54 protein-coding genes (2 of these 54 cut by a window edge) are annotated in these 57,671 nt (G+C 41.2%); 26 read left to right on the forward strand and 28 right to left on the reverse strand.

Going from position 1 to position 57,671, the window contains the following annotated elements; all coding sequences use genetic code 11:
- The 5 genes from E0409_RS03020 to E0409_RS03040 all read right to left on the reverse strand — a co-directional run.
- Positions 1–1,088, reverse strand: partial view of a glycosyltransferase family 4 protein gene (locus tag E0409_RS03020; RefSeq protein ID WP_131287448.1) — the 5' portion only. The gene continues 196 nt to the left of window position 1, outside the view; only the first 1,088 of its 1,284 coding nucleotides appear in the window; it begins with the start codon at positions 1,086–1,088; its stop codon lies off the left edge, out of view.
- A 187-nt stretch (positions 1,089–1,275) separates the two neighbouring features.
- Positions 1,276–2,091, reverse strand: a complete 816-nt coding sequence (locus tag E0409_RS03025; protein WP_131287451.1) for an XAC2610-related protein — start codon at positions 2,089–2,091, stop codon at positions 1,276–1,278.
- A 270-nt stretch (positions 2,092–2,361) separates the two neighbouring features.
- Positions 2,362–3,378 (reverse strand): ketol-acid reductoisomerase, encoded by a 1,017-nt coding sequence (gene ilvC / locus E0409_RS03030; RefSeq protein ID WP_086173953.1) that lies wholly within the window; start codon positions 3,376–3,378, stop codon positions 2,362–2,364.
- 120 nt (positions 3,379–3,498) lie between these two features.
- Positions 3,499–3,990: an acetolactate synthase small subunit gene (gene ilvN / locus E0409_RS03035; RefSeq protein ID WP_131287452.1), complete on the reverse strand. Its 492-nt coding sequence runs from the start codon at positions 3,988–3,990 to the stop codon at positions 3,499–3,501.
- Complete coding sequence (locus E0409_RS03040; RefSeq protein WP_131287454.1) at positions 3,987–5,714, reverse strand: acetolactate synthase 3 large subunit; 1,728 nt, start codon at positions 5,712–5,714, stop codon at positions 3,987–3,989. Before E0409_RS03040 ends, ilvN begins: the two co-directional genes overlap by 4 nt.
- 794 nt (positions 5,715–6,508) lie before the next feature.
- Here E0409_RS03040 and E0409_RS03045 point away from each other — a divergent pair.
- The 4 genes from E0409_RS03045 (at position 6,509) to holA (ending at position 11,461) form a co-directional block, all read left to right on the forward strand.
- Positions 6,509–6,862, forward strand: coding sequence for a DUF4124 domain-containing protein (locus E0409_RS03045; RefSeq protein ID WP_131287456.1), 354 nt, complete (start codon positions 6,509–6,511; stop codon positions 6,860–6,862).
- A 151-nt stretch (positions 6,863–7,013) separates the two neighbouring features.
- Positions 7,014–9,638 carry a leucine--tRNA ligase gene (gene leuS, locus E0409_RS03050; RefSeq protein ID WP_131287458.1) on the forward strand — a complete coding sequence of 875 codons (2,625 nt, stop codon included), beginning with the start codon at positions 7,014–7,016 and terminating at the stop codon, positions 9,636–9,638.
- A gap of 271 nt (positions 9,639–9,909) precedes the next feature.
- Positions 9,910–10,452, forward strand: coding sequence for an LPS-assembly lipoprotein LptE (locus tag E0409_RS03055; RefSeq protein WP_131287460.1), 543 nt, complete (start codon positions 9,910–9,912; stop codon positions 10,450–10,452).
- A gap of 10 nt (positions 10,453–10,462) precedes the next feature.
- Positions 10,463–11,461, forward strand: coding sequence for a DNA polymerase III subunit delta (gene holA / locus E0409_RS03060; RefSeq protein WP_131287462.1), 999 nt, complete (start codon positions 10,463–10,465; stop codon positions 11,459–11,461).
- On the opposite strand, the gene E0409_RS03065 is transcribed toward holA, so the two are convergent.
- The gene (locus tag E0409_RS03065; protein WP_131287464.1) at positions 11,458–11,907 is read right to left on the reverse strand and encodes a bacteriohemerythrin; all 450 of its coding nucleotides are present in this window, start codon (positions 11,905–11,907) and stop codon (positions 11,458–11,460) included. The two genes, holA and E0409_RS03065, sit on opposite strands and share 4 nt — an antisense overlap.
- Positions 11,908–12,486: 579 nt before the next feature.
- Between E0409_RS03065 and E0409_RS03070 the strand changes: the two genes are divergently transcribed.
- From E0409_RS03070 to E0409_RS03080, 3 genes are read left to right on the forward strand one after another with little or no spacing between them, the layout of a single operon-like run.
- On the forward strand, positions 12,487–13,830 hold the full coding sequence (locus E0409_RS03070; RefSeq protein WP_131287466.1) for a MacA family efflux pump subunit: 1,344 nt from the start codon (positions 12,487–12,489) through the stop codon (positions 13,828–13,830).
- Positions 13,831–13,832: 2 nt separating this feature from the next.
- On the forward strand, positions 13,833–15,812 hold the full coding sequence (locus E0409_RS03075) for a MacB family efflux pump subunit (RefSeq protein WP_131287612.1): 1,980 nt from the start codon (positions 13,833–13,835) through the stop codon (positions 15,810–15,812).
- Between the two features lie 11 nt (positions 15,813–15,823).
- Positions 15,824–17,227 (forward strand): efflux transporter outer membrane subunit, encoded by a 1,404-nt coding sequence (locus tag E0409_RS03080; protein WP_131287468.1) that lies wholly within the window; start codon positions 15,824–15,826, stop codon positions 17,225–17,227.
- Positions 17,228–17,288: 61 nt separating this feature from the next.
- Here the strand turns inward: E0409_RS03080 and E0409_RS03085 are convergent, their stop codons facing one another.
- A complete protein-coding gene (locus E0409_RS03085) occupies positions 17,289–17,810 on the reverse strand; it encodes a CHAP domain-containing protein (RefSeq protein ID WP_131287470.1) in 522 nt (173 codons plus the stop codon).
- Positions 17,811–18,443: 633 nt separating this feature from the next.
- Here E0409_RS03085 and thyA point away from each other — a divergent pair.
- From thyA to msrA, 5 genes are all read left to right on the forward strand, one after another.
- On the forward strand, positions 18,444–19,286 hold the full coding sequence (gene thyA, locus E0409_RS03090; protein ID WP_131287472.1) for a thymidylate synthase: 843 nt from the start codon (positions 18,444–18,446) through the stop codon (positions 19,284–19,286).
- An 82-nt stretch (positions 19,287–19,368) separates the two neighbouring features.
- Complete coding sequence (locus E0409_RS03095; protein ID WP_131287474.1) at positions 19,369–19,881, forward strand: dihydrofolate reductase; 513 nt, start codon at positions 19,369–19,371, stop codon at positions 19,879–19,881.
- Between the two features lie 28 nt (positions 19,882–19,909).
- Complete coding sequence (locus E0409_RS03100; RefSeq protein ID WP_131287476.1) at positions 19,910–20,971, forward strand: Lnb N-terminal periplasmic domain-containing protein; 1,062 nt, start codon at positions 19,910–19,912, stop codon at positions 20,969–20,971.
- 103 nt (positions 20,972–21,074) lie between these two features.
- Positions 21,075–21,536, forward strand: a complete 462-nt coding sequence (locus E0409_RS03105; protein WP_131287478.1) for an META domain-containing protein — start codon at positions 21,075–21,077, stop codon at positions 21,534–21,536.
- Positions 21,537–21,656: 120 nt separating this feature from the next.
- On the forward strand, positions 21,657–22,181 hold the full coding sequence (msrA, locus tag E0409_RS03110; protein ID WP_131287480.1) for a peptide-methionine (S)-S-oxide reductase MsrA: 525 nt from the start codon (positions 21,657–21,659) through the stop codon (positions 22,179–22,181).
- Positions 22,182–22,249: 68 nt separating this feature from the next.
- Here the strand turns inward: msrA and E0409_RS03115 are convergent, their stop codons facing one another.
- The 5 genes from E0409_RS03115 to E0409_RS03135 all read right to left on the reverse strand — a co-directional run bounded on the left by E0409_RS03115 (position 22,250) and on the right by E0409_RS03135 (position 25,949).
- Complete coding sequence (locus tag E0409_RS03115) at positions 22,250–22,654, reverse strand: ExbD/TolR family protein (RefSeq protein WP_131287482.1); 405 nt, start codon at positions 22,652–22,654, stop codon at positions 22,250–22,252.
- Complete coding sequence (locus tag E0409_RS03120) at positions 22,654–23,274, reverse strand: MotA/TolQ/ExbB proton channel family protein (protein WP_131287484.1); 621 nt, start codon at positions 23,272–23,274, stop codon at positions 22,654–22,656. Before E0409_RS03120 ends, E0409_RS03115 begins: the two co-directional genes overlap by 1 nt.
- A gap of 20 nt (positions 23,275–23,294) precedes the next feature.
- Entirely contained in the window at positions 23,295–24,089 is a 795-nt protein-coding gene (locus tag E0409_RS03125; protein WP_131287486.1) for an energy transducer TonB, read from the reverse strand.
- 213 nt (positions 24,090–24,302) lie between these two features.
- Positions 24,303–25,169, reverse strand: coding sequence for a formyltetrahydrofolate deformylase (gene purU, locus E0409_RS03130; protein ID WP_131287488.1), 867 nt, complete (start codon positions 25,167–25,169; stop codon positions 24,303–24,305).
- A 78-nt stretch (positions 25,170–25,247) separates the two neighbouring features.
- Entirely contained in the window at positions 25,248–25,949 is a 702-nt protein-coding gene (locus E0409_RS03135) for a TetR/AcrR family transcriptional regulator (protein WP_131287490.1), read from the reverse strand.
- Between the two features lie 115 nt (positions 25,950–26,064).
- On the opposite strand from E0409_RS03135, the gene E0409_RS03140 reads away from it, so the two are divergent.
- The 4 genes from E0409_RS03140 (at position 26,065) to E0409_RS03155 (ending at position 29,938) form a co-directional block, all read left to right on the forward strand.
- Positions 26,065–27,513, forward strand: a complete 1,449-nt coding sequence (locus tag E0409_RS03140; protein ID WP_131287492.1) for a coniferyl aldehyde dehydrogenase — start codon at positions 26,065–26,067, stop codon at positions 27,511–27,513.
- 162 nt (positions 27,514–27,675) lie between these two features.
- Entirely contained in the window at positions 27,676–27,912 is a 237-nt protein-coding gene (gene rpmB / locus E0409_RS03145; RefSeq protein WP_010325866.1) for a 50S ribosomal protein L28, read from the forward strand.
- 12 nt (positions 27,913–27,924) lie between these two features.
- Positions 27,925–28,080, forward strand: coding sequence for a 50S ribosomal protein L33 (gene rpmG / locus E0409_RS03150; protein WP_001205031.1), 156 nt, complete (start codon positions 27,925–27,927; stop codon positions 28,078–28,080).
- A 139-nt stretch (positions 28,081–28,219) separates the two neighbouring features.
- Positions 28,220–29,938 carry a cation:proton antiporter gene (locus E0409_RS03155; RefSeq protein WP_131287494.1) on the forward strand — a complete coding sequence of 573 codons (1,719 nt, stop codon included), beginning with the start codon at positions 28,220–28,222 and terminating at the stop codon, positions 29,936–29,938.
- A 429-nt stretch (positions 29,939–30,367) separates the two neighbouring features.
- Here the strand turns inward: E0409_RS03155 and E0409_RS03165 are convergent, their stop codons facing one another.
- The 12 genes from E0409_RS03165 to E0409_RS03220 form a co-directional block, all read right to left on the reverse strand.
- Positions 30,368–30,646, reverse strand: a complete 279-nt coding sequence (locus E0409_RS03165) for a hypothetical protein (RefSeq protein ID WP_067722074.1) — start codon at positions 30,644–30,646, stop codon at positions 30,368–30,370.
- 103 nt (positions 30,647–30,749) lie between these two features.
- Positions 30,750–31,253 (reverse strand): DUF6586 family protein, encoded by a 504-nt coding sequence (locus E0409_RS03170; RefSeq protein ID WP_131287498.1) that lies wholly within the window; start codon positions 31,251–31,253, stop codon positions 30,750–30,752.
- 259 nt (positions 31,254–31,512) lie between these two features.
- Entirely contained in the window at positions 31,513–31,785 is a 273-nt protein-coding gene (locus tag E0409_RS03175; protein WP_131287500.1) for an RNA recognition motif domain-containing protein, read from the reverse strand.
- A gap of 97 nt (positions 31,786–31,882) precedes the next feature.
- Positions 31,883–33,874 (reverse strand): ATP-dependent helicase, encoded by a 1,992-nt coding sequence (locus tag E0409_RS03180; RefSeq protein ID WP_131287502.1) that lies wholly within the window; start codon positions 33,872–33,874, stop codon positions 31,883–31,885.
- 260 nt (positions 33,875–34,134) lie between these two features.
- Positions 34,135–35,271 carry a glycerate kinase family protein gene (locus tag E0409_RS03185; protein WP_131287504.1) on the reverse strand — a complete coding sequence of 379 codons (1,137 nt, stop codon included), beginning with the start codon at positions 35,269–35,271 and terminating at the stop codon, positions 34,135–34,137.
- Positions 35,272–35,349: 78 nt separating this feature from the next.
- Positions 35,350–35,922, reverse strand: a complete 573-nt coding sequence (locus tag E0409_RS03190; RefSeq protein ID WP_131287506.1) for an HdeD family acid-resistance protein — start codon at positions 35,920–35,922, stop codon at positions 35,350–35,352.
- Between the two features lie 135 nt (positions 35,923–36,057).
- A complete protein-coding gene (locus E0409_RS03195; RefSeq protein WP_131287508.1) occupies positions 36,058–36,816 on the reverse strand; it encodes a hypothetical protein in 759 nt (252 codons plus the stop codon).
- 334 nt (positions 36,817–37,150) lie between these two features.
- Entirely contained in the window at positions 37,151–39,790 is a 2,640-nt protein-coding gene (gene topA / locus E0409_RS03200; protein ID WP_131287510.1) for a type I DNA topoisomerase, read from the reverse strand.
- Positions 39,791–39,825: 35 nt separating this feature from the next.
- Positions 39,826–40,275 carry an ammonium transporter gene (locus E0409_RS03205; protein ID WP_131287512.1) on the reverse strand — a complete coding sequence of 150 codons (450 nt, stop codon included), beginning with the start codon at positions 40,273–40,275 and terminating at the stop codon, positions 39,826–39,828.
- 123 nt (positions 40,276–40,398) lie between these two features.
- Positions 40,399–41,403, reverse strand: a complete 1,005-nt coding sequence (locus tag E0409_RS03210; RefSeq protein ID WP_131287514.1) for a PIN domain-containing protein — start codon at positions 41,401–41,403, stop codon at positions 40,399–40,401.
- A 21-nt stretch (positions 41,404–41,424) separates the two neighbouring features.
- A complete protein-coding gene (locus E0409_RS03215; RefSeq protein ID WP_131287517.1) occupies positions 41,425–42,423 on the reverse strand; it encodes a hypothetical protein in 999 nt (332 codons plus the stop codon).
- Positions 42,424–42,521: 98 nt separating this feature from the next.
- Positions 42,522–42,767, reverse strand: a complete 246-nt coding sequence (locus E0409_RS03220) for a SlyX family protein (RefSeq protein WP_067722094.1) — start codon at positions 42,765–42,767, stop codon at positions 42,522–42,524.
- A gap of 33 nt (positions 42,768–42,800) precedes the next feature.
- Here E0409_RS03220 and E0409_RS03225 point away from each other — a divergent pair, with 33 nt between their 5' ends.
- The 3 genes from E0409_RS03225 to E0409_RS03235 all read left to right on the forward strand — a co-directional run bounded on the left by E0409_RS03225 (position 42,801) and on the right by E0409_RS03235 (position 46,881).
- Positions 42,801–44,696 (forward strand): ATP-binding cassette domain-containing protein, encoded by a 1,896-nt coding sequence (locus E0409_RS03225; RefSeq protein ID WP_131287520.1) that lies wholly within the window; start codon positions 42,801–42,803, stop codon positions 44,694–44,696.
- A 106-nt stretch (positions 44,697–44,802) separates the two neighbouring features.
- The gene (gene lpxL / locus E0409_RS03230) at positions 44,803–45,738 is read left to right on the forward strand and encodes an LpxL/LpxP family Kdo(2)-lipid IV(A) lauroyl/palmitoleoyl acyltransferase (RefSeq protein WP_131287523.1); all 936 of its coding nucleotides are present in this window, start codon (positions 44,803–44,805) and stop codon (positions 45,736–45,738) included.
- 36 nt (positions 45,739–45,774) lie between these two features.
- Complete coding sequence (locus tag E0409_RS03235; protein WP_131287526.1) at positions 45,775–46,881, forward strand: glycosyltransferase family 4 protein; 1,107 nt, start codon at positions 45,775–45,777, stop codon at positions 46,879–46,881.
- Between the two features lie 488 nt (positions 46,882–47,369).
- Here the strand turns inward: E0409_RS03235 and E0409_RS03240 are convergent, their stop codons facing one another.
- Positions 47,370–48,506 (reverse strand): endonuclease/exonuclease/phosphatase family protein, encoded by a 1,137-nt coding sequence (locus E0409_RS03240; RefSeq protein WP_131287615.1) that lies wholly within the window; start codon positions 48,504–48,506, stop codon positions 47,370–47,372.
- A 187-nt stretch (positions 48,507–48,693) separates the two neighbouring features.
- On the opposite strand from E0409_RS03240, the gene asd reads away from it, so the two are divergent.
- The 5 genes from asd to truA all read left to right on the forward strand — a co-directional run bounded on the left by asd (position 48,694) and on the right by truA (position 54,669).
- Complete coding sequence (gene asd / locus E0409_RS03245) at positions 48,694–49,812, forward strand: aspartate-semialdehyde dehydrogenase (RefSeq protein WP_131287529.1); 1,119 nt, start codon at positions 48,694–48,696, stop codon at positions 49,810–49,812.
- Positions 49,813–49,955: 143 nt separating this feature from the next.
- Entirely contained in the window at positions 49,956–51,413 is a 1,458-nt protein-coding gene (locus E0409_RS03250) for a type IV pilus assembly protein FimV (protein ID WP_131287532.1), read from the forward strand.
- Positions 51,414–51,483: 70 nt separating this feature from the next.
- Positions 51,484–52,842 carry a T4P machinery localization factor FimV gene (gene fimV, locus E0409_RS03255; RefSeq protein WP_131287535.1) on the forward strand — a complete coding sequence of 453 codons (1,359 nt, stop codon included), beginning with the start codon at positions 51,484–51,486 and terminating at the stop codon, positions 52,840–52,842.
- Positions 52,843–52,890: 48 nt separating this feature from the next.
- On the forward strand, positions 52,891–53,859 hold the full coding sequence (locus E0409_RS03260; RefSeq protein WP_131287538.1) for an asparaginase: 969 nt from the start codon (positions 52,891–52,893) through the stop codon (positions 53,857–53,859).
- Positions 53,860–53,871: 12 nt separating this feature from the next.
- Positions 53,872–54,669: a tRNA pseudouridine(38-40) synthase TruA gene (gene truA, locus E0409_RS03265; protein ID WP_131287541.1), complete on the forward strand. Its 798-nt coding sequence runs from the start codon at positions 53,872–53,874 to the stop codon at positions 54,667–54,669.
- A 1-nt stretch (position 54,670) separates the two neighbouring features.
- Here truA and E0409_RS03270 read toward each other — a convergent pair whose 3' ends face one another.
- Both E0409_RS03270 and E0409_RS03275 read right to left on the reverse strand, forming a co-directional pair.
- Positions 54,671–55,033 (reverse strand): hypothetical protein, encoded by a 363-nt coding sequence (locus E0409_RS03270; RefSeq protein WP_131287544.1) that lies wholly within the window; start codon positions 55,031–55,033, stop codon positions 54,671–54,673.
- A gap of 59 nt (positions 55,034–55,092) precedes the next feature.
- Entirely contained in the window at positions 55,093–56,103 is a 1,011-nt protein-coding gene (locus tag E0409_RS03275) for an AraC family transcriptional regulator (protein ID WP_067722114.1), read from the reverse strand.
- Between the two features lie 231 nt (positions 56,104–56,334).
- On the opposite strand from E0409_RS03275, the gene infA reads away from it, so the two are divergent.
- Positions 56,335–56,556, forward strand: a complete 222-nt coding sequence (gene infA, locus E0409_RS03280) for a translation initiation factor IF-1 (RefSeq protein WP_001284370.1) — start codon at positions 56,335–56,337, stop codon at positions 56,554–56,556.
- 138 nt (positions 56,557–56,694) lie between these two features.
- Positions 56,695–57,096: a hypothetical protein gene (locus E0409_RS03285; protein WP_131287547.1), complete on the forward strand. Its 402-nt coding sequence runs from the start codon at positions 56,695–56,697 to the stop codon at positions 57,094–57,096.
- Between the two features lie 62 nt (positions 57,097–57,158).
- On the opposite strand, the gene leuB is transcribed toward E0409_RS03285, so the two are convergent.
- Positions 57,159–57,671, reverse strand: partial view of a 3-isopropylmalate dehydrogenase gene (gene leuB, locus E0409_RS03290; protein WP_131287551.1) — the final stretch only. It continues 567 nt past the right edge of the window; 513 of the gene's 1,080 nt are visible here — the last part of the coding sequence; its start codon lies off the right edge, out of view; it ends in the stop codon at positions 57,159–57,161.

Below are 57,671 nucleotides of genomic sequence, written 5' to 3' on the forward strand. Positions count from 1 at the left end.
TCATTATTTTTCACATGTAAATGTGCACTAGCATAATCATAAGCAATCACGGGCAAACCACTTGCCATGGCCTCAAGCACCACATTTCCAAAGGTTTCAACTTGACTGGCAAATACAAAAACATTGGCACTTGCATAAGCTTGAGCTAATTTCAAACCGGTTAAATTTCCCGTAAAAATAACATCATGACCTTGGCATAACATTTCCAAACGAGTCCGATCTGGTCCATCACCGACAATGACGAGTTTTACATCATGCTGAGTCATTCGCCTCATAGCGATATAGGCATTCACCACGACATCTATTTCCTTCTCGGGAGATAGTCGTCCTACATACAACATCACCCTGGTTTCTGAAGTAGCTTTCCAGTGTTGACGTAAAGCCTCCGAACTATGTTCTGGAGAAAAACATGCAAGATCTACACCACGTCCAACAATAGCCAACGGGCAACGAACACCAAACTGTCTTAAAATATATTCTGTATCTTTACTTGGAATACAGGTAAGTTGTGTATTGTTATGAAACCAACGTAAATAGTGCTGGATGGGCTTAACTAAAAAAGCCAAATCAAAAAAGCGACTAAACTCTTGAAAAGGCGAATGAAAACCACTTGAAACCGGAATTCCTTTGCTTTTTGCAGCCTGCAAAACACTCAAACCTAAGGGTCCTTCGGTAACAATATGTACAACGTCCGGTACAAATCTATCCAGTGCTTGTGATACTTTTAAAAATTGTGGCCAACCAAATTGAAGGCTTGGGTATTTAGGAATAGATTGTGCTTTGACCAGACACTCTTTACTGGGGATAAAGTCGTGACAGCTCTCCTGTTGCTCTGGTCGAATCAGTAAAATTTTATGACCTTGTTTTTGCAAACCTTTACAGAGTTGTAGTAAAGATAGTGCCACCCCATTAATTTCTGGAGGCCAAGTTTCAGTAACGATGGCTATTTTTAGGCGTGGACGAACCAAGTCTTTTAAAACCTGGATATCATCACACACAATATTTTGCTTTCTTTGTTTAAAATAAAATTGAAAACTTTCTGGAAAATCTTGTTGTTTTAGCAGACTGGTCGCATACAAATTTGCCATACAACACCTATGTCGTTATTTTAGACTTAGCTTAGATGTTGTTTCTTTCAGTTTGATGATAATTAGATGTAGATTTATTGAAATACGGTATAATCCTAAAATAAATAAAGAGAAAACATATCCTTCTAAACCATCATGTTTTAAACAGCTCTTTTTAGTTATATCTTTAATTACAAGCAGTGAGTGGTTATTCCATCCGATTTAACAACCCTTTTTCCACTTGGTATAACTGCCCCTCCCCAAAATCAATTTGTTGCTTTTCCCCATGTACATTTGGAAACCCCACAATCTTTTCAAGTTGTGGTGAGCGCTGAAACTGTTGGGTTTTGGGGTTAAACATCCAATAAATATAACGTTTATCTTGAATGGTTCGTTCTCCTGAAATATCTGACAATACAATGTCATAATACCCATCAAAATTAATATCCATATAACCGATACTTTTCGGAAACGCAGTAAATCCTGTTAGGCTTTGTGCCACATTGTTATTATTTTTATTCACAATATCTAATCGTTTGAGTACCGAACCATATGGCTGGTTAATATCTTCCTGACCATAAAATTTAAAAATAAAATTAGGTTTAGCTGAGACCTTTATTGCAGGCTCAAATTGAATAAATTTTCCCAAAGTATCATCACCATCAGCCAACATCGCCTTAAGATCACCGCTATTAGGATTGAGTATCCCTGATAATTGATAAGTCTTATTTGTTATATTTTCAGAATCGGCATCAACAGATTTTAAATTCAGCTGATCACCTTTTTGCAATCCTTTTAAATTGATTGTCTGAGGTTCAACCAGGTCATATAACGTGGCATGCGGATTCCAAATACCGGCATACAAGCTAAGGAAATATCTTCCCTCACTCGAACGCAACATACGTTGCATGGAAACACGAACGTTATTGAGTGGTTTATATTCTGGAGCATTTAAAACAGTTTCAGCAGTACTTAAATTGGAAAAAGCCAACGCAGCAATACAAAGCAATAATTTAGTTTTCATTTTAGTTTTCATTGTTCAGCACACTCAATAATGCGGACGATTATGAGTACTGTATCACAAAAAAATCGCTCAATTGAGCGGCCTTTTTGTATCTTTGAAACAAAAAGAAAACTTAGTTTTTCTCTTTGTCTACGATTGTATTTGCTTGAATCCAAGGTATGAACGAGTACAAAACACTGTTTTGTACGAAGGGCAAGGAGGAAAAATACTGCTTTGCATAAAAAAGCCCCTGTTATAAAACAAGGGCTTTTTTGACTTAGAAATTAGAACTTAGTTCTTTTCTTTGTCTACAATCTTGTTCGCTTGGATCCAAGGCATCATCGCACGAAGTTTGTTACCTGTTACTTCGATACCGTGAGCTGCATTTTGACGACGACGTGCAGTCATAGATGGGTAGTTCAATGCACCTTCTTGGATGAACATCTTCGCGTATTCACCAGACTGGATACGTTTAAGCGCATTACGCATTGCTTCACGAGACTGTTCGTTAATTACTTCAGTACCCGTTACGTATTCGCCATATTCAGCATTGTTAGATACTGAATAGTTCATGTCCGCGATACCGCCTTCAAACATCAAGTCAACGATCAATTTAAGTTCGTGCAAGCATTCAAAGTAAGCCATTTCAGGCGCATAACCAGCTTCAACCAAAGTTTCGAAGCCCATTTTAACCAATTCAACAGCACCACCACAAAGAACTGCTTGCTCACCGAAAAGGTCAGTTTCAGTTTCTTCACGGAATGAGGTTTCGATGATACCTGTACGACCACCACCTACGCCTGAAGCGTAAGAAAGCGCTACGTTACGTGCATTACCAGAAGCATCTTGGTGAATGGCGATTAAGTCAGGCACACCTGAACCACGTTGGTATTCAGAACGTACTGTGTGACCTGGTGCTTTAGGCGCAACCATGATTACGTCTAAGTCAGCACGTGGTACAACTTGGTTATAAAGAATAGAGAAACCATGAGCAAATGCTAAAGTCGCACCTTGCTTGATGTTTGGCTCAATCACGTCACGGTAAAGTTGTGATTGGAATTCATCTGGAGTCAAGATCATTACTACGTCAGCTTGCGCTACAGCAGCAGGAACTTCAGCAACTTTAAGACCTGAATTCTCAGCTTTTTTCCAAGAAGTAGAGTTCGCACGTAGACCAACAGTTACGTCAACGCCAGAGTCTTTAAGGTTAAGCGCATGTGCGTGACCTTGTGAACCGTAACCGATGATCGCTACTTTTTTACCTTGGATGATAGATAAGTCACAGTCTTTATCGTAAAAAATTTGCATTGCTGTCTCCGCTTAAATGCTTTTGTTTCCTTTTATCCAAGCCAATGATGTTATTGGTATTCATTGGCTTGGAACCTCACCTATAAGATGAGTAGAATGTGTGAATAAAATTAAAATCTGTTAGATCGTTAAAACTTTTTCGCCGCGCGCGATACCCGATACACCTGAACGCACCACTTCAAGAATGGTATTTTCTGCCAGCGCATCAATAAAGCCATCTAGCTTTTCAGTGGTACCTGCAATTTGAATCGTATACGTCGTCGGTGTTACATCGACAATTTGGGCACGAAAAATGTCTGCAGTACGTTTGATTTCGGCACGTGCTGATCCAAGTGATTTCACTTTAATCAACATCAGTTCACGCTCAATGTGTGCACCTTCAGACAAATCAACCACTTTTACCACTTCAACCAATTTGTTGAGCTGTTTGGTGATTTGTTCAATTTTATGATCATCACCATAAGTGGTGAGGGTCAAACGCGACATGGTTGGATCTTCAGTCGGTGCTACATTCAAAGTCTCAATGTTATAACCACGTTGAGAGAACAACCCTACCAAGCGAGAAAGCGCACCTGCTTCGTTTTCAACGAGTACAGAAATTATGTGTCTCATTTTGTGCGCTCTCCTTTTCCTAACCACATATCTTTCATAGATTGACCAGCCACCAACATTGGATAAACGTGCTCTGAACGATCAACCATTACGTTGATGAATACACATTTATCATTGATTGCCATTGCTTCTGCAAGCTTAGAATCAAGCTCATCTGCATGGTCAATTTGAATACCGACGTGACCGTAGGCTTCCATTAATTTGGCAAAATCTGGCAATGAATCTACATAAGAGCTTGAATGACGACCTTCGTAATTCATATCCTGCCATTGTTTAACCATCCCAAGAGCACGGTTATTCAAGCAGAGAATTTTCACATTTAAGCCATATTGCTTACATGTCGATAATTCCTGAATACACATCTGAATGGATGCTTCACCAGTAATACATACCACTTGCTGATCCGGGAATGCGAGTTTCGCTGCCATTGCATATGGCAAGCCCACACCCATTGTTCCTAAACCGCCAGAGTTGATCCATTGACGTGGACGTTTGTATTTATAGTAGTTTGCACCAAACATTTGATGCTGACCTACGTCCGAAGTAATAATGGCTTCACTGTTGGTGATACGATCAAGTGCTTCAACCACCTGTTGTGGTTTCATTACACCATTTTTACCCGCTTCATAACGCAAGCCATGTACTTTGCGCCATTCATTGATTTGAGACCACCACGCAGCAATCGCTTCAGGATTTGGCTTAGAAACATTCATTTGTTTCAATTGAACCAGCATCTCTTGAAGTACAGGTTCTACTGCACCCACAATTGGAATATGCGCCATGATGGTTTTTGAAATCGTCGCCGGGTCGATATCAATATGAATTACTTTGGCATTCGGACAGAATTTTGCTGGATTATTGGTTACACGGTCATCGAAACGCGCGCCTACACACAAAATCACGTCTGCATTGTGCATGGTCATGTTGGCTTCATACCTACCATGCATACCCAACATACCAATGAACTGCTTATCATTACCCGGGAAACCACCTAAGCCCATCAGGGTATTGGTTACCGGGAAATTTAGAAGATGGGCAAGCTCAGTCAGCAATTCCGATGCATTGCCTTGAACAACACCACCACCACTATAGATGACTGGACGTTCAGCACTGATCAATTCTTCAATGGCTTTACGGATTTGACCTGAGTGACCACGATGCGGTGGTTGGTACGAACGCATCTTCACTTTTTCAGGATATTCGTAAGCAAATTTTTCTGCAGGATTGGTTGCATCTTTAGGAATATCAACAACCACAGGACCTGGACGACCTGAAGACGCAATATAGAATGCTTTTTTAATAATCCCAGGAATTTCACTGGCATGACGCACTTGGAAACTATGTTTCACGATTGGACGAGAAACACCTACCATGTCTGTTTCTTGGAATGCATCTTCGCCAATTAAATGTGTTGCAACCTGACCAGACAAAATCACCATTGGGATTGAGTCCATATATGCGGTTGCAATAGGCGTCACTGTATTGGTTGCGCCCGGACCTGATGTGACAAGTACCACACCAGTTTTACCTGTTACGCGCGAATAGGCATCTGCCATGTGACCAGCAGCTTGCTCATGACGTACGAGGTAATGATTGATTTTGTCTTGTTGAAAGAGCGCGTCGTAAATATGAAGTACTGCGCCGCCTGGGTATCCAAATAAATGTTCAACGCCTTCGTCCGCCAATGCGCGAACGAGCATTTCACCACCAGATAAAAGTTCCAACGTGATTCACCCTAATCTTTTTCACTAACAAATGGAGGGCATTTGTAGTGGTTAATTCATTAACTGTCTGCACTGTTATAGCACACAAATTTCATAGTTTTCATAGCAATAGGAAAAAAATCTGACCTGACTGCTGTTTGAGCAATATGAGGTCTAAAACATGTTGGGATAAACATATTTTGTTGGCTTTGTTCAGCTTCTCGGCTAGAGAAGAAGTCCATTGCTAAAATGACGCTGATTCGAAGGGTGATCAAATAAACGCATATAAAACTACAGTCAGCATTTTTGTAGTTTCGACTATTAAAGTCAAGTTTAAAAATTAGCTTTTTCTTGATTATTTACAGACCGTCTGTTTTTTAAGCTTTAGGCATGATTTTACATTTCATTTGCTTATTGAGGATTTCATGAGAAAAACCAATCACTTCATTACAACTCAAAATTTAATGATAAAAAAATACTATAAATTAAATAAATAATTTTAATATATTGCGGTTTTTCAGATTTATCTTTCTCAATACAAATTTAAAATAACGCTGTCATGTGCCGAATATTCTGCTTTTATTTTCATCATCGCACATTACTCATATGATCACAAATCAGTCAAAACAGAACGACTTAGATTTAAAAAAGTAACACTAAATTAAACCATTCTTCATGCTGAATTGAATCATTAATATCATTCGTCAGCTTATCTTTTTTTTCTGCAAATACATAAAAATCATATAAAATACAAAACTGATGTGACTATATTTCATATATTACAACTGACTGATTATTATAAGGACTTGTTCATTATGTCATCATCTTTCATCAAAATTGGGTTCATGGCTGCATGCTTTACCTTCAGTCTAAGTTCAACCACTGGCTTTGCTAAAGAATATTACAAATGGGTCGATGCAAAAGGGTCTACTCATTACACCACCACTCCCCCGCCAAAATCAGCCAAGAAAAAAGGCAAAGTAGATACTTACGGTCCGAATAAGTCATCTCAAAGCTCTAAAAACACCTCTACCGCAGAAGCAGAGTCCGTATCAAAAGAAGCTCAAAACCTTGCCAATGTTGCAGTGGCTGCTGCAAATGCAGCTCCAGCTGTAGCACGAGAAGCGGATCGTTCATCAAATTCTAATAAAGTATTATCTGCTCAATAGTCAGCAATCTCTCATTTCCTCCTTTGAAATGGTTTTTGCTGGTTAAAAACTTTTATATTTTATGATTTATGTCGGGCGCAAAATTCACTTTTTAGTGCATTTTGCGCTATGCTGTGCAACAAACTTTTAACCGTTGTTCTTATATACGTTTATGACTACTTCTCACATTGACCCTGAATATCAAGCTAGTGCGATTGAGCCAAATGTCCAAAAAGACTGGGAAACTCGCAAAGCATTTAAAGTTGCCGACACTGTAGAAGGTAAACATCGCTATATCCTGTCGATGTTCCCTTACCCAAGTGGCAAGCTGCATATGGGTCATGTGCGTAACTACACCATTGGTGACGTGATCAGCCGCTTCCACCGTTTAAAAGGTGAAACGGTGTTGCAACCGATGGGTTGGGATGCGTTCGGTCTTCCTGCAGAAAATGCAGCCATTGCCCACCAGGTTGCTCCGGCAAAATGGACTTTTGAAAATATCGCATACATGCGTGATCAATTGAAAAAACTTGGCCTTTCAGTCGATTGGGATCGTGAATTTGCAACCTGCACGCCAGAGTATTATCACTGGGAACAATGGTTATTCGTACAGCTCTATAAGAAAGGTTTGATTTATCGCAAACTTTCAACTGTGAACTGGGATCCAGTCGATCAAACCGTTCTGGCCAATGAACAAGTTGAAAATGGTCGCGGCTGGCGTTCAGGTGCATTGGTGGAAAAACGTGATATTCCAATGTATTACTTCCGCATTACCGATTATGCACAAGAATTATTAGATGATTTAGATTCATTGAAAGATGGCTGGCCTCAACAAGTGTTGACCATGCAACGTAACTGGATCGGTCGTTCACAAGGCATGGAAATCACCTTCCCTTCAGCGAACCCTGAAATCTATGCCGATGATTTAACTGTTTATACAACACGTGGTGACACCTTGATGGGTGTGACTTATGTTGCGGTTGCTGCTGAACATCCAATGGCGCTTAGAGCTGCTGAAACCAATCCTGAATTGGCGGCATTTATCGAAGAATGCCGTATGGGTTCTGTTGCAGAAGCGGATCTTGCGACTGCTGAAAAGAAAGGCATGGCAACAGGTTTGTCTGTGAAGCACCCGGTGACTGGTGAAGCTGTTCCAGTGTGGATTGCTAACTACGTGTTGATGTCATACGGTTCAGGCGCGGTGATGGCCGTACCTGCACATGATGAACGTGACTTCGAATTTGCCAATAAATATGGCTTGACCATCAAACAAGTAATTGATGCCAAAGGTGCAGATGATGCTGAATTCTCTGCTACGACGTGGCAAGAATGGTACGGTTCGAAAGAAGGTAAACTGGTTAACTCGGGTGAGTTTGACGGCTTAGATTTCCAAGGTGCTTTTGATGCGTTTATCGCGAAATTAGAACCACAAAAACTTGCCAATACCAAAGTTCAGTTCCGTTTACGCGACTGGGGTGTTTCGCGTCAGCGTTATTGGGGTTGCCCAATTCCAATGATCAACTGTGAAACTTGTGGTCAGGTGCCTGTACCTGAAGAACAACTTCCAGTAATTCTTCCGACTGACGTGGTGCCGGATGGTTCAGGTAACCCACTGAACAAAATGCCTGAATTCTATCAAACGACTTGTCCTTGCTGTGGCGCGGACGCTCGTCGTGAAACAGACACCTTGGATACCTTTGTAGAATCATCTTGGTATTATGCACGTTATGCATCTCCAGATTTTACTGGCGGTATGGTTAAACCTGAGGCTGCACAATCTTGGCTTCCAGTAAACCAATACATCGGTGGTGTAGAACACGCGATTCTGCATTTACTTTATGCACGTTTCTTCCATAAATTGATGCGTGATGAAGGTGTTGTTCAAGGTAACGAACCATTCACAAATCTTCTTACTCAAGGTATGGTTTTGGCTGATACCTTCTATCGTGAAGCAGAATCAGGTAAGAAAACCTGGTTTAACCCTGCGGATATCGAGTTAGAAAAAGACGAAAAAGGTCGTATTCTTTCAGCGAAATATAAAGGCGATGGTCAGGAAGTTGTAGTTGGCGGTCAAGAGAAAATGTCGAAATCGAAAAACAACGGTATCGACCCGCAAGCGATTATTGACCAATACGGCGCAGATACGGCACGTGTATTTATGATGTTTGCTGCACCACCAGATCAATCTCTTGAATGGTCTGATGCCGGTGTTGAAGGTGCAAACCGTTTCTTGAAACGTGTATGGCGTTTGGCAACAGGCTTCCTGGAAAAAGGCAACCATGCAGCGAATATTGATACTGCAAGCCTATCCAAAGATGCGCAAGATTTACGTCGTAAAACACATGAAACCATTCAAAAAGTCGGTGATGACTTAGAACGTCGCCATGCATTCAATACAGCCATTGCAGCACAAATGGAATTATTGAATAGCATCAACAAATTTGAAGCAAAAGATGACAATGATGTTGCCGTTGAACGTGATGCCATTATTACTTTGCTGACGATGCTTGCGCCATTTGCACCGCATTTAAGTCAAACATTATTGACTGAATTTGGCATTGAATTAACCGAAGCGCTTTTCCCAGTTGTGGATGAGTCTGCGTTAACTCGTAATACCCAAACGATTGTGGTTCAAGTGAATGGTAAACTTCGCGGTAAACTGGAAGTTTCAGTCGATACGTCTAAAGAAGACATTTTGGCTCAGGCAAAAGCCTTACCAGAAGTTCAACAATTCTTGACCGGTCCAACCAAGAAAGAAATTGTTGTGCCGAATAAATTAGTAAATTTGGTGGTTTAAATTCCTTAGGTTCCCTCTCATCTCAGGAGAGGGTTAGGGAGAGGTACTTATTTTAAAAACCCCTCATCCTAATCTTCTTCCCTGAGCCATATATGGCGCAAGAGAAAGAATTTTAGAAATAATCCCTCCAAACCTCCCTTTAAGAAAGGGAAGCTTAAAAAACACAAAGCCCGTTGCCAGCCAACGGGCTTTGACTTTACAATCCACTGAGCTTAGGGAAAGATATCCCTCCCAATCATTACAATTGGGAAAATTAAATAGAGGAATAAGCATGCATTTAGTTCAACGTGTTGCAGCGGTTGTATTAACTTTGGGTCTAAGTGCTAGCTTAGTCGGTTGTGGTTTTCACTTAAAAGGAACTACCCCAACCACGGCTCCTGTTGCATACTCTAAAATGAAATTGGCATTGCCAGATAATGCAGGTCAATTACATGAAAAACTTGCAATTTATTTGGGTGCAACCGGTATTCAACTTAGCAATAGCCCCGATGCCTATGTGTTACGTGTACTGGATTACACCCCACAACGCCATGAATTGAATGGCAAATTGATCGAAACTTTGCTTCGCTTAACCGTGACTTTCCGTATTGAAGATGCACAAGGTAATCCTGTGACTGAACCACGTACCCTGACCGCTTCACGCAGCTATCAATATGACGTCGCGACAGTCAACACCGATGACCAAGAACAGAAGTATCTCAATCAAGTCATTGTTGATGACATTGCACAGCAAATTGTACGTCAGATTTCATCGAATCGTCTGCCGAAAGTCGTGACCAAACCAGCAGCATCAACCACTCAACCTGAAAGATAGAAATTAAGCTATGAAACTTGACTATCCACAAGCACTAAAACGTGTTGATGAAGCTCGCGGTGCTTGGATTATGTATGGTCAAGAACCATTACTTGAGCAAAATTTGCTGGATGCGTTTCGTCAAAGTTGGCAAAAACAAGAAATTGAACGTCAGCGTTATGACATTAACAATGTCAGCGATTGGAAAAATGTGTTTAATGCTTTAAATAGTTTATCGCTTTTTTCCAATCAGCTTGCTATTGAAGTGCATGGCAACATCAAGCCGGATGCTAATGGCATCAAGCAGCTGAAAAGCTACATTCAGCACAATGAGCAAAACCTGTTGCTTGTGGTGATGCCCAAACAGGACAGTAGCAGTTTAAAATCAAGTTTTTTTCAGGTGGTTGATGCCAATGGTGTCACTGTACCGCTGACTGCCAACTATCCACAAGATCGTCAACGGATTTTAGGGATTGAAGCGGAAAAACTGGGGATTAAACTGGCGAATGATGCCTGGCAGTGGCTTGAACAACATCATGAGCATAACCTGCTCGCGGCAAAAAACAGTTTAATGCGCGTCAGCGATACTTTTGCCGATGTCGACATCATCCAGATTGATCATTTATATTCATGTTTACAAGATCAATCACGCTATACCACTTACGACTTAAATGATGCCCTGCTTGCCGGAAATCTGGCTCAGGCAATTAAAATTTTCCAATATTTAATTGCCTCGGGTGAACCGATGAGCCTGATTTTATGGAGTATCAGCAAAGAAATGCGCTTGCTTATGCAACTGTTTGAACAGCCGCAAAATGCCTTGCAACTCGGGATTTGGAAAAATAAAGTCAGTCTATATCAACAAGCTCTAAGACGACTGAATCCAAATAACTTTCTAACCTGGCCTTCACTGCTGTTACGTATTGATGCATCCATTAAAGGTCTAGGAAAGGAAAATCCAGAACATCTGGTTCTACAAGCGATTACCAGTATGTGTGGTCAAATGTTATTTGAATTACCTACTGCTTAGCTGAAAAAACGCGAAAACCAACTTTTACCTTTCTTCTGTTCTTGTGAACGTAAATAGTGCAGCATATTGTCACGCACCGCATCCACATAATCTTGATCATCATGTTGGATATGATTAATCAACCACTTTGACAGTAATCGATATAAATCATTTTCGACTGATTCTCCCCGATCAAATTTTTGACGATAATCATTCAGCCGTTTAACAAATAAGTCGTGTATGCCTCTATGAGAAGGCAAATACTGATAACTCACTTGTTCAAGCAAGTTTTCTTCGAAACTAAAATGTGATTGGGTATAATCAATCAAATCATCCAAGACTTCTTTGATCTGATTACGATCCCCACTCACTCTAATCTTCTCTAAAGCATTAATGTAATCCAAGATTTGGCGATGTTGATTATCAATCACATCGATTCCAATATTATAACTTTCATTCCATTCCATCCGTTACCTCTCACAAATTTTCATATTAAAGTCATGATTTATTGCGCACAATCATTGTGCATGGCACTATTATTATTAATCCCATAAAAAAATTATGGAATTTAATGTTACAAACTTTTTTTATTTAAATCTATAGATAAAACAAAGATTTTTTTAAATTATTAGAATAATGATCTAGCTAGGTCTGCTGAAATAAAGAAGATTCAAAAATGTCAAACATAGAATTTTTTTAAACAAAAATCATTAAATAAGTCCAGTATTATTCGACTAAAATCTAATCCGTTCTCGAGGCTTGAGATCCGTTGGTAAAAATGCAGTCTCATAGCAGTATTGCTGTGAAACTCAACAATCAAACTGAAAATCACCTTTCAAAAATTCATTGAATCCAAATTCAATAAAGTGCTAATCGCCTACAAATCACGCTGTAAAAGGCTGGTCTAAAATCAGTTCACAATCGCTTTAGTCACTTTTCAAGAGATCTCAAAAAAGAAAATAATTCTCATTTGTTTTTAAAAATTCACGCTCTATCCTCATTTAGCTTTTATAATCTTTTCAATTTTCTCAATTTATATGCTCACTATGCCAAAAATAAAGCCGTCCAAAATAGTTGTAGCAGTGGTCTGTATTCTTGCTATTGCAGTCACAGCCTGGTTTTTCTTAAAGCCAAAAGAGCAACCCCCTCAATACATTACCAGTGAAGTCAGCCGTGGTGATATTGAAGACTCGGTACTTGCAACCGGTGTACTTGAAGCCACCAAAATGGTCAGCGTCGGTGCACAGGTGTCTGGTCAGGTGAAAAAAATGTATGTGAAACTGGGCGACCAAGTGAAACAAGGTCAACTGATTGCGCGAATTGATTCGATTCGTCAGGAAAATGATCTTAAAACGGCTGAAGCGAGCATTAAAAATCAACAAGCACAACTGGCAGTCAAGCAAGCCAACTTGGCTAAAGTTCAAGCTGAATATCAACGTCAACAAGCGATGTATGCTCAAGATGCGACTTCACGTGCCGAATTAGAAGCAGCATTGGCCAGCTATAAAACAGCCCAAGCTGAAATTCTGGCGATTAATGCACAAATTGAACAATCTCGCTTAACACTGGCAACGACTAAAGAAGATTTAGGCTATACCCAGATTGTTGCGCCGATGGATGGCACCATTGTGGCGATTGTGACCGAGGAAGGTCAGACCGTAAATGCCAACCAAAGTGCACCGACCATTGTCAAATTGGCAAAACTCGACACTATGACCATTAAGGCTGAAATTTCTGAAGCTGATGTAATGAAAGTTGAAGAAGGTCAAACTGTTTATTTCACCACGCTGGGTAATAGTGACAAAAAGCATTATGCAAAACTACGCCAGGTAGAACCTGCACCGAATTCAATTAATACTGAAACCAATAACAACTCAACCTCATCTTCAAGTTCTGCGGTGTATTACAACGCCTTATTTGATGTACCCAATGAAGATGGCAAGTTACGTATTGATATGACTGCACAGGTTTATATCGTACTCAGTGAAGCAAAAAATGTATTAACCGTTCCTGCGGCTGCTTTACAGACTTCAAACCGTCCACAAGGCAAACGTGCTGACCGTAATGCAGATAAAGCCAAAGAACAAAAGCCGGCAGCTACAGATCAGGCTAAAACTGAACGACCAAAACGCCTGGAACTGTCTGCTGAAGAAAAATCACTGATTGAACAAGGCAAAGCTTCTATGTCGATGGTTCGTGTAGTGCAGGCTGATGGTACTGCAAAACCGCAACCTGTGTTGGTTGGCTTGAACAACCGTGTAACCGCTCAAGTGATTAAAGGCTTGAAACAAGGTGATCAAGTGGTCATTGCAGATGCTTCAGATACCTCGAATGATTCTGCCAAACGCAGTAACCGTGTAGCTGGTGGTGCCGGTCCAGTGAGAATGTAATGATGAGTCAAGATCAACAGCCTTTGCTCAAGGTCACAGATCTGACTCGTGAATTCCCTGCCGGGGAAAGCACCATTCAGATTTTAAAGGGCATTAATTTAGAGATTTATCCCGGAGAACTGGTGGCCATTGTCGGGCAATCCGGTTCGGGCAAATCAACCCTGATGAATATCCTAGGTTGTCTAGATCAACCGACTGCGGGTAGCTATCAGGTTAAAGGGCGTGAAACACGCAAATTGGAACCGGATGAACTGGCACAACTGCGCCGTGAATATTTCGGTTTTATTTTCCAGCGCTATCATTTACTGGGTGATTTAACTGCGGCAGGGAATGTTGAAGTTCCGGCCATTTATACTGGTGTCGATGCCTCTGCGCGTCAACAACGTTCGACCCAACTACTCACGGATCTAGGATTAGCTGAAAAAACCCAAAACCGCCCCAGTCAACTTTCCGGCGGTCAGCAACAGCGTGTGTCGATTGCACGTGCCCTGATGAACGGCGGCGATGTGATTCTAGCCGATGAACCGACCGGTGCACTGGATAAAAACAGTGGTATTGAAGTGATGCGTATTTTACGTGAACTGAATGCCAAAGGTCATACCATCATTTTAGTCACACACGATCATAATGTGGCAAAAAATGCCTCGCGCATTATTGAAATCAGTGACGGGAATATTATTTCGGATCGGGCCAATGTGCCTGAAACCGATGGCGAAGTACTAGAAAAGCAGCAGCTTGACCGTACTCCGCAAAAGAAAACACCTTCTTGGCGCTCTGCTGCGGATCGACTAGGCGAAGCCTTCCACATGGCACTTCTAGCCATGAATGCACACCGGATGCGTACCTTCCTGACCATGCTCGGGATCATTATTGGTATTGCATCGGTAGTATCGGTGGTCGCTTTAGGGAATGGCTCACAGAAACAGATTCTGGAAAATATCAGTAGCCTGGGTACCAATACCATTACGGTTTATCAGGGTCGGGGATTTGGTGATAACTCCAAAACCGCCCAAGTCAAAACACTGGTTCCTGCCGATGCTGAAGCTTTGGCTGAACAACCCTATGTCGATGGGGTCAGTCCTTCAGTCAATAGCAGCGTCACTGCCCGTTTTAAAGATACCGAAGCTTCTGCCACGGTCAATGGTGTCAGTGAAGACTTCTTCTATGTCAAAGGCATGACCTTCGAATCCGGACAACCTTTTGACAAAGAAGGGGTTACTGAACGTGCCCAAGACGTAGTGATTGACAGTAATACCAAGAATACTTTCTTTAGTGATGGCACCAATCCTGTGGGTCAGGTCATTCTATTGGGCAGTGTACCGAGTCGTATTATTGGCGTGATTGAAGCGCAAAAATCGATGATGGGGAATTCAGACAGCCTGAATGTTTATCTGCCCTACTCCACTGTGATGAGCCGGATGTTAGGTCAGGCGAATGTGCGTAGCATCATTGTCCGAATTAAGGATGAATACCCAAGTGCTGCTGCTGAAAATGCGATTCTGAACCTGCTGGTACAACGTCACGGCGCGCAAGACGTGTTTACCCAAAACTCCGACAGTATTCGCGAAACCATTCAGCAAACCACACAAACCATGACCTTACTGGTTTCCGCGATTGCAGTCATTTCCCTGATTGTCGGCGGTATTGGAGTCATGAACATCATGTTGGTTTCGGTGACCGAACGTACTCAGGAAATTGGCGTACGTATGGCGGTCGGTGCACGACAAAGTGACATCTTGCAGCAGTTCCTGATTGAAGCTGTATTGGTCTGTATTTTGGGCGGGATCTTAGGCGTACTTCTATCCTTAGGTATTGGGCAGCTGATTAGTCATTTCGCTGGCGGTACTTTCCAGATGGCCTATTCAACCACATCGATTATTGCAGCCTTTGTCTGTTCCAGCATGATCGGGATTATCTTTGGCTTTATCCCGGCCCGTAATGCAGCACAGCTTAATCCTGTCGATGCACTTTCTCGCGAATAAGGATACTTAGAATGCAAATGAATTTTACCAAACTTGTCGCTAGTCTTATTTTAACTGGATCACTGGTCGGTTGTGCTGCGGTGGTGAAAACGCCATATGAGCAACCTGCTGTGAATATTCCAGGCAGCTTCCAGAACAGTAAAGCGCTGAGCCAACAGGTGCATGCTGATGTCTATGCCGATCAATGGTGGACCCTGTTTGGCGATACTCAGCTGAATCAACTGGTCAATCAGGTGTTAGCGACTAATACCGATTTGGCAGTGGCTGGCATTAACTTGCAGCAGGCACGTTTACAAGCCGGTTTGGCTCAAAACAAGCAAGGTCCACGGGTCAGTTCCAGCGTTTCGGCAGGACATAGTATTGACCTGAATTCAGGGGATGATGCTTCACGCGGCTTGTCTATAAGTGCTGGTGTGAGTTATGAACTGGACTTGTTCGGCAAACTGGCGCGTCAAACTGAAGCCAGTAAATGGGAAGCGCTAGCGACCGAACAGGACTTGCAAAGTACCGCACAAAGTCTGGTGGCGACGACTGCCAATTTATACTGGCAATTGGGTTATCTGAATGAGCGTTACGCCGTTGCACAGCAAAACTTGGCCAGTACGCAAAAAATCTATGAACTGGTACGCACCCAATATCGTGCTGGAGCGGTTTCAGGTCTGGACCTCACCGCGGCAGAACAATCCGTTCAAAGCCAAAGAGCGAGTTTAAGTCAGATTGAACAGCAGCGTGTTGAAGCACGTACGGCTTTGGCCGTTTTACTTAACATGCCCGTCCAGCAACTGAATATTCAGGAACCGTCCCGTTTACCGCGGATTGCCCTACCGACTGTATCGGCTGGCTTACCGGCTGACTTGCTGTCGCGTCGTCCAGATTTGCAAGCGTCCGAATTACGCTTACGTAAGGCTTTGGCAAGCAAAGATGCCACTAAAGCTAGCTATTATCCTTCAATCAGTCTGACCGGAAATTTAGGCTCTTCCAGCACATCGTTAAGCAACTTGTTACAAAATCCTGCTTTAACGTTGGGCGCAAATCTCAGCTTGCCGTTCCTGCAATATAACGATATGAAGAAAGATGTAGCGATCAGTAATCTGGATTATGAAAAATCGATTATGCAATATCGCCAGACCTTGTATCAGGCTTTTGCCGATGTGGAAAATGCACTTTCCGCACGTACCGAATTAAATAAACAAGTGGCTTTGCAGGAACGGAATGTGCAACTTGCCGAAAAAACCGAGCGTTTAACTGAAGTGCGTTACCGCAACGGTGCCATCGCGCTGAAAAACCTGCTCGATGCCCAAGAAACCACACGTAATGCCCGTTTGTCTTTGGTACAAACCAGACAGAGTCAATACAATGCCTATGTGACCTTAATGCAGGCTTTAGGCGGCAGTCCCATCAAACAACTGCCTTAAACTAAACAATAAAAAAAGCCTCAACAGAGGCTTTTTTATTTAAGCAGTTTTCAAAGAAAACTTAAAAACTCGGACGATAATATTTATAGGTCAGACCTTTTTCATTATAAATGTCATAACTTTTTTGCTTAAAGTCAGAGACCCATTGCGTGCCATTAAACCCTGCAATATGTCCATAAACATGTTTACCGGTTCGATCAATAATATAAATATCACCTTCTTTAGGTGCATCAAACTTAGGGTTAATTTGTCGATAGCCAATTTTCATTAAAGTATTGCCCCAGTCTGCCGCAGCAACGGGATGACTTTGGAACCGTGCCCCTGCCGACTCCAAAGCAAGCCGAATACTTTTCGCACACTTTTGTGAACTGCTATATGAACTAATACCCTGCAAGAAATTAGTGAATTTATTAATATCAATTCGCTGTCCATTGCTTGCAATGATGTTCTGTCTTTGGAAGGCTTGAACGGACTTGGATTCTGTATTTTTCTTAGAATTCTTACCAGATTGGGAACGAATTACGATGTTTGTCTGGACTGGAGCATATACTTCATTCATGTTTACATTATGATCATAAACCATTCTTTATAACGACTCCTAACCCTTAAAATTCGGGCTTTTCACTCATTTTGACGGCAAAGATAGTACCTTGTCAAATGTGATTTTTCATGCAATAAATGTAATAAAATTTAACTAAAGCCTTTGAAATAGACTTAAATGATTATTTTTTGTTAATTTTTATAATCCAACGCCACTGAAAATTTAATTGATGCTCACTCGAGCAACACAAGGCGGTTATTGGATTTCGAGTCTTTAAGCCATAATTTGATGGAATAAAACGGTATAAATTGCAAAATCTGACATGGGCTATATGTTGTAATCTTTTAAGCCCTGCTTGTTCTCCTGCAGGATCATGCAAATATTTTGAATATTGAATACCAACTGACCTATAGCGTTTTTTAGGGGTTTGAAAAATTCTTTATAGAAAAATTGATCCATTTTCCTCACCCTTATGTTTTTTAATCAAACCCAGTCAAGATTGGACGTGATTATTTAGGTCACAATAAAATATTAATAATATCTATATAAATCATTAATTTATAAAAATAAACTCGCAGATTTTAATTTAGCTATCTGCTCCCCTGATAGAGTTTCCTCACCGGTAAAAAAAGGCTAATATGTGCCACAAGAAATTCACAAGATTATGAGAGAGACATGCGTCAGTATTTAGACCTTTTACAACACATCCTCGACAACGGTGGCGACAAAGGCGATCGTACTGGAACAGGTACACGTTCTGTATTTGGTCATCAAATGCGCTTTGATCTTTCCAAAGGTTTTCCTTTATTGACCACCAAAAAAGTTCATTTTCGTTCCATCGTGATTGAACTGTTGTGGTTTTTAAAAGGTGATACCAACGTCAAATATCTGCAGGACAATAAAGTTTCGATTTGGGATGAATGGTCCACTGCAGAACAAACTGCACGTTTTGGTCGTCCTGAAGGTGAATTGGGTCCAGTCTATGGTCATCAATGGCGTAACTTTGGCGCAACTAAAAAAGAAAATGGCTTATATGAGCAAGATGGTTTTGATCAAATTGAATGGTTGATTAATGAAATTAAAACCAATCCCAATTCACGCCGTTTAATCGTGTCGGGCTGGAATCCGAATGAAGCTGGAAATGTTGCTCTTCCGCCTTGTCACACCCTGTTCCAGTTTTTTGTACAGAACGGCAAATTGTCTTGCCAGCTCTATCAACGCAGTGCGGACGTGTTCCTGGGTGTGCCATTTAATATCGCCAGCTATGCCCTGCTCACGCATATGATTGCGCAAGTATGCGACTTGGGTGTAGGTGACTTTGTCTGGACCGGTGGTGATACCCATTTATATGCCAACCATTTTGAACAGGCTCAATTGCAACTTAGCCGTGAACCTTTGCCACTTTGCCAATTGAAATTGAATCCTGAAGTGAAAGACATCTTCGATTTTAAATTTGAAGATATCGAAATTGTTGGCTATGAATCACACCCAGGGATTAAAGCGCCGGTTGCGGTTTAATTTCTAAAATCCCCCTTTAATTCCCCCTTTTGCAAAGGGGGGGGAAAACGTATCTGAATATAAAAAATACAGGGAAAATTTTATGACCTTTCAAAATTTAGAAGTTGTTCATGTCGTGGCCATGGATCAACAGCGCTGCATTGGTAAAAATAATGACTTACCTTGGCACATTTCAGCTGACCTCAAGCACTTCAAAGAAATCACCCAAGGTGGTGTCGTGGTCATGGGTCGTAAAACTTTAGAGTCTATGGGTCGCACCTTGCCGAAGCGTGTCAATTGGGTAATTACCCGTGACACCGACTGGTCATTTGAAGGGACTAAAGTTGCCTACTCGATTGAAGATGCCTTGACTCAAGCGGTTGCCGATGTACAAGCATCAGAGAAAGCCGACGCGATCTTTATTATCGGTGGCGGTGAGATCTTTAAACAGACCATGAATATTGCCGACCGTTTAGAGCTGACCCATGTCGAACTGGATGTTCAAGGCGATGCCTACTATCCAGAAATTCCAGCTGAATTTAACAAGGTCGCGTCTGAACAACATATTGACGACAAAACTGGGATTGCTTTTGAGTTCGCAACTTACCGAAAATAAAGGCAATAATTACTTATAACAGTCAAATATGCATAATATTGGAAAAAGGGAGTTTTTCGCTGCTCTAGGCATGGCTTTACTTCATTCCATGTTTAGCCTTTTCGTTATTGTGTCCTCTATTTGGCTGTGTCTTGCGTTGTGGTTTCAAGAACCTTTTGGTTGGTTGGTCACCCGCATAATGATTGGTATTTGGATTGTCTTTGCTTTAAGTATCCTGGGTATTTATATCACCCAAAATTTATTTAACCGTCATATAGATATACTGATTTATATGTTTGGTTTTCTGTTTGGCTTATTTTGGTATTTTAGCCTGGAAGCCAAGCAAGATCGTGACTGGAATCCGGAAGTTGCCCAAATATTGTCTTATGAACAACAGGGCAATTTGGTCACGCTGCACAATGTACGTAATTTTAACTGGCATGCTGATGGCAGCTATGATGAACATTGGGAAACCCGTCAGTTTGATTTAAACCAGATTACCGGCGTGAATATCATCACTTCCTATTGGATGGGGCCACGCATCGCGCATACCCTAGTCAGTTTTGATTTTGCCAATAGCAAGCCACTGACCTTTTCGATTGAAATTCGCAAACAAAAAAATGAAGAATTTTCTACTTATGGCGGTTTTTTTAGAAAATATGAACTCAGCCTGATCGCAGCAGATGAAAAAGATCTGATTTATACCCGCAGCAATATTCGGGGCGAACATGTCTATTTCTTCCCGGTGAATATGTCGAAAACCGAAAGACGCGCCTTGTTTGAAGAATATCTGCATAAAGCCAATGAATTAAGAAATCAGCCCAAATGGTATAACAGCCTCACCAGTAACTGCACCACGCTGGTGTTTGATATGGTGCAAGCAGTCTCTAAAAGGCACTTGCCGACCGATTACCGCCTGCTGGCTTCTGGTTATTTACCCAATTATCTGTATGACCTACATGCGATTTCACACGATTTAACCATGCAACAGTGGTATGAGGTTGCCTACATCAACCCACGTGTCAGTGCATTAAACAATATGAGCAGCACTCAATATTCAACCCTTATTCGTCAGGGGTTACCGCAACCGACAACTGTAGATGTACCATAATAAGAAATGCAAAAAATATATAAAACATAGATTTAAGCCTAGTTAAATGGCTATTTTTTTGTTTATATAGAACGTAAGTTAAATCAAGAACGAGAATTCCAATATGTTAAAAAAATTATGTGCTGTCAGCCTGATTGCTGCAGCTATTGCTTTTACAGGTTGTGAAACGATGCCTAACGCATCTTCTACGATTGAAACTGCAAATTTAGTTCAATTACAAAACCGTACCTGGATTGCAACCCATATTGGCAATACTGAAATCAAAACAGTACCGACTGCACACAATATTCCAAGTTTACAGTTTGATGCCTCAACCAAACGGGTCAGCGGTGCTGATGGCTGCAACCGTATTATGGGCAGCTACGAAGCAGGTCGCGATACTCTCATGCTCAGTCAAATGGCAGGCACCAAAATGGCATGTTTAGATAGCCACAATGTCTCGCAACAATTTAATGAAGCACTAACTAAAGTGGCAAACTATCAAGTCTTTGGCAAAACACTCAAACTGCTTGATCGTCATGGCAATCTTGTTATTCAATTCACCAGTCCGGTTCAACCGCGTTAAATAATGCAGATAAAAAGCCTAAAATTTCAGGATTTTGTATATAAAATGCATAAATAAATACATTGTAGCTTCATAAAAAGCCCATATATTAAAAAAAATAAACAAATATAGGATAAAACCATGCAACAGGCATTATTTGGTGGTGGATGTTTTTGGTGTGTTGAAGCCATATTTCTACAGCTGAAAGGCGTAGAAAAAGTGGTTAGTGGTTATGCTGGCGGTCATACTGACAATCCAAGTTATGACAATATTTGCCGTGGGGACACCAACCACGCAGAAGTGATTTTGATTGATTATGATGAAACCCAAATTAGCTTTGCTCAGCTTTTGGATGTGCTTTTTACCACCCATGACCCAACGACCTTAAACCGTCAAGGCAATGACGTCGGTACTCAATATCGTTCTGTGATTTATTACCTGAATGATGAACAGCAACAGCAGGCACAACAAACGATTGATGCTCTAAAAGCAGAAGGTCTGAATATTGTGACCGAACTGAGTCCTGCACCCAAGTTCTACCCTGCCGAAGAATATCACCAGAATTTCTTTGCCCGGAATCCATCCCAAGGCTACTGTAACTTTGCCATTCCACCGAAATTAATGAAATTACGCAGTAAGTTTCAGGATTTGCTTAAATCCGAATAATCACACTTTTCAGCAAACTTTAGACATAAAAAAAGCGACTCTCTCGGTCGCTTTTTTTATATTTTTGATTAGTTATCAGTCGCAAAAGCAATATCGCTGAGCCCGGCTTCGCTCGCACGAGACATCACTTGTGCAACAGCGTCATAACGTGATTCTTTATCTGCTTTCAAAACAATGGTCGGCTGACGCTCTTCCTGACCTGCTTCGTTAAATTTTTTCTGTAACTCGTCAAGCGTGACTACATCACCATTCCAGGCCACTTCTCCACCCGCATTAATACTGATGGTCACATTTTTAGGCGGCAAATCAATAATATCTGCCGTGGTTTTTGGTAAAGTTAATGGAATTGATGGGTTAGCAACGGTTGCTGTCACCAAAAAGATGATCATCAATACCAACATAATATCGATCAGTGGAATGAGATTCATCTCATTCATACCTACATCGTTGTCTTCGCCCAATTGAAAGCCCATTAAGCTTGACCTCCAACCAAATTATTTGCTGTTGCTTTAGTCGCTACTTGAGCCGAACTATCTTGTTGCAACATGGTATCAATTAACAGACTGTGCGCCTGATCTTGTAACTCATGCGATAAACCACGGTTTACACGGGTACAAATGTTATACGCCAGTACTGCTGGAATCGCCACAGCCAAACCTAAACCGGTCATGATCAAGGCTTCACCTACCGGGGTCGCAACTTGTGCCAAACCGGCTTGACCGCTTTTACCGACTGCAACCAAGGCATGAAAAATACCCCATACTGTACCGAACAAACCCACAAATGGTGCAAGTGAAGCAATAGTACCTAGAACCGCAACGCCTTTTTCAGCACTCGATTTTTCAGCAGAAATTTGACGCAATAAAGCCTGTTCTGCCACTGCCTTACGCTGTTCAAAATTTAAAGGGGCAAATTTTGCCTTTAACTTGCTTAACGCTTGAGAAAGTTGAGCATAAGCTTGTTGCTTCAGTTGGCGAGTCCCCATTAAACGTAAAACGAAGATCGTCCATGTCGTAATCGACATTGCCAATAACACGAAATACAGTGTTTTACTCACTGCATCGGCGTGTTGCCAATAAACTGAAAAGTTCATACTCGAACTCCTAAAAAATGTTAGCCGTGTGGATTCAATGTCAATTCAAATGGTTGGTCAGCACTAATTGGATAAGCAACGCCATTTTCTTTGTACGGTTTGAATTTGGAACTACGCACTGAGCGTAAAATCTTGTTATCTAAAGCAGCTATACCACTCGAACGCGAAATACGCGCCGAGGTAACCACCCCTTTTTCATTCGCTTCAATATGCACCACCACAATACGCGTTTGACCTTCTAAATCGCTATTGTTATATGAAGGTTTTGGCGAACGACTCCATTGCACGCCCGAGCCACCAATCGATACACTTTTTGGCGATGGTGGTGCAGCTGGCGCTGGTGGAGCAACAGGTGCAGGTGGCGCAACTGGCGCAGGTTTAGCGACCTGTACAGGTTTAACTACTTTAGTTTCAGAAATCGTTGTAGTGACAGTTGGTTTAGGTGGCGCTTCAACCGGCTTCACCACTGGTTTTGGTGTTTCTGCTTTTTTAACTTGTTGAACCTTCTCTACCTTTTTCGGCGGTGGTGGAAGTTGTTTTTCTACAATTTTAACTTCTTTCACTTCCTTAGGCTTGGGCTGCTCTTTTTTCGGTTCAGCTTTCGGCTTAGGTGGTAAAGGTTTTGGTGGTTCTTGAATTTTAACAAAGCGAACTTTTAAAGGTTCTTTTTCAACGGGTTTGAGTTCCGGGGTTTTCATTTGCCCCACCGCCCACAACACGCCCATGTGACCGACCACAACGGCGATAAGCGCTGTGATAATTTTCTTTTTCATCGGATTGGGAGTTTGCATATTTAGAGCGGGAGATTGACTCATTAAAATCAGTTACCTAATTAAAGCGATTGTAGATCAATACAGATTTAAGCAATCAAGCTCATCGGTTAGTACAATTAAAGCACCGCAATAATAAATGAGAAGTGTTTTCATTTGCAACTATTAAATCGTAAGTTTTGATGAGTTTTTTTAATCAATAAAACAAGAAAGGCATACTTTAAGTATGCCTTTCTTTAAAAATTAGTCAATGTTGTTTTATTGGAAGACTACGGTTTTATTGCCATCGACAATAATACGATCTTCAAGATGCCATTTTACCGCACGTGCCAGCACATTTCGTTCGACGTCTTGTCCAAGTTCACGCAGTTGATCAACCGTAAAATCGTGATTTACCCGTTCTACATCTTGCTCAATGATTGGTCCCTGATCGAGATCAGCTGTCACATAATGCGCTGTTGCACCAATCAGTTTCACACCTTTTTCATATGCTTGCTTATAAGGGTTAGCACCGACAAAGGCAGGCAAGAATGAATGGTGAATGTTGATGACTTTCATTTCCCATTTTTTGACAAATTCTTCATCCAGAATTTGCATATAACGTGCAAGAACTAACAAATCGTTGCCTTGCATGATTTCATCAATTTTGGCATAGGCTTCACGTTTATTTTCTTTATTGACTGGAACCACAACAAAAGGAATGCCGAAGTTTTCAACTGACTCGCGTAAATCTTCATGGTTGGACACCACAGTCGTGATTTCACACGGTAAACCACCACGTGCATGACGCCATAACAACTCAAGCAAGGCATGATCGACTTTAGAGACTAAAATGCCGACTTTTTTGACATCGCTGACCAAAGCCAAACGCCAATTCATGTTATAGCGCTCTGCAACATTGCTCGCAAAAGTTTGCGTCAAATTTTCTTTACGGCTTTGCAAGTTATCCAGTTCAAACTCAACACGCATGAAGTAACGCCCGCCCTGAGCTTCAGTTGCGTATTGATCAAGTGCGGTAATATTTGCTCCTTGATGATACAAAAAGCTCGATACAGCTTGCACGATTCCTGGTTTATCCTCGCAAGTAATCAGTAAACGTGCTGTGTTAGCAGTGGTCATATTCATGTTGGTTTATATCACTAATCAGTTAAATTGAAAAACAAGCCGAGCATTCTAACGCTTTTTTAAGGCTTTCTAAATAGGCTATGTTGCATCGGGATTTTTACTTGAAGACAGGCTCTCAAAAAGCTCTGAAGGACCCAGCGTTTCAAGCAAATGTTCATAAGTTTGACGACTTTCACCACGCAAATACGCCCCTTCCAGGAACACCATTTGACGTAATGCCTGCCAGACCCATTTTTCTTCTAAAGTATTTGAGTCGGTAATATGACCCGACATATATAAGAAGTTGGTCCAGTTGGTCAAAACAATCCACAAGTTAATAATCAGGGCCTCAATTTCCGAGTCCGTCATTTGCATCAAGCCTGCATTCACAAAGGCTTTATAAATTTTCTGCCCCTGTTGCATCACCTGACCGGCAAAACGTGGATACATTTTTCGAAAATCATCATTATTTTCAACCAAATGATAAACATCACGATGCAAGAAGCGATAAGCCCAGAGCTGGCTGCTCAGGACTTGAAAATAACGAATCTTATCATTGGCATCAAGCAAGCGATCATCTGGCAATGCAAGCATTTCCAAAGTTTCTTTCTGATACTGCTCCATCAAGTCTTTGATAATTTCGTTTTTATTACGAAAATGGTAATACAAATTACCCGGACTCATACTCAGTTCAGCTGCAATATGATTTGTTGTAACTGAACGCTCACCGCGCTCATTAAACAATTGTAAGCTGAGCTGTAAAATACGATCTTTGGTTTTCACCGTTTTGGAGTGAGACATCCTAAAGTAACCATTCATTCAATAGGTTAGCTAGCTAACACATAAAGTAACTTGACTATTTAGAGCTTTTACTCTAAAAATTAAATTAATCGCTTTTATTTAATGGTAGCAGGTCATGAATAGTCATACAAAAACAACTTCAATGACACCACATTCTTTCGATATTCCGCACTTGCATGATGTGCTGGAACAGCAAAAACATGCCTATCAACGCCATCCTTTACCAAGTGCAAAGGAACGTATTGATCGTTTAGCACGTTTAAAGCGTATCTTAGTTAAATATCAAGATCAATTTGCCGAAGCAATTAACCAGGACTATGGTAACCGTTCTATTGGCGAAACCAAAATCGGTGAATTACTCACCTGTCTTGAGCAGATTAAATATTATAGCAAGCATTTGACCCATTGGATGAAACCTTCGAAACGCCATGTCGGAATTATTCATCAACCGGCAAAAGCCTGGGTTCAATATCAACCGCTAGGTGTGATTGGAATTATTGCCCCTTGGAACTATCCTTTATTATTGTCGGTTGGTCCACTGATTTGTGCAATTGCTGCCGGCAACAATGCCATGATCAAAATTTCCAGTGCATCAAGCAATTTTGGTCGTGCGCTTGAAAAAGCCTTAACTGAAGCCTTTCCGATCGAATTGGTTGCAGTCATTAATGGTGGCGGTCCTGTTTCTGATGCATTTAGCCATTTAGCCTTTGATAAAATCATTTTCACCGGTTCTACCGAAATTGGTAAAACCGTGATGGCGGCTGCTTCAGAAAACCTGGTGCCGGTGATTTTAGAATTGGGCGGAAAGTCCCCGGTTCTGGTTCACCCATCGATTGATTTACAGGATGTGGCACAACGTCTGGCTGCCGGTAAACTGTGGAATGCAGGTCAAACTTGCGTAGCACCGGACTATATGTTCCTGCCTAAAGGAAAAACGGCCGAATTCATCGAGCAGTTCAAGGCGTGTGTTGAAGAGATGTATCCAAATATTGCATACAATCAGGATTACACCTCGATTATTAATGACAAACAGTACAATCGCCTGCAAGGTTATTTAGAAGATGCCCTTAATCAGGGTGCCAAAATTATCGAAATCAATCCTGAATATGAAGATTTAACTGCAGTTCGAAAAATTGCACCGACTTTATTGACCGGTGTAACCACTGAAATGCAGATTATGAAAGAGGAAATCTTTGGCCCGATCCTGCCAATCATGGAATATGATCAAATTGACGATGTTATTGACTTTATTAATAGCCGTCCGCGTCCACTTGCTTTATACTATTTCGACTTTGATCAGGCGCGTGCCGACTATGTCGCACAGCATACTCATTCAGGGCATTTCGGGCAAAATACGGTACTCACCCATGTTGCACAAGACGATTTACCATTTGGTGGCGTCGGTGCTTCAGGTATGGGGAAATATCATGGTCCAGAAGGTTTCTTCAGTTTGTCTCATGAACGGTCGGTGATGTCGAATCCTAAGCTCTATAGCTTAAAATTCATTCTCCCACCATTTAACAAGCCGATTCATAAATTGATTTCGAAGACCCTTCTTCGCTAACTGATCAAGGCATGAGCTATTGCACATGTTCATGCCGAGTTTTTATTAAATTCGCTTGTCTTTTAAGCGTATTTTTGATATAAAACGCCCCTTGAATGATTTCATCCGTTTACTTTTAATGACTAGCCGCACAATCGGTGCTGTCTAGCAATGGAGTTCACCATGTCTAAGGTTTGCCAAGTTACCGGCAAGCGTCCAGTCGTTGGCAACAACGTCTCGCACGCCAATAACAAAACCAAACGCCGGTTCGAGCCGAACCTGCATCACCACCGTTTCTGGTTAGAAAGCGAAAAACGTTTTGTACGTCTTCGTTTAACCACTAAAGGTATGCGTATTATCGACAAATTGGGTATCGAAAAGGTTGTTACTGACCTACGTGCTCAAGGTCAAAAGATCTAAGGAGTTCGAACCATGCGTGATAAAATTCGTCTAGTTTCTTCAGCTGGTACTGGTTATTTCTATACCACAACTAAGAACAAACGTACTATGCCGGAAAAAATGGAAATCAAAAAATTTGATCCAAAAATCCGTCAACACGTGATTTTCAAAGAAGCTAAAATTAAATAATTTTGCCTTCTTAAAAAAACGACCTTCTGGGTCGTTTTTTTTTGCATTTTTTTTATCCGAGTTGATACACTTTAGCTAATTTTTTGGCACCGTTTGTGCTTTTTGTATTTTACCCTTAACTAGGCTTAAGGAGTTTTTAGTGCCTCATGACGTAGATCTCATCATCTTATTAGCCGTTGGCTTTGGACTGGCGCTTATTTTTGGCTATATTGCAGCTCGTATACGCCTCCCCCCTCTTATCGGCTATCTCGTTGCCGGTATCATTATTAGTCCGAACACGCCTGGTGTGGTCGGAGATATTCATCTTGCCAACCAACTGGCTGAACTTGGGGTCATGTTCCTGATGTTTGGTGTCGGGATGCACTTTTCCCTTAATGATTTGATGCAGGTACGTCGAATTGCCTTACCGGGTGCTGTTTTACAAATTGCTGTAGCAACCTTACTGGGAATAGGCGTTTCCATGATCTGGGGCTGGAGTTTTGGTTCTGCACTGGTTTTTGGCTTAAGCCTGTCCTGTGCCAGTACTGTAGTATTACTCAAAGCATTAGGTGACCGCGGTCTACTCAACTCGGTCAACGGTAAAATTGCCGTGGGCTGGTTATTAGTTGAAGACTTGGTCATGGTCTTGGTTCTGGTTCTACTTCCTGCCACAGCAGTGTTACTCGGTGGCACACCTGTTGCTGGTTCCAGTACCGATGCAAACATCTGGATGACCTTAGCAATTACCCTGCTTAAAGTGGCTGGTTTTATTGCCTTTATGCTAATTATCGGGAAACGTTTAGTCCCCTTTATCATGCAAATTGTGGCGCGCTTAGGTTCCCGCGAATTATTTACCTTAACCGTCGTTGCTGCTGCTGTATCTATTGCTTTTGGTGCTTATAAAGTCTTTGGCGTATCGATGGCACTTGGTGCATTTTTCGCAGGGATGGTGGTTAAAGAATCTGATTTCAGTCACCGTGCAGAAGAAGAAACGTTACCCTTACGTGAAATTTTCTCAATCTTATTCTTTGTATCTGTCGGCATGCTGTTTGACCCACGCATTTTGATTGAGCAACCTTTCCACGTGCTTGCTGTGGTTGGCATCATTATGATTGGCAAGACCATTGCCGCAATGGCTTTGGTTTTATTCTTCCGATATCCCATTAATACTGCGTTAACCGTTGGCGCAAGCTTGGCACAAATTGGCGAGTTTTCTTTTATTCTGGCCACTTTGGGCCTCTCACTCAATTTACTTTCCATAGAAGGACAAAACCTGATTCTAGCGGGCGCATTGATTTCAATTACCCTGAATTCATTTGTGTTCTCTGCTATTGAACCTGTACAAAACTGGATTCGTGAACGCTCGCATTTAGCACGTTTACTGGAACGTAGTGGTGACCCTCTTTCCATGCTGCCTGATGAAGTATCTCAAGAGTATTTGCGTGATCAGGTGGTGATTGTCGGTCATGGTGAAGTCGGTCGTCGTATTACCAAAACATTAATGGCTCAAGACATTAAAGTGGTGATTGCGGAAGAAAACCGCGAAATTGTAGAAAGTTTACGTGAAAAAGGAATTGCTGCCGTTTCTGGTCATGCCACTGAACCAAGCGTATTAATTCAAGCGCATATTCAACATGCACGCTTATTGGTGCTATCACCGATGGATATTTTAGATATTCACAAAATTGTGGATATTGCCAAAACCCTGAATCCGCAAATTCAGGTTTTAGTCTGTGCAGAAAGCAAGGAAGAAGCTGAAGTGATTCGTCGTGATGGTATTGGTGAAGTCTATTTTGCCAAAGAGGAAATGGCGAAGAATATGACCAATCATATTCTCCATCAAATCCAGATTGCACATCAGCAAGAACCAACACATTAAAAACTATTTAGAGTTTAAAAATTGTCTAATTAGATAACTTTTAAACTCTATAAATTTAAATACTTATAGTCATTTAATTATTTTATAAATCAGAGGGGGAGTTATGTTGCTAATTTATTTAGGTTTAGCAGTTTTCATTATTGGGGGAATTGGTTTTTTAATTACTGCTTTCAAGAATAGTATTTTATGGGGACTGGGATGTCTATTGCTTTATCCAGTTTCTATCATATTCTTAATCCTAAATTGGAATGATGCTAAGAATCCATTTTTGCTCCAATTACTAGGCATTGGAATTATGCTAGTTGGATCAGTATTTTCTTCCCCTACGCATATTTGAAAAATTTCTTTTTTAAAAATATTCGTATTAAATCTAAAATATTTGATTCGTAAAAAAACGCACCCATGAGTGCGTTTTTTATTTGGGAGAGATCAGCTCAAATACTTAGGTTGATCATCCACAATCTCTGCCTGCCATTCATTGACCTGCTTTTCCATCATGGCAAACAAAGCGGCTTGCACCATATGTTGTGCAATCTCAGGCATTTGATCACCCAGTAATGACTTAACTTCATCATTAAACTGAATTTTAACCAAGGGTTCTTTTTGAGAGCCTGCATTTCGCAATGCCAACTCACCACCTTCAAGTTGAACCAATTCTAAAATCGCTTCTTGATTACCAAATAATTCTTTCAATTGTTCTATAGACATAGTTCCTCCATGTTCAACATGGTGGCAAAGGCAGTTGCACTTTGCATTACGTAGACTATTTATATAAGGTCGATAACAAAAACTTCAAGAGCAGAAAAAAAGATTAAAACTCAACCATCTCGTTACGAAAGCCATCAATCAGCTGGGTTAAATCACGATGCCATTCACGTAAAATTTTTGTATCCGGCAACCATGCTTGTGAAGTCTGCGTCACTTTAATAATTAAGTTAGATGATGTTTCATGTTCTGGTTCAGGTGCACTTGGCTCAGGTGCATATTGGCACATGCGATACGCACGCTTCAACTCTGCAATAAAACCTTGCTTTGACAATTGCTGCATCACGGTCACTTCAGGAGATACTTGTCCCTTTTCCGCCATGTTGTGTTCAATCGACTTGAGTGTCGGCATAAAGTCATTTAAACGATAGTAACGCACCAACTCCTGTAGAAATGCCAAGACTGCACCATGTAAATGAAATACGGCAGCTTCACGATGTGCCTGTGCCTGTTGAATATTGTCAGTTTGCTCAGCTTGTTGGCATGAAAGACGTGCAAAATACAGTTTTTGATTGGTACGGTCAGCATGGAAGCGAGCAACACGAGACATAGCGATATTCCTAAATTTTGGCGTTTGTTACAGACTTAAGATTAAACTTAATTTTGATCAATTCACAATAAAAATTATGCATGATCCATTTCAATTCAATAGATTTTACGTTTTACAGCAGCTTCGGTCTTGTTCTCGATTGAACTTCTCAAACCTTGATTCCCTGAGAAATATCTATTCCATTGGGGCCAATCATAGACAGGACCTGAACATTCCGTTTCATTTTTATCTATAAAAAAAGGAGCTTTCGCTCCTTTAATTATTTGTTTTCAGTTTTACTTTCGGCTTCAGGCTTATCTTCAGCCTGTTTTACACGAATACCATGTCCGTGCAAACGAAGGGTATTTAAACCCTTAATTGCTTTGATCGCCTCACGAGCATGTGGCATTTCAACAAAAGCAAAACCTTTCGATTTACCTGTCGTCGCATCAAGCACCAACTTGCATGACTCAACTGTGCCAAAATCTTGAAATAACTTCAATAATTCAGCTTCTGTTACTGTACGTTCTAAACTACGAACTAAAATTTTCATCTTACAACCTTAAAATAGGCAAAATCATCAAAAAGCACTCGCCTACTCGACTTTTTGAACTTCGCAATAAAAAACAAAATAACGCAATTGTGATAGTTTAATCGAGATCAATGCCAAAATCTAAATTAATCGACTGTCGTTCAATTAAAGCGCTTTTCACGGTTTGCTGGCGTTGTTTGTAATGGGTTTCGCTAATACACAAATTACGGGTTAATTCATTCAGAAAATAACTTTCAATCTTGCGCCCCTGATCATCGACCTGATCACGCGCCCATAAATTCAGATTCTGCTTGGTGAGAATCAATTCATTTTTGGCACGGGTCAATGCCACATACAACACACGGCGTTCTTCTTCAACTTCATCGAAATTACCCTGCGCACGTGCATGCGGATATTGTCCCGCCGAGACATTCGCCACATAACAGACTTTCTGTTCTGTCCCTTTGGCAGAGTGGATGGTGATGAGTGTGACTACATCATCCTGCGACTGACGCTCAATTTCACTGATCGACACGGGATCGAGCACATATTCTTCCAAAAACTCGCTCAGTTGATCATGTTTAGATGCTAGTTGCTTAACTAAATCAAAATCGCCTAAACGTTTCGACCAATCCTTCTTGGCATAGTTTTCTTCCAGCTGTTCTTTTAGAGCTTCGATACCCAGCGATACACAAGCCTGTACTTGATCTTTCAACACCAGCATTTGCTTCATGATCAGCAAAGTATTGTCTGGAATACGACCAAATTTTTCTAACTTTTCAAAAATGCGGTCGGTCTCAGGTTCAAGTAATAATTGCTGAGCCAGTTTACTTGCGCCTACATCACCTACACCATTCCATAGGGTCAGGAAACGCATCCAGGCAATATCATCCAGAGGATTGGCGATCACACGTAGCAGACTGAGCAAGTCTTTTACATGCGCGGTTTCAAGCAGTTTCATGCCACCAATAAAACGGTAAGGCACATTAGCCTGAATGAATGCCGCCTCAATATGACGTGCGGCAAAACTTGAACGTACCAGCACCATATGTTCATACCATGCTGAACCTTGCAGCAAATGACGCTCTTTAATGTCGATGGCAATCCATTTTGCTTCATCAAACTCATTCAGGAAAATATGCATGCGAGGTTTGATGCCCTCGCCACGATAAGCCTCTAAATGCTTGTCATATTGAATCGGACTTTGATCGAGCAACCAGTTGGATAGGTCCAGAATTTCTTGCGTAGAACGGTAATTTTTTTCCAGTTTAAAAATCTGTGCATCGGGTACACGTTCTTTAAAATGGTGAATATTTTCAAAGTCGGCACCCCGAAAACCGTAAATGGATTGTGCATCATCACCGACACAGAACAGACTGGTTTTATCTTTTAATGGTTCAAGCAAAGCCCATTGCAAAGGATTAGTATCCTGCATTTCATCCACTAGCATGTGCTGACAGATCGATGAAACGTAATCCACCAAGCCTTCAGATTGCGCCAGTGCTGAAGCCACTACCGCCAAAATATCGTCATAATCCAGAAAGCTACGTGCCTGTTTCCGGGCTTCGTACTCTTTCATGATTTCCGCAATCTGGTCTTTATATTCCAGAAATTCCGGCATTTGCTTTTCTAGAGCCAGACTTAATTTTTGCCGAGTATTTCGAGCAAAAGAATAGAGATCACATAACTCTTTCGGTTTTGGCAGTGCATTGGGATTTTTCTTGTCATCTTTACCGCGAATCAAGCGGAACATCATCAACTGATCATCACGGTCGATAATCGAGAATTGTTCCAAGCCAAAAGCTTTGGGAATACGGCGCAGCAAGTACATACAGAAGGTATGAAAAGTCGATGCACGAAGCCCTTTAGCTTGTTCACCTAAAGCGAGTTCCACACGTGCGACAATTTCACTGGCTGAACGTCGGGTAAAGGTCAGAATCTGGATTTGATTGGCGGGTACACCTTGATCAATCAGATAAGCTGCACGTGCCACAATGGTTTTGGTCTTGCCACAGCCTGCGCCTGCAAGTACCAAACTGTGCTTAGATTCGGTGGTTGCGGCTTGCTTTTGTTGAGGGTTTAATTCATCAATCAGGGTGGCTAAACTCATGGTATCTCATCGTGTTCGGTAGACGAATAGTTTAACAGAGCTATCCACAGAAAACTTGCGATGAAAATTCTAGAAGGAATATACATCGTGACAGGCAGCATGGATGCTGCCGTTATTCAGTGATGCATGGACGTATCATCTGAATAACGAAGGGTTTGGTTACTTTGCCCTGTCAAAGTAACCAAACCCTTCGCGTTAGCATTTATCTATTCACATCCTTTCGGGGCTATGAGTATCTCTACTTTTAGAATTTAGCATGATCACTTTTCAAGTTTATTTAACACTGTAACTACAGCATCCTCCAAATACCTTTCCGCATTTTGCATCGCATCTTCTAAAGTGCAACCTGACGGGTTAATGCCAATAATCTGAGTAAATCCCAACGCATAAAGCTCATCAATACCATCCCCAACCACACCCGCAAAAGCAATCACAGGCTTATTCAATCGCTTCGCCACCTGCGCCACACCAAAAGGGGTTTTACCAAATTTGGTCTGAAAATCAATTTTGCCCTCACCGGTAAATACATAATCAGCCTGGACAATTTTTTCTGCCAATTGGGTCTGTTCAATGACAAGCTCTACACCTGAACGAATGCTTGCGCCAGCAAATACCATCAAGCCAAAACCTAATCCGCCAGCGGCACCCGCCCCTGCGATATCTTTAACATCAATATTTAATTGTTGAGCAACCAGTTCTGCAAAATGCGTAAGGTTCTGATCAAGCTGTTGCACCATTTCAGGTGTTGCACCTTTTTGTGGACCAAACACATGCGATGCCCCGTTTATTCCAGTCAAAGGATTATTCACATCACTGGCAATCATGATTTCAACTTGCTTTAAACGTGCGTCCAAACCTGAAATATCAATCGTTCGAATTTGATCGAGTTGCCCACCACCTATTGCAACTTCAGTATTGTGTGCATCTAAAAATTTTGTTCCCAATTCCTGTGCCATTCCTGCACCTGCATCATTGGTGATACTTCCGCCCAAACCCATAATGATTTTAGAGACGCCTAAATCCAATGCCGCTTTAATCATCTCTCCCGTACCGAAAGTGGTAGTCAGTAAGGGATTTCGCTGGGAAGGTTCGAGCAAATGAATGCCATTAGCTTTTGCCATTTCAATCACAGCGGTTTGACCATCTTCAATTAAGCCAAAATAAGTTTTTACTTTTTGAGTGGATAAAGGTCCTGTGACTTCACAATCGACTATCTGTCCATTTAAGCAAGAAACCAAGGCATCGACTGTCCCCTCACCACCATCTGCCATGGGCACCTGAATAAAATGTGCATCCGCAAATACTTTCTGGATGCCACGTTGCATCGCCTGACAAGCCTGTTCAGCAGTCATGCTTTCTTTGAAAGAATCTGGAGCGAGGACAAAAGTTTTAGACATGCTCTTCAAAAAATGAAATGAATAAATCTTTTATACAATAAAAAAGAGCGCATATAACGCTCTTTAGTCGAATTGAGTTTAAACATCGGCAGAACTTTTGGGCACTTCACGTTTGATATAAGAAGCTAAAGTGAGATAGTTAATGCCCTGAAACAAAATATCGACTGCAAGGAATAGACCCAGCACCCAGAACGGCGCATCGGGTGACATCAAAATAAGAATCCCTGTCACCAAGGTAAGAATGCCGGAAAATAATACCCAACCCCAACCTTGATAGGCTTTAAAAACAAAGGCACTCAAGACACGAATGATACCAGCAACGATCAATACAATCGCCAATAGATTAGTCAATACAATTGCAGTTTTGACAGGGGTGGTAAAAGCATAATATCCAGCTACCAGATACAGCACACCGAACAATGCCCACAACCAACGATAGCCCCCCTCAAAGATTTTAAATGCTGCAATGAAGTGTAGAACGCCACCAATCATCATCAGCACACCAAACAGAAAAACGACTGAAAGCGTAGCAAAAGGTAGAGCTGCCAGTAACACAACTCCGAATAGGATCAGCAGAATGCCTAGACCTAAGTACCACTTTCGATTTTCATGCAGCTGATGTCGAACTAAATCATTTCCTACTGTTTTCATGATTCTTCTCAAGTCTTTTGTTTAGGAACAGGTTTATTTTTCAATATTTTAAAACAGATGTCTGTTATGAATATGCGACATTTTTATCCACATCAGTAAGTTAAACTGTGGATAAATTAAGCGTTATCCACAAAATTATTTTTTCCAACCCAATTCAATCGCGGTAATTTCATTAATTAATGTCTGTTGCAAAGTACCCGGCATCTTACTTTTATCGCTTGACACAGGAATATGCCCTGCCATTAACTCACATTTAGCTTGAGGAAATAAAGGCTTTTGATTGGGATAAGCATAACCCACCGGATACAGGGGTTGTCCTGTCGCCAAGTCATATTTATCGGTGGCACCGAAAGCATGAAGTAATTCATGTACGAGTACAATTTTGTTTTGTTCAGACTGTTTTTTTGATGCAAATAAATTGACCGAACCAATCCGCCCTTTTTGCAAGGCGGTTGAATGCTTTAATTCTTTAGTCTGTGCAGGATCATAATAATTTAAAAACAACGTCACACTTGGTGAGCCATCTTTGCTTTCATGCTGTTTCCAGGCATAAAAACGGAACTTTAAACTCCATAAAATGGTATCCAGCATGCTTGCATGCTCAGGTACTTTCGGAGGTATCTTTTTGAGTTCACGACCCATTTGAAAATAAATGGAAATCGGTTGTCCTCGATATTCTGTAGACATATGTTTCAAGTATTCTTGTGCAGCACTTAATTCAGATAAGTTAAGGGTCTGAATATAGTTTTGGGTAGCAGCCTGCCCATCTGCATTAATGGGATGCAGCATGACAATAATAGGCTTGGACCAATTCTGGTTTTGATCACGATAGGCATTGACTGCCACGATGAATAAAATGATGAGTAAACACAGTACCCGAATTTTTTTCCACATTAATTTTTCTCATTATTAAGTAATAACATTTTCAAAATCCATCCAAAAATTGGATACACAAAAATTCATCCGCAACTGTCCGAGACAGACTGCATTATTATAGATAATGTTTCTGAGATTTTTTAGATAAAATAAGGAATCTGACGAGTTTTGCGGAGGACAAATGCCTTTCTTGCGAACTCAAAATATATTTTGAGGCTTCTCATTTGGGCGAAACCAAAGTAACAAATGAGCTCCAAACATTAAATTGAATACCGAGAAGACTCCGCTGAACCATGTAGTATCAACAAATAAAAAATGCCGACTTTCGTCAGCATTTTTCACTTCTTAAAAATTAGGCTTCAACCCATTTCCCATCCTGGAAAACCAGGCTCCACTTGGTTTGTTTCCCTTCAGCATTTTCAGAACCAATATACTGCGCCTGATTCTTACGGCTGAATTTCACCAGTGTTGGATTACCTTCTGGGTCTACATCCGGAGCTTTCAAAATAAATTGATATTTCGGATCAAGCTGTTCAGCTACAGAACGTAGTTCTGCGACTTTCGGCGCACGTGTTTCACGTACTTTCGGGAATTTACTCGCTGCCAGGAATAAACCGGCTGCACCATCACGAAGAACAAAGAAGTCATCATGTTTGGTTGAACGTAAATGTTCCATTTTAATCGGATCGACACGTGGAGGCGCAGGCTGACCGCTCTTCAACACTTTACGGGTATTGTCACAACTGGTGCAGGCAAAGTAAGGTCCAAAACGACCCGTCTTAAGCTGCATTTCACCATCACATTTATCACATGGAATGGTTGGACCATCGTAACCTTTAATTTTGAACTCACCTTCTTCAAGTTCAAAACCAGCACAGTCTGGGTTATTACCACAGACATGCAATTTACGACCACCATCAATCACATAACTGTCCATTGCCGTTTCACAGATCGGGCAACGTTTTTTCGACATCAAATCAGCAGTTTCTGCTGCATCATCATCAGACAATGCCGCAAGCGACTCAACCGGAGTCAAGTTCAAGGTACCTTTGCAACGCTCTTTTGGCGGCAAGTTGTAGCCTGAACACCCTAAGAATACACCCGTTGTACCGGTACGAATCTGCATCGGACGTGAGCATTCAGGACAATGTACCGCTTCAACTTCAACAGGTTGATTACGACGCATGCCGTTTTCACCCTGTGCTGTCGTTAAGCGTTTTTTAAAGTCACCGTAGAAATTATTCAGTAACTCTTTCCAGTTGCGCTCACCCATCGCCACTTTATCGAGCTGACCTTCAAGATCAGCCGTAAAAGCGTAATTCATCAGGTTGTTGAAGTTTTCATCGAGACGATCCGTCACGATTTCACCCATCTTCTCGGCAAAGAGACGACGGTTATCCAACTTCACATAGCCACGATCCTGAATAGTTGAAATAATTGCCGCATAGGTGGATGGACGACCAATGCCTTTTTTCTCTAATTCTTTAACCAATGACGCTTCGGTAAAACGTGCAGGCGGTTTAGTAAAGTGTTGAGAGGGATCAAGTTTCTCAAGATTAAGTACTTCACCCACTTTAACTGCAGGTAGCAAAATATCGTCATCGGCTTTGTTTGCACCGCGAACTTTGGTGAAACCGTCAAAAACTAAAGTACGACCTTTGGCCTTAAGTTCCACGCCATTGGCATCGACTAAAATGGTTGAAGACAGGTATTCTGCCGGTGTCATTTGACACGCGACAAACTGACGCCAAATCAGATCATACAAGCGCTGTGCATCACGATCGACACCGACTAACTGATCACCGTTTAAAGCAACATTGGATGGACGAATCGCTTCATGGGCTTCTTGCGCACCGGCTTTGTTACCATAACGGTTTGGCTTGGCTGGAAGATATTTATCACCAAACTCAAGTTCAATGTGATTACGAACCATATTGACTGCATCATCACTTAAGAATGTTGAGTCAGTACGCATATAGGTAATAAAACCTGCTTCATACAGACGCTGTGCCATAGTCATGGTTTTCTTTACAGAAAAACCTAAACGGGTACTTGCGGCCTGTTGCAGGGTCGAGGTGATATACGGTGCACTTGGATTAACCTTGGTCGGTTTATCTTCACGCGTGGTCACTTTATATTCAGCATCGTTCAGAATTTTTAATAAAGCATCCGTTTGGGCTTTATTTTGCAGTTTTAAGGTCTTACCACCTTGTTTGACTGCTTCTAACCGAATGTCATCTTTTTTAGATTTGGTATCTGCAAACACCTGCCAGTATTCTTCAGGAATAAAAGCGCGAATCTCACGTTCACGTTCTACCACCAATTTTACTGCAACCGATTGCACACGACCTGCCGATAAACCGCGGGCAATTTTTTCCCACAGTAATGGCGAAATCATAAAGCCCACCACGCGGTCCAAGAAACGGCGTGCTTGTTGTGCATTAACCTTATCAAGATCTAAACGTGCTGGCTGTTTAAAGGCTTCTTGAATCGCATTTTTGGTAATTTCGTTAAAGACTACACGTTGATAACGTGAATCATCTCCCCCAATCACTTCTTTTAAATGCCAGGCAATCGCTTCCCCTTCACGGTCCATATCCGTTGCGAGGTAGATTTCATCGACTTGCGATGCCAGTTTTTTCAGTTCAGCAACGACATGCTCTTTACCGGGTAGCACTTCATAGTGAGCTTTCCAATCGTGTTCAGGGTCGACGCCCATACGATTAACCAAAGCCGTTTGTGCTTTTTCAGCTTTTTGCTCATCGGTGAGTTTGGCACGTGATACAGGCTTTTTTTCTGTACTTTTAGAACCACCTGTCGGTAAGTCACGGACATGACCAACGGATGATTTCACAATGTAATCTGAGCCGAGGTATTTATTGATTGTTTTCGCTTTTGCAGGCGACTCCACAATCACTAAGGCACGCTTTTTCGCAGCACTCGGTGATTTTGCTGTGGTGCTTTTGGATGTAGACCGAGGAGCGTTCGCCATAGTTAACCGTTAATCCTGTGTGTTTGGTTTATAAATTAAAGTTCAGCCAAAGACTGTAAATAGGTTTTGATGTCATCTAACTGTGTTGCTCGAAGGTCAGATTCTTCATCCCAATAGAGTCCTACACAGTTTGCCTGCATATCAATAGCATAAATGCCCTTTAATGCAATGGGCAAATCGTTAAACTTATCATCGCCCTGCACAAGCTTTAGCTTTTGATCTTCCACACGTGCACGCATTAAAGGCAGACGTGCATCTGGAATAAGTACGCTGTAATAGGCCACCATACTGGCACGCTTTTCAGAAGCCATTGGAATTTTTGTCCAATCGGGAGCTGCGACTAAACGTGGGTGCAGTGCCATCTTGCGTGCTTTCTCACGCATGATTCCTAATGCTTTTTCTCGCGGACTGACGCGAAGACCCAAAATCGAGCCCAAAACAAATAGAATGATGAAGCCAATGACCCAAATACCGGTATTTTCCATACTACAACCTTGTCTATTCCTTTATTAGAGTTGCATAAGCTGAATATAAAACGCAAGCACCACCATCAAAATTAATAATTACAGGATTAAATAAATATACTTATTTATCTGTTTTTATTCATATCATGATGCAATTTCTGAATTTGGCTGTTCAAGTACATTAATTATGTTCTGAGACTCAGCTAAATAAATAATATCAATACTTGACCAAGCTTCAATCAATGAATCGTTATAAGTCACTTTATTATTTACCTGAAATACGATTTTTTGTTTTATTAATATATTTAGAAAATCTTGAAGGAACTGTTCTCGATCCAACCGTAAAACGGCTTGAATTGAATTAATTAAGCTCTCAACTTTAGCTGGTCTTCCTTTCTGAATTTTGATCAAATAATCACAATATTGCTTTATTCTTTGTAAATGAGGTTTTTGCTGAATCTCCTCTACAGTTGGTAATTGAACAACTAAAGTTTTTATTGTCTCATTCGCTTGAACCGATAGTACTTCCGTCATACGAGCAAGCTCATAACTGACATTTTGATTTTTAATTTGAATAAACTGATATTGCTTCAATAATTCAATAGTTTGTTTTATATTCGCACCACTATTTTTCATCCAAGATTTCAAGGCATTATTTAAAGAATTAAATTGCTTAGGTTGATTTTTTTGTAATAATTGAAGTGCATTTAATAGATGTTTATATTCAGTTTTTTGCAAATCAAGATGCGTTATTTCTAACTTGTTCCCATTACTATTAGAAATTTTTTCACGCTTAACTTGCTGTGCTTTAAAACCCATTATTTTTAGTAAATCAACAATATATTCAAATTTTTTATCATTTGACATGACATCAAATTCTGTATTTATTTTATCCATTTGAATGGATAATTGTCCTGCTAAAAAGGCTAAACCAAAATCTGCTGCATCTGGTCCCGTTTTCGGCATTTTTATAAGTACTAATTTTTTTTTGCTAATAAAATCTGCAAGACTCTGTAATCCATCAAGACTCAAGGTCATCGGTGATTTCGCATAAACCAGATACACAAACGCATAGCTTTTAAGCAACTGGAATAATTCATTTTCTGTTTTATGTAAATTCTCTATATCCAATAATAATATTTTTTTCATGCTTCCCCTCAGGCGATGAAATTAATTCAAGAACATCTCGTGACTATACAGCACTTCACTGCCATTCCAGTAGATATATCCCTTTTCAATCAACTCCTTAAGCAACAATCTGACATCAGATTTCGGGAACATTTGCTCCAGCAAATCCCTCAAGGCATAAATATCTTTCGGCTTGTCCGATTTTAATTCACGCAATTTACGCGCAACAATGACCTGAACCGGATCGATTTTAGAGAAGTTTTTAAATAAATCTTTTTGCGCATGATGAATGGGATCTGAATGTTCCAGTTCTTCATCTGAGGAAGATTCTGTCTGTAGTTGAGCAAAAATTGGAGAAATGTTGGGTGCTGTTTCCAAAGGCGTTGCTTGCTCTAAATCAAGTTGCGTCCATTGTTTTAATAGCTTTTTACGGAAGTTAATTTGCTCATCATAACGTTTCACAATTTTTAGATTAATCAGTAAAGCAATCAGCTGCTGTGCTTGATCAGTTTCAACTTGCAAAATGTTACTGATCGAGTTTTTGAGTTTCTCAATCGAGTTCGGTTTGCCCTTCATTTTACCCAAGGCATCGCAATATTTTTTAACCAACAACAACTCTGGTTTTTGCTTAATGGTTTCAACACTTGGAAGTTTATATTTTGAATTTAAACAAGGTGCTTCTGGCTGAATTTGAATCAAGTGACAGTTCATGTCTGAGGATTGCATCATCTCAATCAGGATTTCACTGCTTGGCATGGCAGAAATGACTTCAATCGTCGTGTCAGGTTCTAACAATGCAATCAGTTGCCCAACCACCACCGCATATTCAAATTCTTTGTGATCGACCTCGGCAGTTTCTAAGATCACCACTTGTCCACTACTCACCCAACCTGAAAACTCGGTTAAATCTTCAAGTGAGTATTCAAACTTTCCTTGGCAGTTAAATAAGTAAATTACAGCGTAGTGTTGAATAATCTCACGCAACAGTTGTGCGTTAGGCATATTCTTTTCAAGATCAAGAAGAACGACTTTGTTGGACATAATCTCAATAGACAAGTAAGCAAACTTTGAGCACGCATTAGAACGAGCCGGGATGAAAAGGTCAAATCAATTCAGCAAAAAGACCGGTGAAGATTGACTCAATAATGCGGTGGTCGATTGGTCATTGGATCAAAAGCGGCAATTCCATCGGATAAATCGGAAGACTCAATGCGTTGATACAAAAACTGCATTTGTTTTTTCAAATCAGCGATTTCGGCATGTTGCAGAGACACCTGTTCATTTAATTGTTCAACTAAATCATCTAAAAATGTAATTCGCACTTGCAAATCTTCTATGGGTGCGGAAAATGACGCCTGATCATTAAGATTTTTTTGTTTAGTCATTTTAAGTCCTCATTTTGGATTTCAGGAAACAGTATGGCCTATATTACGTTAAGGGATGTCCAACTCGCATTTGGCGGACCTTCCCTGCTCGACGGCGCGAACTTCAATTTGGAACGCGGTGAACGAGTTTGTTTGATTGGCCGTAACGGTGAAGGTAAGTCTACTTTACTTAAACTCATTGAGGGAAGTTTACTGCCAGATCGTGGTGAAGTTTCTATACAAAATGGCATCACCATTTCCATGCTTGCTCAAGATGTACCCATGGATTCCGGTAAAGTTGCAGATATCGTGGCTGATGGCGCAGGTGAAGCAGCAGCGGTACTGAAAGCCTATCACGAAGCCAGTGATGCTTGTGTACTCGGTGATATGGAAGCCTGCGACCGCATGGGTAACCTGCAGCACAAACTCGATCAGGTCGATGGCTGGGCTTTGGAAACCAAAGTAAATTCTATTTTAAGCAAAATGGGTTTAGATCCGGATGCCGATTTATCCGATTTATCCGGTGGTCGTAAACGTCGTGTCCTATTAGCACGCGCCCTACTCACTCAACCCGATGTACTTTTACTCGACGAACCGACCAACCACTTGGATGTTGAAAGTATTGAATGGTTAGAAAAATTCCTGCTCGATCAAAATAATTTAACCTTATTATTTATTTCGCATGACCGTTCATTTGTCGACAGCATTGCAACGCGTATTGTCGAACTCGATCGCGGTACTTTGCGTAGCTATGAAGGTAACTATTCACGTTATCTTGACCTTAAAGCGCAGCAAATGGAAGCGGAAGAAAAGCAAAATGCGTTGTTCGATAAACGTTTAGCTGAAGAAGAAGTCTGGATTCGCCAAGGAATTAAAGCGCGTCGTACCCGTAACGAAGGTCGTGTACGTGCGCTGAAAGATTTACGTGAAGAATCTAAAGCACGTCGCTCGCAACAGGGCAAAGTGAGTATGGCAACGCAAGAAGCCAATCGTTCTGGTAAGCTCGTCTTTGATATTGAACATTTAAGTGTTGCTTTTGGCAATCAAGAACCGATCATCAAAGATTTCTCTGCCTTGGTGCTTCGTGGCGACCGCATTGGCTTGGTTGGCGACAATGGTGTGGGTAAAACAACACTGATCAAAGCCATTCTGGGTGAGATTGAACATGGCGGTACAGTAAAAACGGGTACCCAGCTTGAAGTGGCTTATTTCGACCAGCTGCGTAATGCACTTGATTTAGAGAAATCGGTTAAAGATAACGTTTCTGAAGGTTCGGACTTTGTCGATGTCAACGGTGGCCGTCGTCATATCTACAGTTATCTTCAAGATTTCCTGTTCTCACCTGAACGTGCCCGTACGCCGGTAAAAGCATTGTCTGGTGGTGAACGCAACCGTATTCTGTTGGCAAAACTGTTACTTAAACCATCCAATCTAATCGTTATGGATGAGCCAACCAATGACTTGGATATGGTGACCCTTGAGCTCTTGGAAGAAATGCTCGGTGGTTATAAGGGTACATTACTTTTGATCTCGCATGACCGTGCATTCATGGACAATGTGGTCACGTCGACTTGGGTATTTGATGGTAAAGGTAACATTGATGAATACATCGGTGGTTATCAGGACTATCTGGAACAACGCCCTGACCAAACTGCTGTAGATCAGAAAAGTGATGTGAAAAAAGCCATTGCTAAAGCGGAAGCAGCTGCGCCGAAAAAAGTAAAGTTGAGCTATAAAGATCAGCGTGCTTTAGAACAGTTACCGGCTGAAATTGAAGCCTTAGAGAAAGAACAAGCAGAGCTGAATGAGCAGCTTGCAGATGGCTCTTTATTTGTTAAAGATGCCGATGCAGCCGCTCAAGCATCACAACGTTTAGCCGAAATTGACGAGCTATTGCTTGAAAAATTAGAACGTTGGGATGAATTAGAGAACCTGACCCAAGGTAACTAATTTAGCCGCGCTATAAAAGCACCTGTAAAGTATTTTGCAGGTGCTTTTTTATTTACAAAATAACTTCATGTTAAACTGCAGATAATTTTTGGTATAAACGGTCATTATGAGTAAAAAGCCAGACTACAAACCGGGTGAGTTTCAATGGTCTTTCCTGCTGCCTCAATATTGGGGCATTTGGATTGGAATCATATTTTTAATGATTCTGGCAATTTTACCGTGGGCTATTCAGCACCGTTTAGCCACCTTTATTGGCAATCTGGCGTTCAACAAACTGAAATCCCGCCGTAAAACCACAGTACGTAATCTGGAAGTCTGTTTTCCTGAATGGACAGCCGAACAAGTTCAGGACAATGCCCGACAAGTTTTTGTCGACCAAATGATCGGGATTTTTGAAACTTTAAATGCGTGGTATTGCCCGCAGTGGTTTAAAGGTCGTGTCAGTATTGAAGGCTTAGAACATCTCCAAAAAGCACAAGCTGAGGGCAAAGGGGTTTTACTGTTAGGCACGCATTCAACATTACTCGATGCCGGTGGTTATTTATGTGCTCAATATTTTGAGCCCGATGTGGTTTATCGTCCGCAGAATAATCCACTGCTGGATATGCTGATCTACCGCTGCCGGGCCACCATTTATGCCCATCAGATTGACCATGATGATATGCGTGGCTTGATTCGTCATTTAAAAAATGGGCGTGCGATTTGGTACAGTCCCGATCAAGACTATGGCCTCAAACAAGGCGTAATGGCACCCTTTTTTGGTGTGCCTGCTGCAACGGTCACTGCACATCGTCGTTTGATTAAAATGTCAAAAGCTGTAGCGATTCCGCTATATTTCTACCGTGATGGCGATATTACCAATCCTCAATACAAAGTCTTAATTGAAGCACCGGTAGAAAATCTACCGAGCGAAGATGAAGTCAATGATGCCACTCGCGTCAACAAGATCATTGAAAATCAGCTGCGGATCGCACCCACTCAATATATGTGGTTTCACCGTCGCTTTAAAACTCGCCCTGAAGGCTATGACGAGATTTATTAATCAATCCCACCCTTTAAAATAATGAAGATAACATCCATGAAAATTATGCAGCTTCTTCCTGAATTGAACAGTGGTGGTGTTGAACGTGGCACACTGGAAATTGCACGTACACTTGTTGCTGACGGTCACGAATCTTTGGTGGTTTCAAATGGTGGACGTCTGGTTACACAACTTGAAGCGGAAGGTTCACAACACCTCACTTTAGCCATTCATAAAAAATCTTTATCCAGTCTTTGGCAAATACGCCCTTTGCGTGATTTGATTGAACAGCACCAACCCGACATTCTGCATGTTCGTTCACGCGTACCTGCATGGCTGACTCATTTTGCATTAAAAGGAATACCGGCAGATCAACGCCCCCATCTCATTTCAACTGTGCACGGCTTTTATTCAACCAATCGTTATAGTGCCATCATGACCCAAGCGGAAAAAGTCATTGCCGTCTCTGACAGTGTGGTGAAATACATTACCGAACATTATAAAAACTGTCCGCCTGAAAATATCGTACGCATTTATCGTGGTATTTCGCCTCAAGAGTTTCCTCACGGCTATCAACCTTCTGCACAATGGATCAATCAAACGCTTAAAGATTTCCCTCAACTGGAAAACAAGTTTTTAGTCTGCCTTCCCGGACGTATTACCCGTTTAAAAGGTCATGAAACTTTAATTGAATTAATGGAACAGCTTCAAAACCAGTATCCAAATCTGCATGCTGTAGTGGTGGGTGGAGCTGACCCGAAAAAAGCAGCTTACTTAAAAGAAATGCAGGACAACATTCAAAGCAAAGGTTTAAGCGAAAAAATCACTTTTGTCGGTCATCGTTCGGATATTCGTGAGTGGTTGGCATTTAGTGATATCGTTATTTCTCTTTCAAATCAGGCGGAAACTTTTGGTCGTACTGCATTAGAAGCATTATCCGTGGGTACACCCGTGATTGGCTGGAACCGTGGCGGTGTTGCAGAAATTCTATCCAATGTTTATCCGCAAGGTTTAATTGATGTTGATGATCAATCTGCACTATTAAATGCCATAAAGCAGCATATTGAACAGCTTCAAGAAGTTGAGCCAGTCACGATGTTTAGCTTAAAAGAGATGTGTGATCAGACCATTGCTTTATATAAACAGGTTCTAAGTTTAGATTGAATTTGTTCAACCCAACTTATAGATGATGTCTTCGTGACATACAAAAATAGGTTGGGCATAAAAAGATAGACTTAAATTTATCATCTAAAAATGATCAATGTTCTCTTCCTGCATAGATCTACATCGGCTCAGTCTGTCCTGCTCGAACAAAACCTATTGATTCATATAGTTTTAAGTTATTGAAATTTGGATAAATACATAGCTAAATTTTATTTTTAAGATCTTCTATAAAAGCATAACCCGAGTTCTGCATCCTGCAAAACTCGGGTGGATAAGGTTGTGCTTTTCAAATCATATTTTTATTATATTCGTGCTATCCATTGCTGCATCATATCCATGATGACTCACCATCAGCCCAACATCGTCTTCCATAATGGGATTTTCCTTTCCCCACTCCTTGGCTGATGAGTCTAGATTAAACAGAAATGGAAAAAAGAACTATTCGCAATTAACCTAAATCAATGTAAGCCATTTCGTACACTTTTCCTTTAATTGCCTTGAGGTACTTTTGGGTCATTTTTATAGTCCTGTGCAATTTCATCAGTCACTAATTTTTCTTCTTTTTCTGCTTTTTCAATGCCTTCCTGAATCGCTTCGTGTGCTTCCTGTTCATCTGCATCGGTTTGTTCCAACTCGTCTTGGACTTGCTCAAAAACACGACTGGTTTGCAAGACTACATACACTGGAAAATGATCCGATCCAATATGAGGTAAACGCTGCATTTTTACCAAGGCAAAATCGGTACTATGAAAGATATGATCCAGTGACCAGCGTAACAATGGATAATCTGCATGGAAAGTATTGACGAAATGCCGCCCTACTCGTGGGTCTAACAGTCCGCTAATCCGCTGAAATAACCGTGTTGTGCGTGACCATGCCACATCATTCAAATCTCCCATCACAATACAGCTTTCATCCAAATCCTTGATTTGATCTCCGACAATTAAAAGCTCGGCATCTCGGAGGGTGGAATCTTTGGCTTCTGTTGGGCTAGGCGGTTTAGGGTGCAAGCAATAGAGTTGTACAGGTTGGCCTGAAGGTAAAATCACCGTGGTATGAATAGAAGGAATTTCATCACTTAAAATGAATTTGACTTCGGTATCTTTCAACTCAAGATGGCTATACAGATGCATACCATACAAATTATCCAACGGTACCGGCACACGATATGGATAATCTTTTTCAATCACTGCAAGTGCATTTTGCCAGGTTTGATCTGATTCTAATGTTAGGATCAAATCAGGTTGATGTTTTTGAATCTGTTCAATCAACAAGTGGTATTTATCATTTGTAGTCAATACATTGCAAACAATCAAAGAGATTTGCTTCTCTGGATTGAGCTGATTCTTGCGAACTTTTTTGACCTGCTTTTTCCAGATAAAAGTATAAGGCAGCACCATTTTCAGTTGATAAGCCAGCGCCGCAATCAACGCAATCAAGATAATTTGACGCCATAAATCCCAGGGCTGATCCCAAACCAATAACAGGACAAAAGCAATCAGTCCCAAAACTAAAATTTGCAAACGTGGAAAATCAGCACCTCGAATCCACCATTCATCTCGTGGAATCAATGACCAAAATGTCAGCCATACGACAAAAACTGAAATTAACTCCACCCAAATCATAAGCATCTGCTCTTTGATCGCTTTTAGTTTTTCTATGATGAAATAACTTTATCAATTTTGTATTTAACATAAACAAGATATTTCGCTCAATAATATTGATGTTTTCATTGTGTAGTACTTGCAGTTGTGGGCGCTTTTGATACACTCAAGCCCCCTTTTATTTTTTTACGCACCGAGGCAAAGTGACATGAAAGTAGGTCTGGTCGGTTGGCGCGGGATGGTTGGTTCTGTCCTCATGCAACGTATGGTTGAAGAGAATGATTTTGCTCACTTTGAGCCATTCTATTTTTCTACCAGTAATGCTGGTGGTGAAGCCCCTGCGTTTGGTGGTAAGACTGCCCCAGCACTTATGGATGCATCAGACATTAGCAGTCTGAAGCAAATGGATGTCATTATTACCTGCCAAGGTGGTGACTACACTTCTGAAGTTTTCCCTAAACTCAAAGCGGAAAACTGGAACGGTTACTGGATTGATGCGGCATCTACCCTGCGTATGGAGGATGAAGCCATCATCGTACTTGATCCCGTCAACATGAACGTGATTAAAGATGGTTTAGTCAATGGTACTAAAACATTTGTGGGCGGTAACTGTACCGTTTCATTGATGTTGATGAGCATGGGCGCACTTTACCAAAACAATCTGGTTGAGTGGATGACTGCCATGACGTATCAGGCCGCATCTGGTGCGGGCGCACAAAACATGCGTGAGCTGATCACAGGTATGGGTTATTTATATAACAATACCAAAGACTTGTTAGATGACCCACGTTCACCAATTTTAGACATTGACTCTAAAATTGCATCCTTACAACGTGGTGAAGGCTTCCCTGCTGCCAACTTCGGTGTGCCTCTAGCCGGTTCTTTGATTCCATATATCGACAAACAGCTCGACAATGGTCAATCAAAAGAAGAGTGGAAAGCGCAAGTTGAAACCAACAAGATTTTAGGCAACCAACAAATCGTGCCGATTGATGGTCATTGTGTTCGTATTGGCGCAATGCGTTGTCACTCTCAAGCTTTAACTTTAAAGCTTAAGAAAGACGTACCTTTGGATGAAATTGAAGACATGATTCGTCAATCTAATCCATGGGCGAAAGTGGTTCCAAATACCCGTGAAGCATCGATGACGGACCTGACTCCTGTAGCCGTTACTGGTACATTGTCTGTTCCTGTGGGTCGTTTGCGTAAATTAAACATGGGTAAAGAATACCTGGGCGCGTTCACTGTCGGTGACCAGTTGCTTTGGGGTGCTGCAGAGCCTTTACGTCGTATGCTTCGCATCTTAATTGAATATAAAAACGCTTAATTTCCAAAGTTAAGAAAATAAAAAGTCGGTCACAATTGATCGGCTTTTTTTATGTATCCTTTATGTTACTATTTTACAATACTTCAACATCTCGTTAATCTACAACTTTCGCAATGCGATACAAGACCGAGCTAAAAATTAAGATGACCGCATATAACAAATTAAAGATTGCCATTTTAGCCATTATCGCCTCACAACCTATTTATGCGATTACTATTGATCCTATTCAAATCCAGTCTGCACCGGGCGAATTACTCTATGCAGAAATGAATTTCCGCCAAGCTGATCCTAATTCACAAATACAAGCCAGCTTGGCAAGTACAGCAGATATCAACACTTTAGGGGTTGCCCATCAACCCCCTGGACATCTTAATTTTTTTACTCGTCGTGATGGCTCGGGGAATGGCGTGATTACCATTACCTCTTCCCGCCCTTTAACTGAAGCTGAACTGAATATTATTGTTAAAATTCAGGAAGGCAACGCGACACGTTTACAGCATATCAAGACACCCCTGAAACGTAGCCAAGCAAATGTTCAGGCACGTATTGCAAGCAATGAAAAACCTTTAACGCCTATCACCATTGTCAGTGAAAAAGATATTGCCTTGCACTTGCCTGAAAGCACTCAATATCAGGTCAAAAAAAACCAACAGACAGCGGGTCAATCATTTGAAGCCCCATTGATGCTACAAAAAGCAGCACCACCTCGCTTAAATGCCATGACTCCTGCGCCTGTAGTCATTTCAGCAATAAGTATGCCGTCAGCACAAGCCAATGAAACTGCTGTAGCTGAAGTAAAAACATCAACACCAGAACCAGTCACGACAAAAAATCAGATCAAAGACAATTCTCTTGCGTCGAATAAAACGACGTCCAATACAAGTTTTTCTGCAGACCCATTAGTGAAAAAATATGCAGAATCACCGACTCAAAAAGTAGCCGAAAATAAAATAGCGAATAAGCCAGCAGGACAAGCGACTGCAAAAACCAAACCGGAGGTGCCTGCACCTACTCCTAAGCAACCCAAACAACAAAATGAGCCTGTAGCTACCGCACAAACCACCAAGCATGTGGTGCAATCTAATGAATCGCTTTGGGCGATCGCATCTCGTGTGGCAACTGAGCAAAATCGTCCGATCGGCGAGGTCATGAAACAGATCAAAGCGAACAATGAACACGCCTTTATTCAGGGTGATGTGAATCGCTTACGTCGAGGTGCGGCATTGAATTTAAACACCACCAATAGTCCAAAAGAAGACAAAAAAGTAAGTGTTTCGAATGTAGCAAAAACACCGTCTAACCAATCAGGTAAAGCCAAATACCGCCTAAATCAAGCGGAGATGAGTCTGGTTGCAGAGAAAGAACAAGATTCAACCAGCGGTTCTGCTAAAAAGAACACAGAAAAAAATCAAACATCGAACGAGTTGTCATTAAAAGTTATGACATCGCGTAAAAAAACCGTTAAATTACAGAGAAACGTAACACACTTAGAATTGGCATTGCGTCACAAGGATCACAGAATTCAATTATTAAATACTCGTCTTGCTCAATTGCAACAACAATTGAAAGCACAACAAGTAGAGAAAAAGCCAACACACTAAGGTGTTATACAATTTGATTTTTTTGGATGAGTTTCATTGATAACAACTCAATCCTGTAAGGGGTAACAACATGCTGCTTTATGTGATTCCGTTTATATTATTATTAGTGATCGCAATTGTATTAAAAAAGCGTGACACAAATAAACAAGCAGAGCAAACTTCAGCATCTAAGGCGAAAGCTAAAAAAGGAAGCTCGGCAAAAAAGACCCCGCAAAAAACTCAAATTGTCGAAAATACGGGTGTTGAGAAGAAAAAAACCACTCCTTTATCTGCTGATGTACGCAATAAAATTGAAGCTTTAATCCGTGAGCGTAACTTTTTCTCTGCTGAAGCACAGATTAACCAGGCATTAAACAAAGACAATTCACAGCATGAATTGTATTTACTGTTGCTGGATATTCACATCTTACAAAAAGATGAGTTTGCAACAAAACAATTGATTAACCATCTTCGTTCATTAGAGCTTGATGAGATTTTAGAACAAGCACTTGCTAAAAACGCAGTGCATAACCAACAAGACAACGAAGTTGAAAGTTCCAAAGATGCGAATACTGTAGATTTCAAACCAACATCTTCATTTAAAGCACCTACTCATACAGCACCGACTGAACAAAAAAACACTGCTGATTTTGATGCATTAATGAATACTGCTGCACCCTCTGCGACAGCACCTCATCAATCTTTCGACCAATTAAAGCAAGAATCCCTTTCAACTAAAACTGAAGCGGTTGAAGAAATTCAGCCCTTAGATTTCAATACCTTTTCTTTTGATCAAGCTCCTGTAGAACCTCCAAAAGTAGAATTACCTGCCTCTACTGTTGAAGAAATCAAACCTTTAGACTTCAGTACACTCTCTTTAGATCCGAGTCCTGCAGCAGTCGCTCCTAAGCAAGAAGTGACTCCAGTAACAGAAGAAATTAAACCTTTAGATTTCTCTTTTAGTTTAGATACTCCTGCTGCAGAGCAAACAACGACAATAGCTGATGCCACTATTTCTGAACCTGTTGTTGATGAGAAACCTGAATTTAATTTTGATTTCTCAACTACAGAAACTGTTGCACCGACTGAAGTAAAAATTGCAGTTGAAGAAACGAAGCCAAGCCTAGATTTAGACTTTAATTTAGAACCAGCAACGACAACTGAACAACAGCCTGTAGAACCCACTCCAGCAAAAGCTTCAGGTGTGAGTTTTGATATTAGCAATATCAGCTCATCTGCATCTAAAGCAGATCAAAATGATCCGCTGGTTCAATCTTTCCCTGAACTGATTGAAGTCAATGAAATCAGCCTGAATTTAGATCTTGCACAGCAATATATTCAACTCGGTGCTTTTGAATCGGCACGTGAATTATTGGCAGAGCAAGAAACTGACTATACTGCTGAACAACGCCAACAAGCCGATCATTTACGCAATCAGATAGCTTCTTAAGTTATTTCGCTCTACTATGAAGCAGTCATCATTGACTGCTTTTTTATTATGAAAAAAATAGCTTTACTTTATATGGGTGGAACATTTGGTTGCAGTGGTGAGCCACTGAGTCCCATGCCTGCCGAAAATTTTATCCCCCAGTTACAACGCATTCTTCCTTTACATCTTAATATTGAATGTTTTGTTGCACCTAGCATAAAAGACAGCAGTGCCAGTACTGCAACTGACTGGCTGCAACTGATTCAGTTGATTCAGAATTTACAACTTAAAAATTATCAACATTTTGTCGTGATCCACGGCACTGATACCCTCAGCTATGCCAGTGCGACACTTGCTCGATTTCTGGGACAATCCGCACATGTGGTACTCACCGGTAGCCAATATCCATTACTGAACGTAAATGGAACCAATACCCGTGAATTTACCGATGCCATCGATAACCTTAATTTTGCCCTTGATGCGGTAGTAACAAGTGCTGTCGGTGTGTATTTGGCTTTTCATCATCAGCTTATTCACGCCCAAACGGCGTTAAAGCAGCATACGACTGAATTAGACGCATTCGCCGGGTTAAATGCCAAAGAGAACCTAATCACACATCAGCAAAGCTATGTCGTCCATGAACGTGATATTGAGAAGGCACACTCATTTAACTGCTTAAGTTTAATGGTTCAGCCGATCGCCATAGAACAGCAAATTGCTAACTTAAAAAATTTCCAACAACATCCCCCCCACGTTCTGATTTTGCAGGGCTTCGGCACAGGGAATTTGGCAGTCAATGATGAATTCATTGCTACGCTTCATGCTATACACGCGCAAGGCTGCGCGATTGTTCTTACCACTCAAGTCCCTTTTGGCACGATTAACCAACATTATGCCGTGAGCGAATGGACCCAGCATGCCAATATCATCATTAGTGATTGCTTGGGACATACAGATCTTTATGCAAAAGCACTGAAAATGTATTTACAATACGACAGCGTAGACCAGTGGCATGCTCACTGGCATGATTCAGTGTAAATAGAGGTAAATATGCAGCGTTTTGCGGTTGGGATTGAGTTTAGTGGTGTTGATTATCGAGGTTGGCAAACTCAGCAAACTGGCGTGCGTAGCGTACAGGAAACCATTGAAAAAGTACTGTCCAAAGTCGCAAATGAACCGATCATGTTACATGGCGCAGGTCGTACCGATGCCGGCGTGCATGCCACCAATATGGTGGCGCATTTTGATACTCATGCCATCCGCAGTATTGATGGCTGGCTGATGGGCTCAAACAGCCAACTCCCTAAAGACATTTCAATACAATGGATTAAAGAAATGGATATGGCATTCCATGCCCGTTTCAAAGCACAAGCACGACGTTATCGTTACGTGGTGTATAACAATCCGGTGCGTCCTGCGTTACTCTATAAACAAGTCACCCATGTATATTATCCGCTTGATGCAGACAAGATGATTGAGGCTGCGAAAAAATTTGAAGGTACACATAACTTCGAAAGTTTTCGAGCATCCTCCTGTCAATCGAATCAGCCTGTCCGTCATGTCAGCCATTGCCGTTTAATTCGCCATGGTTGTTATTTAGTGCTCGACATTCAGGCAGATGGTTTTTTACATCATATGGTGCGCAATATCATGGGATGCTTGCTTGAAATTGGTCAGGGCATGTATGAAATTGACCATATTGACGAAATTTTTGCAGCTGAAGACCGTAAAGCAGCGGGTATCACAGCCCCACCTGATGGCTTGTATTTTATTCATGCCGATTATCCTGAACAATTCGAATTACCTAAAGCACCTCTAGGTCCGCATTGGCTGAATATGCCGGAATAATTTACTTCCAGAAAAATTGTGCTTGTGTCGGTGTAAAGTGAATCGAAGCTTCACTCCATTGCTGACCTTTTAAAATTTGCTCAATACATTGAACAGGATATAAATGATCAGCAGGCTCAAATTTTTCATATTCTGAGCCTTCTTTCTGCTTCACTAGATAGCTTGTTTCTACAACTCTTTCACCAACAGCATGATTTTGCAAACAAACCATTTTTGCTTCAAGAAAAGAGTCATTTAACCCTTCTAGCATACATTCGGCAGCCCAAGCGATAAATTGATCCTCTGAAGGATCAACAGATTCTGTTTCTGGCTGTTCAGTTTGATTGAAAAGTCGGGTCAAAGTCTTCATCATGGTGCTGAGCATACGCGTATAAATTCCTTATTCAAATTTTGAAGTAATTGTTTTGAACTCTCAGGCTTTAATTACCGCTGCTTTCTTTTACGATATTCCACAGGCGTTTCATTGGTCCAGCGCTTAAAGGCACGATAAAAAGTGCTAGGTTCAGAAAAACCGGTTAAATATACAATTCGCTCAACACTTTCCGCCGTATTCGCCAAAAGCTTTTTCGCCAAACGACAGCGATAATCGGAAAGAATTTGCTGGAAACTGGTATTGGCTTCACTCAGCTGTGTCCGTAAACGGCGCGGCGTAATATTCAAATGCGTTGCAACGGTTTCTAAGGTCGTTTCACCACTTTCTAGCGTTGAACCAATGGCACGGCGAACCTCACCGACCAAATCATAGCGTGCAAGTTCTTGCAGCTTTTCAAGCGCCAGTTGCTCATGTAACTGCAATAACTCGGGCTCTGCTTGCCATAATTGATAATCCAGAATGGCGGGATCAAAATACAGACGTGTTTCCTTTTGACCTAAGCTCACCGGACATTCGTAAACCCGAAAATATTCCTCGTCAAAAGCGCCCTGACTAAAATTAAAGTCAATATAAATCGGCTGAAAACGACCTTCGGTAATAAATTTAAAGAAGCGTAATACCCCTGACATCGCACATTCAGAAAAATGACGATTGACCAAATTGTCCGACCAAGCGCCTTGTTCACCATTGGTGAGATAGCAACGATCATCTTCAATAATCAGTTTTGCATGAAATGCATCACTGATCAGTCGTTGATAGGCCAAAGCACGTTTTAACCCTTCACCAAAGTTTTCACTCGAAATAAACAGATGTTCAATCACCTGTCCGCGATATAAAGGCAGGTGTTCACCTAAATGCAAACCAATGTCAGGATCTTTACTTACCTCCTCTGCAGCCACCCAAAAAGCATATTGAGCACTGAGCGGAGTACGATCATTCGTTTCGACCTGATTTAAGGCCACACCAGCTTTTGTTAAAATTTCTTCAGTTGGCAAACCTGCACGACGAATGGCTTGGTAGCCCAATCGCAAAACAACCGATGCATCAGTTAGCTGACCCACGCAAAGACCTTCCTTGTATGTTATTCATTTATACTTAAAAAGATTAATTTTAGATTAACTGCGATTGACCAAACTGACAACAGAACAATACGCTTTTTTGTAGAAAATATTTAAACCGATGGTTCGCTTATTTAACTGACAGATGATCGGGCAAAGCCGCATTGCGCCTTGTTTTATGCAAAAAAATTGACTATAATTTGCGCCTTTCCAATTTATTCATTCAGGTAGGCTATGGCCAATAAAGAGGAACTCATCGAGTTCGAAGGCGTTGTCACCGAGACGCTTCCTAATACTATGTTCCGTGTACGTTTAGAAAACGGTCATGAAGTGATTGCTCACATCTCTGGTAAAATGCGTAAACACTATATTCGTATTTTAACTGGCGACAGTGTTAAAGTAGAAATGACTCCTTATGATTTGACCAAGGGTCGTATTACTTATCGTGCACGCTAAGTTTTAGCGAAAGCAAAAGCCACTTTAAAAGTGGCTTTTTTTATGGTCTGTATACTCCGCTACTGACCGTGTATCAAACAACAACGTTCATTGACACTTTATCCATTTAAAATAAAATTTTATCCAATGGAGAAAGCCATGTCATTTCTTCACTGCATGAGTTTATTGACCACGCTTTGCCTGTTGTATGGCTGTGCCACTTCTCCAACCACTACAGCACAACAACGTGATACCTATTTACAACAATTCATTGGGCAGAGCAGTCAGATAATTCAAACCAAGTTAGATTTAAGGCAATTAGGCTATCAACAAGTATTATCGCCTAGCTTAGATAATCAGACGCTCACCTATACGGTGATTCGTCCCATCACCATTCCGATGCCCATGGCACAAAATCCTGCTGACATCGATTCTGGCGCAATCCCCATACAAATCACGCCTAGAGCGCAAAGCTATGACGTGAACTTACAATGCAAAATTGTCTATCGTTTAGAAAATAACATTGCCAAGTCTGTTCATTACACAGGCCGAACTTGCTAAATCAGGTCTAAATATCCATAAAAAAACGCAGCACTTTGGCTGCGTTTTTTAAACCGGATGACTTAGTTCAAGGCTGTAACTACAGCTTGACCCATTTCAACAGTACCGACTTTGTTCATGCCTTCAGACATAATGTCAGCAGTACGCAAACCTTGGTCAAGAACATTCCCTACCGCAGCTTCAATGGCTTGTGCTGCAGTTTCTTCACGGAAGGTATAACGTAGCATCATCGCTACAGAAAGAATCGTTGCAAGTGGATTTGCCAGGTTTTGACCTGCGATGTCTGGTGCTGAACCATGACAAGGTTCATACATGCCTTTGCCATTTTCATCTAAAGATGCAGATGGCAACATACCGATTGAACCGGTCAACATTGCAGCTTCATCAGACAAGATATCACCGAACAAGTTAGAAGTTACAATCACGTCAAACTGTTTTGGTGCACGTACCAATTGCATTGCAGCATTGTCGACATACATATGTGACAAGTTGATCTCTGGATATTCTGCTTCTTTCATTGCAGTAACTGTTTGTTTCCAAAGTTCAGTCACTTCAAGGACATTGGCTTTATCGAC

The organism is Acinetobacter sp. ANC 4862, assembly GCF_004336635.1.
GTDB lineage: Bacteria > Pseudomonadota > Gammaproteobacteria > Pseudomonadales > Moraxellaceae > Acinetobacter.

What these genes read in the sequence shown, in the direction of transcription:
- E0409_RS03100 (WP_131287476.1), top strand. Translation starts at nt 19,910, where the DNA reads ATGCATAATATTGGAAAAAGGGAGTTTTTCGCTGCTCTAGGCATGGCT.
- E0409_RS03095 (WP_131287474.1), top strand. Translation starts at nt 19,369, where the DNA reads ATGACCTTTCAAAATTTAGAAGTTGTTCATGTCGTGGCCATGGATCAA.
- E0409_RS03165 (WP_067722074.1), bottom strand. Translation starts at nt 30,646, where the DNA reads ATGTCTATAGAACAATTGAAAGAATTATTTGGTAATCAAGAAGCGATT.
- E0409_RS03225 (WP_131287520.1), top strand. Translation starts at nt 42,801, where the DNA reads ATGGCCTATATTACGTTAAGGGATGTCCAACTCGCATTTGGCGGACCT.
- rpmG (WP_001205031.1), top strand. Translation starts at nt 27,925, where the DNA reads ATGCGTGATAAAATTCGTCTAGTTTCTTCAGCTGGTACTGGTTATTTC.
- ilvC (WP_086173953.1), bottom strand. Translation starts at nt 3,378, where the DNA reads ATGCAAATTTTTTACGATAAAGACTGTGACTTATCTATCATCCAAGGT.
- holA (WP_131287462.1), top strand. Translation starts at nt 10,463, where the DNA reads ATGAAACTTGACTATCCACAAGCACTAAAACGTGTTGATGAAGCTCGC.
- E0409_RS03270 (WP_131287544.1), bottom strand. Translation starts at nt 55,033, where the DNA reads ATGCTCAGCACCATGATGAAGACTTTGACCCGACTTTTCAATCAAACT.
- E0409_RS03210 (WP_131287514.1), bottom strand. Translation starts at nt 41,403, where the DNA reads ATGAAAAAAATATTATTATTGGATATAGAGAATTTACATAAAACAGAA.
- lpxL (WP_131287523.1), top strand. Translation starts at nt 44,803, where the DNA reads ATGAGTAAAAAGCCAGACTACAAACCGGGTGAGTTTCAATGGTCTTTC.
- E0409_RS03080 (WP_131287468.1), top strand. Translation starts at nt 15,824, where the DNA reads ATGCAAATGAATTTTACCAAACTTGTCGCTAGTCTTATTTTAACTGGA.
- E0409_RS03240 (WP_131287615.1), bottom strand. Translation starts at nt 48,506, where the DNA reads ATGATTTGGGTGGAGTTAATTTCAGTTTTTGTCGTATGGCTGACATTT.
- E0409_RS03075 (WP_131287612.1), top strand. Translation starts at nt 13,833, where the DNA reads ATGAGTCAAGATCAACAGCCTTTGCTCAAGGTCACAGATCTGACTCGT.
- E0409_RS03250 (WP_131287532.1), top strand. Translation starts at nt 49,956, where the DNA reads ATGACCGCATATAACAAATTAAAGATTGCCATTTTAGCCATTATCGCC.
- E0409_RS03195 (WP_131287508.1), bottom strand. Translation starts at nt 36,816, where the DNA reads ATGTGGAAAAAAATTCGGGTACTGTGTTTACTCATCATTTTATTCATC.
- E0409_RS03175 (WP_131287500.1), bottom strand. Translation starts at nt 31,785, where the DNA reads ATGAAAATTTTAGTTCGTAGTTTAGAACGTACAGTAACAGAAGCTGAA.
- thyA (WP_131287472.1), top strand. Translation starts at nt 18,444, where the DNA reads ATGCGTCAGTATTTAGACCTTTTACAACACATCCTCGACAACGGTGGC.
- E0409_RS03045 (WP_131287456.1), top strand. Translation starts at nt 6,509, where the DNA reads ATGTCATCATCTTTCATCAAAATTGGGTTCATGGCTGCATGCTTTACC.
- E0409_RS03215 (WP_131287517.1), bottom strand. Translation starts at nt 42,423, where the DNA reads ATGTCCAACAAAGTCGTTCTTCTTGATCTTGAAAAGAATATGCCTAAC.
- E0409_RS03055 (WP_131287460.1), top strand. Translation starts at nt 9,910, where the DNA reads ATGCATTTAGTTCAACGTGTTGCAGCGGTTGTATTAACTTTGGGTCTA.
- E0409_RS03085 (WP_131287470.1), bottom strand. Translation starts at nt 17,810, where the DNA reads ATGGTTTATGATCATAATGTAAACATGAATGAAGTATATGCTCCAGTC.
- E0409_RS03065 (WP_131287464.1), bottom strand. Translation starts at nt 11,907, where the DNA reads ATGGAATGGAATGAAAGTTATAATATTGGAATCGATGTGATTGATAAT.
- infA (WP_001284370.1), top strand. Translation starts at nt 56,335, where the DNA reads ATGGCCAATAAAGAGGAACTCATCGAGTTCGAAGGCGTTGTCACCGAG.
- E0409_RS03115 (WP_131287482.1), bottom strand. Translation starts at nt 22,654, where the DNA reads ATGGGCTTTCAATTGGGCGAAGACAACGATGTAGGTATGAATGAGATG.
- E0409_RS03070 (WP_131287466.1), top strand. Translation starts at nt 12,487, where the DNA reads ATGCCAAAAATAAAGCCGTCCAAAATAGTTGTAGCAGTGGTCTGTATT.
- truA (WP_131287541.1), top strand. Translation starts at nt 53,872, where the DNA reads ATGCAGCGTTTTGCGGTTGGGATTGAGTTTAGTGGTGTTGATTATCGA.
- E0409_RS03190 (WP_131287506.1), bottom strand. Translation starts at nt 35,922, where the DNA reads ATGAAAACAGTAGGAAATGATTTAGTTCGACATCAGCTGCATGAAAAT.
- E0409_RS03285 (WP_131287547.1), top strand. Translation starts at nt 56,695, where the DNA reads ATGTCATTTCTTCACTGCATGAGTTTATTGACCACGCTTTGCCTGTTG.
- E0409_RS03185 (WP_131287504.1), bottom strand. Translation starts at nt 35,271, where the DNA reads ATGTCTAAAACTTTTGTCCTCGCTCCAGATTCTTTCAAAGAAAGCATG.
- leuS (WP_131287458.1), top strand. Translation starts at nt 7,014, where the DNA reads ATGACTACTTCTCACATTGACCCTGAATATCAAGCTAGTGCGATTGAG.
- purU (WP_131287488.1), bottom strand. Translation starts at nt 25,169, where the DNA reads ATGAATATGACCACTGCTAACACAGCACGTTTACTGATTACTTGCGAG.
- E0409_RS03205 (WP_131287512.1), bottom strand. Translation starts at nt 40,275, where the DNA reads ATGGAAAATACCGGTATTTGGGTCATTGGCTTCATCATTCTATTTGTT.
- E0409_RS03120 (WP_131287484.1), bottom strand. Translation starts at nt 23,274, where the DNA reads ATGAACTTTTCAGTTTATTGGCAACACGCCGATGCAGTGAGTAAAACA.
- E0409_RS03135 (WP_131287490.1), bottom strand. Translation starts at nt 25,949, where the DNA reads ATGTCTCACTCCAAAACGGTGAAAACCAAAGATCGTATTTTACAGCTC.
- E0409_RS03170 (WP_131287498.1), bottom strand. Translation starts at nt 31,253, where the DNA reads ATGTCTCGTGTTGCTCGCTTCCATGCTGACCGTACCAATCAAAAACTG.
- E0409_RS03180 (WP_131287502.1), bottom strand. Translation starts at nt 33,874, where the DNA reads ATGAGTTTAGCCACCCTGATTGATGAATTAAACCCTCAACAAAAGCAA.
- fimV (WP_131287535.1), top strand. Translation starts at nt 51,484, where the DNA reads ATGCTGCTTTATGTGATTCCGTTTATATTATTATTAGTGATCGCAATT.
- E0409_RS03260 (WP_131287538.1), top strand. Translation starts at nt 52,891, where the DNA reads ATGAAAAAAATAGCTTTACTTTATATGGGTGGAACATTTGGTTGCAGT.
- rpmB (WP_010325866.1), top strand. Translation starts at nt 27,676, where the DNA reads ATGTCTAAGGTTTGCCAAGTTACCGGCAAGCGTCCAGTCGTTGGCAAC.
- E0409_RS03125 (WP_131287486.1), bottom strand. Translation starts at nt 24,089, where the DNA reads ATGAGTCAATCTCCCGCTCTAAATATGCAAACTCCCAATCCGATGAAA.
- asd (WP_131287529.1), top strand. Translation starts at nt 48,694, where the DNA reads ATGAAAGTAGGTCTGGTCGGTTGGCGCGGGATGGTTGGTTCTGTCCTC.
- msrA (WP_131287480.1), top strand. Translation starts at nt 21,657, where the DNA reads ATGCAACAGGCATTATTTGGTGGTGGATGTTTTTGGTGTGTTGAAGCC.
- ilvN (WP_131287452.1), bottom strand. Translation starts at nt 3,990, where the DNA reads ATGAGACACATAATTTCTGTACTCGTTGAAAACGAAGCAGGTGCGCTT.
- E0409_RS03140 (WP_131287492.1), top strand. Translation starts at nt 26,065, where the DNA reads ATGAATAGTCATACAAAAACAACTTCAATGACACCACATTCTTTCGAT.
- E0409_RS03025 (WP_131287451.1), bottom strand. Translation starts at nt 2,091, where the DNA reads ATGAAAACTAAATTATTGCTTTGTATTGCTGCGTTGGCTTTTTCCAAT.
- E0409_RS03220 (WP_067722094.1), bottom strand. Translation starts at nt 42,767, where the DNA reads ATGACTAAACAAAAAAATCTTAATGATCAGGCGTCATTTTCCGCACCC.
- topA (WP_131287510.1), bottom strand. Translation starts at nt 39,790, where the DNA reads ATGGCGAACGCTCCTCGGTCTACATCCAAAAGCACCACAGCAAAATCA.
- E0409_RS03235 (WP_131287526.1), top strand. Translation starts at nt 45,775, where the DNA reads ATGAAAATTATGCAGCTTCTTCCTGAATTGAACAGTGGTGGTGTTGAA.
- E0409_RS03105 (WP_131287478.1), top strand. Translation starts at nt 21,075, where the DNA reads ATGTTAAAAAAATTATGTGCTGTCAGCCTGATTGCTGCAGCTATTGCT.